Annotated in this window: 43 protein-coding genes, 3 tRNA genes and 2 rRNA genes (1 of these 48 running past the window's edge); 19 read left to right on the top strand and 29 right to left on the bottom strand. The window is 38.9% G+C overall.

Going from position 1 to position 57,671, the window contains the following annotated elements:
* On the top strand, positions 1 to 205 hold the 3' end of the coding sequence (gene rpsB / locus LQ201_RS15090) for a 30S ribosomal protein S2 (RefSeq protein WP_029279074.1). 656 nt of this gene lie to the left of the window's left edge; the window shows 205 of its 861 coding nt (coding positions 657-861); its start codon lies off the left edge, out of view; its stop codon occupies positions 203 to 205.
* Positions 206 to 334: 129 nt separating this feature from the next.
* Entirely contained in the window at positions 335 to 1,180 is an 846-nt protein-coding gene (gene tsf / locus LQ201_RS15085) for a translation elongation factor Ts (RefSeq protein ID WP_108197831.1), read from the top strand.
* Positions 1,181 to 1,374: 194 nt separating this feature from the next.
* Here the strand turns inward: tsf and LQ201_RS15080 are convergent, their stop codons facing one another.
* Positions 1,375 to 2,580: an FN3 domain-containing metallophosphoesterase family protein gene (locus tag LQ201_RS15080; protein ID WP_230144306.1), complete on the bottom strand. Its 1,206-nt coding sequence runs from the start codon at positions 2,578 to 2,580 to the stop codon at positions 1,375 to 1,377.
* An 85-nt stretch (positions 2,581 to 2,665) separates the two neighbouring features.
* Here LQ201_RS15080 and nagA point away from each other — a divergent pair, with 85 nt between their 5' ends.
* From nagA to frr, 6 genes are all read left to right on the top strand, one after another.
* Positions 2,666 to 3,757 carry an N-acetylglucosamine-6-phosphate deacetylase gene (nagA, locus tag LQ201_RS15075; RefSeq protein WP_230144305.1) on the top strand — a complete coding sequence of 364 codons (1,092 nt, stop codon included), beginning with the start codon at positions 2,666 to 2,668 and terminating at the stop codon, positions 3,755 to 3,757.
* 10 nt (positions 3,758 to 3,767) lie between these two features.
* Complete coding sequence (locus LQ201_RS15070; RefSeq protein WP_230144304.1) at positions 3,768 to 4,730, top strand: MBL fold metallo-hydrolase; 963 nt, start codon at positions 3,768 to 3,770, stop codon at positions 4,728 to 4,730.
* Positions 4,731 to 4,785: 55 nt separating this feature from the next.
* Positions 4,786 to 8,058 carry a TonB-dependent receptor gene (locus tag LQ201_RS15065; protein ID WP_230144303.1) on the top strand — a complete coding sequence of 1,091 codons (3,273 nt, stop codon included), beginning with the start codon at positions 4,786 to 4,788 and terminating at the stop codon, positions 8,056 to 8,058.
* Positions 8,059 to 8,197: 139 nt separating this feature from the next.
* Positions 8,198 to 9,823: a hypothetical protein gene (locus LQ201_RS15060; protein ID WP_230144302.1), complete on the top strand. Its 1,626-nt coding sequence runs from the start codon at positions 8,198 to 8,200 to the stop codon at positions 9,821 to 9,823.
* A gap of 132 nt (positions 9,824 to 9,955) precedes the next feature.
* Positions 9,956 to 10,660, top strand: coding sequence for a UMP kinase (pyrH, locus tag LQ201_RS15055; RefSeq protein ID WP_029279061.1), 705 nt, complete (start codon positions 9,956 to 9,958; stop codon positions 10,658 to 10,660).
* Between the two features lie 39 nt (positions 10,661 to 10,699).
* Complete coding sequence (gene frr, locus LQ201_RS15050) at positions 10,700 to 11,263, top strand: ribosome recycling factor (protein WP_230144301.1); 564 nt, start codon at positions 10,700 to 10,702, stop codon at positions 11,261 to 11,263.
* A gap of 52 nt (positions 11,264 to 11,315) precedes the next feature.
* Here the strand turns inward: frr and LQ201_RS15045 are convergent, their stop codons facing one another.
* From LQ201_RS15045 to LQ201_RS15035, 3 genes are all read right to left on the bottom strand, one after another.
* Positions 11,316 to 12,332, bottom strand: coding sequence for a LacI family DNA-binding transcriptional regulator (locus LQ201_RS15045; protein WP_230144300.1), 1,017 nt, complete (start codon positions 12,330 to 12,332; stop codon positions 11,316 to 11,318).
* A 148-nt stretch (positions 12,333 to 12,480) separates the two neighbouring features.
* Positions 12,481 to 12,625: transfer RNA gene (locus tag LQ201_RS15040), tRNA-Asp, on the bottom strand.
* A gap of 72 nt (positions 12,626 to 12,697) precedes the next feature.
* A tRNA-Asp gene (locus LQ201_RS15035) sits at positions 12,698 to 12,814 on the bottom strand.
* Between the two features lie 156 nt (positions 12,815 to 12,970).
* Here LQ201_RS15035 and LQ201_RS15030 point away from each other — a divergent pair.
* A complete protein-coding gene (locus LQ201_RS15030; RefSeq protein WP_025145395.1) occupies positions 12,971 to 13,447 on the top strand; it encodes an Lrp/AsnC ligand binding domain-containing protein in 477 nt (158 codons plus the stop codon).
* 860 nt (positions 13,448 to 14,307) lie between these two features.
* On the opposite strand, the gene feoB is transcribed toward LQ201_RS15030, so the two are convergent.
* From feoB to gcvH, 6 genes are all read right to left on the bottom strand, one after another.
* Positions 14,308 to 16,416 (bottom strand): ferrous iron transport protein B, encoded by a 2,109-nt coding sequence (feoB, locus tag LQ201_RS15025; protein ID WP_371823050.1) that lies wholly within the window; start codon positions 16,414 to 16,416, stop codon positions 14,308 to 14,310.
* Positions 16,417 to 16,427: 11 nt separating this feature from the next.
* The gene (locus LQ201_RS15020; protein ID WP_055913318.1) at positions 16,428 to 16,643 is read right to left on the bottom strand and encodes a FeoA family protein; all 216 of its coding nucleotides are present in this window, start codon (positions 16,641 to 16,643) and stop codon (positions 16,428 to 16,430) included.
* A 97-nt stretch (positions 16,644 to 16,740) separates the two neighbouring features.
* On the bottom strand, positions 16,741 to 19,512 hold the full coding sequence (locus LQ201_RS15015; RefSeq protein WP_230146650.1) for an outer membrane beta-barrel family protein: 2,772 nt from the start codon (positions 19,510 to 19,512) through the stop codon (positions 16,741 to 16,743).
* 174 nt (positions 19,513 to 19,686) lie between these two features.
* On the bottom strand, positions 19,687 to 22,503 hold the full coding sequence (locus LQ201_RS15010) for an outer membrane beta-barrel family protein (protein WP_230146530.1): 2,817 nt from the start codon (positions 22,501 to 22,503) through the stop codon (positions 19,687 to 19,689).
* Between the two features lie 322 nt (positions 22,504 to 22,825).
* On the bottom strand, positions 22,826 to 23,251 hold the full coding sequence (locus tag LQ201_RS15005; protein ID WP_230146529.1) for a VanZ family protein: 426 nt from the start codon (positions 23,249 to 23,251) through the stop codon (positions 22,826 to 22,828).
* A gap of 10 nt (positions 23,252 to 23,261) precedes the next feature.
* The gene (gene gcvH, locus LQ201_RS15000; protein WP_108197822.1) at positions 23,262 to 23,642 is read right to left on the bottom strand and encodes a glycine cleavage system protein GcvH; all 381 of its coding nucleotides are present in this window, start codon (positions 23,640 to 23,642) and stop codon (positions 23,262 to 23,264) included.
* 249 nt (positions 23,643 to 23,891) lie between these two features.
* Between gcvH and LQ201_RS14995 the strand changes: the two genes are divergently transcribed.
* Positions 23,892 to 24,308, top strand: coding sequence for a hypothetical protein (locus tag LQ201_RS14995; protein WP_230146528.1), 417 nt, complete (start codon positions 23,892 to 23,894; stop codon positions 24,306 to 24,308).
* A 12-nt stretch (positions 24,309 to 24,320) separates the two neighbouring features.
* Here the strand turns inward: LQ201_RS14995 and sprA are convergent, their stop codons facing one another.
* The 16 genes from sprA to LQ201_RS14915 form a co-directional block, all read right to left on the bottom strand.
* Positions 24,321 to 31,520 (bottom strand): cell surface protein SprA, encoded by a 7,200-nt coding sequence (gene sprA, locus LQ201_RS14990; protein ID WP_230146527.1) that lies wholly within the window; start codon positions 31,518 to 31,520, stop codon positions 24,321 to 24,323.
* Positions 31,521 to 31,531: 11 nt separating this feature from the next.
* Positions 31,532 to 32,116: a Holliday junction branch migration protein RuvA gene (ruvA, locus tag LQ201_RS14985; RefSeq protein WP_116248904.1), complete on the bottom strand. Its 585-nt coding sequence runs from the start codon at positions 32,114 to 32,116 to the stop codon at positions 31,532 to 31,534.
* 6 nt (positions 32,117 to 32,122) lie between these two features.
* Positions 32,123 to 34,438 (bottom strand): NADP-dependent malic enzyme, encoded by a 2,316-nt coding sequence (locus tag LQ201_RS14980; protein WP_230146526.1) that lies wholly within the window; start codon positions 34,436 to 34,438, stop codon positions 32,123 to 32,125.
* Positions 34,439 to 34,628: 190 nt separating this feature from the next.
* Positions 34,629 to 36,032, bottom strand: coding sequence for a lytic transglycosylase domain-containing protein (locus tag LQ201_RS14975; protein ID WP_230146525.1), 1,404 nt, complete (start codon positions 36,030 to 36,032; stop codon positions 34,629 to 34,631).
* 192 nt (positions 36,033 to 36,224) lie between these two features.
* Positions 36,225 to 37,643, bottom strand: coding sequence for an Asp-tRNA(Asn)/Glu-tRNA(Gln) amidotransferase subunit GatA (gene gatA, locus LQ201_RS14970; RefSeq protein WP_230146524.1), 1,419 nt, complete (start codon positions 37,641 to 37,643; stop codon positions 36,225 to 36,227).
* A gap of 17 nt (positions 37,644 to 37,660) precedes the next feature.
* A complete protein-coding gene (locus LQ201_RS14965; RefSeq protein WP_029287719.1) occupies positions 37,661 to 37,861 on the bottom strand; it encodes a twin-arginine translocase TatA/TatE family subunit in 201 nt (66 codons plus the stop codon).
* An 11-nt stretch (positions 37,862 to 37,872) separates the two neighbouring features.
* Positions 37,873 to 38,232, bottom strand: a complete 360-nt coding sequence (locus LQ201_RS14960) for a twin-arginine translocase TatA/TatE family subunit (protein ID WP_036669953.1) — start codon at positions 38,230 to 38,232, stop codon at positions 37,873 to 37,875.
* 47 nt (positions 38,233 to 38,279) lie between these two features.
* A complete protein-coding gene (locus tag LQ201_RS14955; RefSeq protein WP_230146523.1) occupies positions 38,280 to 39,575 on the bottom strand; it encodes a murein hydrolase activator EnvC in 1,296 nt (431 codons plus the stop codon).
* 186 nt (positions 39,576 to 39,761) lie between these two features.
* The gene (locus LQ201_RS14950; protein ID WP_230146522.1) at positions 39,762 to 40,553 is read right to left on the bottom strand and encodes a DUF4292 domain-containing protein; all 792 of its coding nucleotides are present in this window, start codon (positions 40,551 to 40,553) and stop codon (positions 39,762 to 39,764) included.
* Entirely contained in the window at positions 40,531 to 42,228 is a 1,698-nt protein-coding gene (locus LQ201_RS14945; RefSeq protein WP_230146521.1) for a tetratricopeptide repeat protein, read from the bottom strand. Before LQ201_RS14945 ends, LQ201_RS14950 begins: the two co-directional genes overlap by 23 nt.
* A gap of 55 nt (positions 42,229 to 42,283) precedes the next feature.
* Entirely contained in the window at positions 42,284 to 42,715 is a 432-nt protein-coding gene (gene dut / locus LQ201_RS14940) for a dUTP diphosphatase (protein WP_230146520.1), read from the bottom strand.
* Between the two features lie 98 nt (positions 42,716 to 42,813).
* Positions 42,814 to 44,298, bottom strand: coding sequence for an oligosaccharide flippase family protein (locus LQ201_RS14935; protein ID WP_230146519.1), 1,485 nt, complete (start codon positions 44,296 to 44,298; stop codon positions 42,814 to 42,816).
* Between the two features lie 78 nt (positions 44,299 to 44,376).
* Positions 44,377 to 44,691 carry an acylphosphatase gene (locus LQ201_RS14930; protein WP_230146518.1) on the bottom strand — a complete coding sequence of 105 codons (315 nt, stop codon included), beginning with the start codon at positions 44,689 to 44,691 and terminating at the stop codon, positions 44,377 to 44,379.
* Between the two features lie 50 nt (positions 44,692 to 44,741).
* Positions 44,742 to 45,698 (bottom strand): nitronate monooxygenase family protein, encoded by a 957-nt coding sequence (locus tag LQ201_RS14925; RefSeq protein WP_230146517.1) that lies wholly within the window; start codon positions 45,696 to 45,698, stop codon positions 44,742 to 44,744.
* A 215-nt stretch (positions 45,699 to 45,913) separates the two neighbouring features.
* Positions 45,914 to 47,080, bottom strand: coding sequence for an amidohydrolase family protein (locus tag LQ201_RS14920; RefSeq protein ID WP_230146516.1), 1,167 nt, complete (start codon positions 47,078 to 47,080; stop codon positions 45,914 to 45,916).
* Positions 47,081 to 47,203: 123 nt separating this feature from the next.
* Positions 47,204 to 47,276 (bottom strand) — tRNA-Thr (locus LQ201_RS14915).
* A 366-nt stretch (positions 47,277 to 47,642) separates the two neighbouring features.
* Between LQ201_RS14915 and LQ201_RS14910 the strand changes: the two genes are divergently transcribed.
* From LQ201_RS14910 to LQ201_RS14895, 4 genes are all read left to right on the top strand, one after another.
* Positions 47,643 to 47,957 (top strand): hypothetical protein, encoded by a 315-nt coding sequence (locus LQ201_RS14910; RefSeq protein WP_215124870.1) that lies wholly within the window; start codon positions 47,643 to 47,645, stop codon positions 47,955 to 47,957.
* Positions 47,958 to 48,046: 89 nt separating this feature from the next.
* Positions 48,047 to 48,358 (top strand): hypothetical protein, encoded by a 312-nt coding sequence (locus tag LQ201_RS14905; RefSeq protein WP_057931900.1) that lies wholly within the window; start codon positions 48,047 to 48,049, stop codon positions 48,356 to 48,358.
* A 92-nt stretch (positions 48,359 to 48,450) separates the two neighbouring features.
* Positions 48,451 to 48,765, top strand: coding sequence for a hypothetical protein (locus tag LQ201_RS14900; RefSeq protein ID WP_057931901.1), 315 nt, complete (start codon positions 48,451 to 48,453; stop codon positions 48,763 to 48,765).
* A gap of 70 nt (positions 48,766 to 48,835) precedes the next feature.
* On the top strand, positions 48,836 to 50,167 hold the full coding sequence (locus LQ201_RS14895) for a sigma-54 dependent transcriptional regulator (RefSeq protein ID WP_230146515.1): 1,332 nt from the start codon (positions 48,836 to 48,838) through the stop codon (positions 50,165 to 50,167).
* Here LQ201_RS14895 and LQ201_RS14890 read toward each other — a convergent pair whose 3' ends face one another.
* The gene (locus tag LQ201_RS14890) at positions 50,168 to 52,642 is read right to left on the bottom strand and encodes an ATP-binding protein (protein WP_230146514.1); all 2,475 of its coding nucleotides are present in this window, start codon (positions 52,640 to 52,642) and stop codon (positions 50,168 to 50,170) included.
* Positions 52,643 to 52,782: 140 nt separating this feature from the next.
* Between LQ201_RS14890 and LQ201_RS14885 the strand changes: the two genes are divergently transcribed.
* From LQ201_RS14885 to rlmN, 5 genes are all read left to right on the top strand, one after another.
* The gene (locus tag LQ201_RS14885) at positions 52,783 to 53,472 is read left to right on the top strand and encodes a YafY family protein (protein WP_230146513.1); all 690 of its coding nucleotides are present in this window, start codon (positions 52,783 to 52,785) and stop codon (positions 53,470 to 53,472) included.
* Positions 53,473 to 53,544: 72 nt separating this feature from the next.
* Positions 53,545 to 54,105, top strand: coding sequence for a DinB family protein (locus LQ201_RS14880; protein ID WP_230146512.1), 561 nt, complete (start codon positions 53,545 to 53,547; stop codon positions 54,103 to 54,105).
* A 121-nt stretch (positions 54,106 to 54,226) separates the two neighbouring features.
* On the top strand, positions 54,227 to 54,748 hold the full coding sequence (locus LQ201_RS14875) for an NADPH-dependent FMN reductase (RefSeq protein ID WP_230146511.1): 522 nt from the start codon (positions 54,227 to 54,229) through the stop codon (positions 54,746 to 54,748).
* 27 nt (positions 54,749 to 54,775) lie between these two features.
* A complete protein-coding gene (rluF, locus tag LQ201_RS14870) occupies positions 54,776 to 55,747 on the top strand; it encodes a 23S rRNA pseudouridine(2604) synthase RluF (protein ID WP_230146510.1) in 972 nt (323 codons plus the stop codon).
* 90 nt (positions 55,748 to 55,837) lie between these two features.
* Positions 55,838 to 56,893, top strand: coding sequence for a 23S rRNA (adenine(2503)-C(2))-methyltransferase RlmN (gene rlmN, locus LQ201_RS14865; protein ID WP_029280032.1), 1,056 nt, complete (start codon positions 55,838 to 55,840; stop codon positions 56,891 to 56,893).
* A gap of 361 nt (positions 56,894 to 57,254) precedes the next feature.
* On the opposite strand, the gene rrf (LQ201_RS14860) is transcribed toward rlmN, so the two are convergent.
* Positions 57,255 to 57,366 (bottom strand): 5S ribosomal RNA (rrf, locus tag LQ201_RS14860).
* Positions 57,367 to 57,541: 175 nt separating this feature from the next.
* Positions 57,542 to 57,653, bottom strand: a 5S ribosomal RNA gene (rrf, locus tag LQ201_RS14855).
* Positions 57,654 to 57,671: the final 18 nt, after the last annotated feature.

The following is a 57,671-nucleotide window of genomic DNA, read 5'->3' as shown; positions in this document are numbered from 1 at the left end:
AGCTATTGAAGAAGGTTTAGATGAGCGTAAACGCGAAAAAGATGATGAAGCTGAAAAAGAAGCAGTAGCAGCGAAAGTTGCAGCTGATGCACCTGAATCAAAAGAGCCTAGAGCAGCTGGTGAAAAAAGACCAACTACTAAAAAGGTAACTGCTGAAGCAGAAGTTGAAGCTCCTTCATCAGAAGAAACTAAAACAGAAGAATAGTAATATTTTTTAATTGCAGGTTACTGGTTTCAGGTTTTAAGTTGGCTTAACATGAGTTTAACTTGGCACTTGTAACTTGTAACCTGTAATTGTTATAACAAGATTGTAAAATTTAAAAAAGGAAATAAAATGTCTACAGTACAAATTACTGCCGCTGATGTAAATAAACTACGCCAACAAACTGGTGCTGGTATGATGGATTGCAAAAAAGCATTATTAGAAGCTAATGGCGATTTCGAAGCTGCTGTTGATTTATTGCGTAAAAAAGGTCAAAAAGTATCTGCCGCTCGTTCTGGTAATGCTACTTCTGAAGGCCTGGTATCTATCAATGTTTCAGCGGATGGCACAAATGGTAAATTAGTTGCTTTAGCTTGTGAAACTGAGCCGGTTTCTAAAGTTGAAGATTTCCGTAACCTGGCTCAGGCCGTTTTAGCTGCTGCAGTTGCCAACAATCCTGCTACTACTGAAGAATTATCAGCGATTACTTTGGAAGATGGACGTACAGTTGCCGAAACCATAACTGAACTAACCGGTAAAATCGGAGAGAAAATCGTTATTCAAGAGTATGCAAATATATCTGGCGAGAAAATCGTTTCTTATATCCACTCTAATGGTAAAATGGGTGTTTTAGTAGTATTTGAAGGCGCTAATGGTGCAGATATTACCGAAGCTGGTAAAGATGTTGCGATGCAAATTGCTGCAATGAACCCAGTTGCTGTTGATAAAGACGGTGTTGATCCTGCTACTATCGAACGTGAAATCGAGATTGCTAAAGACGTTATCCGTCAAGAAGGCAAACCAGAAGAAATGGTTGAGAAAATTGCTGCTGGTAAATTGAATAAATTTTACAAAGACAGCACTTTATTAAACCAGGAGTTTGTTAAAGATAGTTCTATCGATGTGCGTAAATATTTAGATAACACTTCTAAAGGTTTAACGGTAACGGCTTTCAAACGTGTACAATTAGGTGCATAAGCACTTATGAATCATATTAAAAAGTCCTGATTTTCATCAGGACTTTTTTTATGCCTTATATTCCAATAATTTCCGTCATCTCGACTGAAACGCAGTGAAATGGAGAGATCTATCAAGCTAGATTTAGCTTCGCGGGGCATTCGTGGTTCTCGACTACGTTACACTCCGCTCGAAATGACGACCAGTTATCCACCCTACTTTCTAAGTGCAGTATAAGCGCCTACTTCCTTACCCGAATCATCGATCATACTCGCCACAAGTTTATTTCTATCTGCTTTTATTTTGGTAATTGTTCTTGTTCCTGTCCTTGGCCCACCAGCGATTATTAAAGGGTAATGGTTTAATGCTTTATCAGGCTGATGCACCATGTACTTATGGGTATGACCACTTAAAACCAAGTCTACTTTACCCTGATTCAACAATGGCTCAAATAGTTTAGTGCAATGTTTTGGTCCATGTGCATCGCCCGAAAAGCGTGGTGGAATATGCATCAATACTACTCTAAATGGTGCTCTTTTAAATTCCTTTGAATTTATTTCTGTTTTCAGCCATTCAGCCTGTTGAGCTCTATAATCATCAAAATCTACAATACCGGCATATACTGGATGTGCGTCTTCTTTATCTTCACCAGTGTCTAAAATTACAAAGCGAACAGGCCCTAAGGTAAAAGCTGCATGGCCAACATGCATATAATACTGCGGAAATTCACGTGCAAATTTACCACGTGTTTCGTGATTGCCCCTTACGTAGATAAAAGGTGTATGCTTTGCAAAATTATCTACACAGGGTTGCAGCATATGTTCGATAATCTGTTTCTCATCGGTTTGATAATCGAATATATCTCCATTAAAGAAAATAAAGTCCTGCTTCTTATCGGGAACAAGCGCTAACAATTGAGGGATTGATTCCGGGCGATCGTGCGTATCATTCATCATTAAGAACGAAACCTCATCTTTCGCTCGGTCTGCATTCACAAATTCTTCAACAGCACTGCTTACCGTTACGCCGTAGGTTAATTTGTAAGGCTGGAAATCTTTAATTTCTTTCGAAACAATTTTGTAATAATATTTTGTTCCTGGTTTTAAATTTTTGAGCGTTACGGCATTTAACTTGCTATTAGCCTGCATTAAACCCAATTCGGCCTTTCCATATACTTTTTGGCCAAGCTGATCTGCCTGTTCTCCAAATTCTACCCAGCCAGCAGCATTTTTATTGGTTAACCAAAGAATGGTCATCGAGTTATTAAAATTGGTTTGGAGATAAGGGCCTACTGCAATTTTAAAACCCTCTTCCTCAGCGGGTACATCTGCAATCGCCATTGCTGGAGCTACCAAAGTAGTAGCACCTAAAGTTAGTCCGGCCTTTAAAAAACCCCTTCTATTAGACTGATTTTCATTCATTTGGTTATTTTATCTTATTACCCAAATATATAGCTACAATATTTAACTTTGACCGTGTAAGATTAAATTTACTCAAACGTTTGATATGCCTAAAGTAATTTCCAATATCTCCTATTTTAAGGGCAACGATTTAAAAAAAAATCAGAACATCATAATTAATGGCGCTCTAATTTCCAATATTAAGGAAAGCGACAACAAAGAAACCAGCCATTCGCTCGTTGTACCAGGTTTTATAGATTTACAGATTTATGGTGCTGGCGACAGGTTATTTTCAGCCGAGCCAAGCACTGAATCGTTAAGCATCATGGAAAACGATCTGCTTAAAAAAGGTACTACAGGCTTTTTAGCTTGTATGGCAACAAATTCTCCTGAAGTTTTTGATGAATGTATCAAAGCAGCTAAAGAACACCGTACAGCTGCAAAAAATTTCTTGGGGCTACATTTAGAAGGGCCATTTTTAAATCCAAAACGCTTAGGTGCCCATGTTCCGGCCTTTGTACGAAAGGCCTCGTTAGATGAAATTAAGAAATTAATTGATTTTGGTGATGGCGTAATTAAAATGATGACCATTGCCCCAGAACTGCAGGATGACGAAGTGATCGAATATTTGTTAGCTAACGGAGTATTGGTTTCTTTAGGGCATAGTAATGCGACCTTCAATGAGGCAACGGCTGCTTATAACAAAGGCATCCAGACCACTACACACCTTTTTAATGCCATGAGTCCTATCCATCACCGCGAACCGGGTATCCCGACCGCTGTTTTTAGCCACGACAAAGCTATGGCCAGCATTATTGCCGATGGTCAGCACGTAGATTTCGAAGTGGTTAAGTTTGCCCAAAAACTTTTAAAAGAACGTTTGTTCCTCATCACCGATGCGGTTACTGCTTGTTCAACAGGGCCGTATCAGCATGTTCAAAAAGGCAATAAATATGTTATGCCTGATGGTACACTTTCCGGCTCATCGCTCACGATGTTAGAAGCTGTTAAAAATTGTGTATCACATTGTGACATCAGCTTAAATGATGCAATAAAAATGGGAACGTTATACCCCGCCAAATTAATTGGGATCGAAAATCTTACTGCAGCGATAGAAACCGGACATCAGGCAAACTTATTGGTACTTGACGATGACCTGAATTTAAAAGAGGTCATATTTAAAGGCGAAACGATATAATTAATTTAACATGTTCAAAAAAATCCTCGCAGCGATAATATTCTTATCAGTTTATACCAGTAATTCTTGGGGACAAGAAATAGGTACTGCTTTTACAATAATACCCCTTGGGGTGAAGGGCGGAGATGATGAGAGTAATTTATCCTCTTATATGATTGCTCCAAAAGGCAGCGAAAATTATGTTTGTTTAGATGCAGGCACCATAAATGCCGGTATTCAAAAGGCCATAGAATATAAATCATTAAGCGGAATAAGCGAAGAAATTCAGCGAAAACAGATTAAAGGATATTTGATCTCACATGCACATTTAGATCATGTAGCAGGTTTGATTATCAATTCACCAGCCGATACATCCAAAAACATCTACGGAATACCTTCGGTACTGAATATTTTGAGGGATAAATATTTTACCTGGGATGCCTGGGCCAATTTTGCAAATGAAGGCGAAAAACCACAACTAAAAAAGTACACCTACTCACCACTTAATGAAGGTGAAACTTATCCGCTTGAAGGAACGGAAATGAAAGTAAGGGCTTTTGAGCTAAGTCATGGCAATCCCTATAAAAGCACTGCTTTTTTGATCAGTCACAATGATAGTTATGTATTGTACCTTGGAGATACCGGTGCAGATGAAATTGAAAAATCGGATAAACTTGCCAACTTATGGCAAACCATATCTCCGTTGATTAATAAAGGCCAATTAAAAGCCATCTTTTTGGAGGTTTCTTTCCCAAATGAACAGCCTGATAAACAATTATTCGGGCACCTTACACCAAAGCTTTTTTATAGTGAAATTGGCAAACTTAAAAGCTTAACAGATGGTAATGCCATTAAAAAAGTTTCTTTCATTGTAACCCATATTAAACCCCCGCAACGTAGCGCCGAAAAAATAAAACATCAATTACTTACCGAAAACGCGCTGAATTTAAACTTAATATTTCCTAAGCAAGGGAAACTGTTAACCATTAATTAATATAAATGTAACATTAGCTACAGTAAGTCGGAGTATTTTTGCTTAAAAATTACTCATGAAAAAAACCTTACTTCTATTTACAACATTTCTATTTTTGATACTCCTAAAAATAGATGCTGTTGCGCAAAATGAAACAACAGCCTCTATAAATGGAATGGTTGTCGATGCTAAAGGGCCAATTAGCGGGGCTACAGTTATTGCCATACATGAACCGTCAGGTTCGAGATATGCCACTTCTACCCGATCGGATGGCCGTTACAATTTACCAGCCATGCGTATTGGTGGCCCTTACTCCATTACCGTTTCATTTATTGGCTTTAAAAATCAGACACAACGTATTGAAAAATTGGCCCTTGGCCAAAGTTCTACTTTAAATGTATCTTTAAGTGAAGACGCCAGTAATTTATCAGAAGTTACGGTATCAGGAAAACAAAGTAAAGTTTTTAACTCGGGAAGAACGGGTGCATCACAGAATATATCAAGAACAGCAATTCAAAATTTGCCAACTTTAAACAGAAGCTTTACCGATTTTGTGAAGCTTACCCCTCAGTTCTCTTTACAGTTTGGAAGCCCAAGTATTGCGGGAAGAAGTAACCTGGCCAACAATTTTACGGTTGATGGAGCGCTGTTTAATAATGCATTTGGCTTACAGGGTACCATTGGAAGCCAAACAAGTTCTCAACCGATAAATATGGACGCCTTCGAAGAAATTACAGTAAATATTGCACCATATGATATTCGTCAAAGTGGTTTTACAGGTGCTGCAATAAATGCGGTAACCAGGAGTGGTACAAATGAATTTCAAGGCTCTTTAAATACTTACTATAGAAATCAGGACCTAGTAAGTGATTACAACTATGCTGGATTAAAGGTGCCGGTAACCAATTTTAGCCTTAAAGGTTATGGGTTTACTTTAGGCGGACCGATTATTAAAAATAAATTATTCTTTTTTGCCAGTGGAGAATTGGAAAGAAGATCAGATCCAGGAACTGGATTTTCAGCTTCAAGGGGTGGAAGCACAGGACCAAATATATCTCAGGCAAAAGGCGAAGACTTAGATAAGTTAAGTTCTTTTTTACAAACACTTGGTTACGATCCGGGGGCTTACGAAAATTATGCTTTAAAAACCAGGAGCGATAAACTATCTGCCAAATTAGACTATAATATTGATGATAAAAACACTTTAAGTTTAAAATATTTCTATTTCAGATCTTATAAAGATATTTTGCCAAGTAATAGCGGTGCTCCAAAAAATAACCGCCAGCCATCGCAGTTGGGCCTTCCTTTTCAATCGGCAGGATATGGCATAAATAACAACATGGATAACGTTAATCTTGAGTTTAGAACACGCTTTAACAATAAATTCTCTAATCAGTTAACTGTTGGTTACAACAGCATGAACGATTTTAGAGAATCAAAGGGTAACAAACCTTTTCCACTTGTTGATATTATGAATCCTGATGGAAGTTCGTATACTGCTTTTGGCTACGAACCTTTTACTGCTTTTAACACCTTGAAAACTAAAGTTTACCAGATCACAGATAATTTTAATATCTATGCAGGCCGCCACGAAATAACATTGGGCGCCAATTATGAAGGCTACAGAACGCTTAACGGTTTCGCTCCCAACTATTATGGTGCCTATACCTTTAACAGCCTTGCCGATTTTTATAACAGCGCCAATAATGGTGTATCGAATGCAACGAAATACCAGGTCCAATATTCGGTTATGCCTGATGGATCATTCCCTTATGCAGAAATCCAGTCGAATATGTATGGCTTGTATGCGCAAGATGCTTTTACGGTTAACGATCAGTTAAAATTAACCCTTGGCTTACGTGCAGATTTAACCAGCGTTTCTTCACCAGCATCACTAAGCAACCCAAATGTAGAAAAGCTGACTTTCGAAAATGACGAAAAAATTGATGTGAGCAGGTTTCCTAAAAGTTCTATTTTATGGTCTCCGCGTTTAGGCTTTAACTGGGATGTAAACCATGCCGGAAAAACACAAGTACGAGGCGGTACCGGGCTATTTACAGGAAGACCTCCACTGGTTTGGGTATCTAACCAGGCCAGCAACAATGGTGTTCAATTTGGTTCAGAATCGATTAACAACCCAACCAACAGACCATTTACCCCCAACGTAGATGCTTATAGAAATGTAAATAAGGCTACAGCAGCAAACAACACTGCCTACAATCTGGCAGTAGCCCAACAGGATTTTAAATTTATGCAGGTTTGGCGTTCAAATTTGGCTGTTGATCAGAAATTGCCTGGCGGTATAACCGGAACAATCGAAGCGTTATATTCAAAAGACATTAATTCTGTTTATTTCCGCAATGTGAATTTAAACACTTCGGCATATACCCTTTTAAAAGGCGCTGATAACCGCCCAAGATACACCAGCTCAAGGATTTATGGTTCAGCAACCCCTACTCCTGCAAACCCAAATATTTCTGATGCAATTGTAATGACCAATACCAATAAAGGCCATAGTTTAGCAATTACAGGAACATTATCAAAAGAGTTTGCAGGTGGCCTTTTTGCAACTGCAGGTTATACTTATACCGATTCGAGATCAGTTAATGATGGTGGCTCTATTGCTCAAAGTATGTGGAGAGACCGTCAGGTTTCTGGCAGCCCGAATACAGATGCACTTTCTTATTCAAGCTATATGGTTAAAAACCGCTTTATTGCCTCTGTTGTTTACAGAAAAGAATACATCAACCACTTAGGTACAACATTCTCTATGTTCTATCAACTACAGGATGGTTTTAGATATTCCTATACTTATGGAAACGACTTAAACAATGATGGTTTAAGCGGAAACGACTTAATTTATGTTCCGGCAAATAAATCCGACATTGTTTTGGTACCAGAAAATGCTGCTGATACCCGCACACCTGATCAGCTTTGGGGTCAATTAAACAGCTACATCAGTCAAGACAATTATCTTAACAAAAAAAGAGGCCAGTATGCAGAAAGAAATGGCCTTGTTGGTAATGTAATCGGTACGCTTGATATTCGACTAGCACAAGATTTATTCGCAAGCCTGAAAGGTAAAAAGCATTCTCTTCAGCTTACTTTTGATATTTTCAATTTCGGAAATATGATCAATAAAACCTGGGGAGTTCCAAAATTTGCCAATAGGGCTAACGGACTCCTTAACTTTAAAGGAGTGGATGCAACATCAGGTAAGCCTACATTTTCTTTCCCTTACCTAAATGCAGATAACAGCGTGCCTTTGGTTAATACATTTTCAAGCAATATTGATGAAACTGCCCGTTGGAGAATCCAATTTGGGTTAAAATATAGATTTAATCAATAATTTTTAAAAATCAAAAAATGGCTGGATCGGATAACGATTCAGCCATTTTGGATAAAAAGGGATAATGTAAATGTAACAAGCCGGCAATAATTGCTTAACATAATTAAAGTAGGTTTAATATCTTCAATCTATCAATATTATGAAAAAACAATTTAAATTAACAGGCTTCGCTTTAATAGCGTTTGCTACATTATTAAGCTTTAGCGCTTGTAAAAAACAAGATATTGAAACCAGCCAAAACGCTTTACCTAAAGTAAAAGTATTGGGTCTCTCTGCTTCAAATGCTACACTCACGGCACAAACTTTAGAAAATTTTGAGGTAGGCTCAACCAGTCCTAAAACGGCTTATGATGTTTCTCCTTCTGGCTCAGCAGGTGGAGATGACATTACACTTAGCGGAAAGTCATGGAATTTTTTCGATGCGTTAATCGGAAATCTTGCTGCTGATAAGAAAAATGGTTCATGGTCTGCCCGTATCCGTAACTCGGGAAAAATTACGATGCAGTTTGATATTGCAGCCGGCATTAGTTCGGTAAGCATTCAACATGCTACTTATGGCACCGATGCCGCCAGTCAATGGGGTTTATGGTATTCAAATAATGGTGGAAGCAGCTGGACCCAGTCGGGCGCCAATATAACTAGTACGTCAACTTTACAAATACAATCTTTCAGCCTAAATCTTACTGGAAATGTCCGCTTAGAAATCAGAAAACTTTCAGGTGCTTCAAACAGAATAAACTTTGATGATATTACCATTAATGATAACGGTGGTGGTACCGATCCAGGTACAAATCCTGTACTTACGGGCAAGAAGTTTTTATTTGATGCTTCAAAATTGGAAAATGCAGGTAGTGCCGATTGGCAGATAGATGCAGATGGTACAGAAAGCGTTCCGGGTTATCAAGGAGGAACCTCTGTTGAACTTAAAGCACAGAGATTTCCTACACCCTCATATACCGGTATAACTGCTTCAACTCCTGAAACCTACTGGAAAGGCGCCATGTCTGCCTGGGCCGTAGAATTGGTAAAACGTGGCGAACTGGTAGAAACTTTGCCAGGCGGCACTGCGATTACTTATGGCAATACCGCTAATCCCCAAGATTTAAAAAATTACGATGTTTACGTGGTTATTGAACCGAATAAATTATTTACTGCCGCCGAAAAAACGGCAATTATGAATTTTGTGGCCAATGGCGGCGGTTTAATGATGGTGGCCGATCATACTGCTGCAAGTACAGCCGGAACAGATGCAAATGGTTATAATCCTTCAGACAGAGATGGCGATGGCTACGATTCTCCAAGAGTTTGGAATGATTTGATGAGCAATAACGGCATTAACAACAACAAACCTTTCGGCTTCAATGTAGATTATGTTGACATTAGCGAAAAACCAAGTACAAAAGTTTACTCTGGAACAAGTACCAGTGCCAATCTGGTTTTAAATGGTGCTGCCGGAAATGCTTCAAAATTAGCTTTCTATAATGGTACAACTGCAACCTTGTTTCCGACAGAAAATTCTACAGTACAAGGATTATTTTGGAGAATGAGCAGCACATTAGGAAGTAATAATGGTGTAATGGCATTAATTTCGACATATGGAAGTGGAAGGGTAGCCTTTGTTGGCGATAGTTCGCCTTCTGATGATGGAACCGGCGATACGAACGATAATTTATTTAATGGTTGGTCTGGTGATGTACCATCTGGATACACCTCTCATCCAGCTTTGCATTTAAATGCCTCATTATGGCTTGCTAAAGCACAATAATTAATCCATTAACAGAAGGGGTGATATGAAAATATCGCCCTTTTTTATTTATATACCTAACCTAATTAAATATTTACATCAAATATTAAAACGATAGCCCGTAAGTAAAAAATTGTTAATATTTTTGAGGTCATGAAATACAAACGCATCCTATTAAAGCTTAGCGGAGAATCGCTAATGGGCGACAAACAATATGGAATTGATAATGAACGCGTTAAACAATACGCAGAAGATATCAAAGCCGTACACGATAAAGGTTTAGAAATCGCAATCGTAATTGGAGGAGGAAATATTTTTAGAGGTTTAAGCGCCGAAAAAAGTGGGATGGACAGGGCACAGGCCGATTATATGGGCATGTTGGCAACAGTTATCAACTCTATGGCCCTGCAAGATGCGTTAGAAAAAGTGGGGATTAAAACACGTTTACTTACTGCCATTAAAATGGAGCAGATCTGTGAGCCATTTATCCGCAGAAGAGCTGTTCGCCATTTAGAAAAAGGCCGTGTGGTTATTTTTGGTGCAGGAACAGGAAATCCATACTTCACAACCGATTCTGCAGCAGCTTTACGTGCTATCGAAATCAAAGCTGATGTTGTTTTAAAAGGAACACGTGTTGATGGGATTTACACGGCCGATCCTGAAAAAGATCCGCTGGCCACTAAATACGATGAAATTTCTTTTAGGGAAGTTTACGATAAGGGGCTTAACGTGATGGATATGACCGCATTTACCCTTTGCGAAGAAAACCAAGTGCCGATTATTGTGTTTGATATGAACAAACATGGCAACTTCATGAAAATCGCCAATGGCGAACCTATTGGAACCCTGGTTAAATAAGGAATAAAAATTATTATTTTTGTAGAAATACACACAATTATGAACGACCTCATACAATTACAATTAATGGATGCTCAATCTGCAATGGATAGAGCCATCGATCATTGTGAATCTGAATTAACTAAAATCAGAGCTGGTAAAGCATCAGCTGGAATGTTGGATGGTATTTTCGTGGATTATTATGGCGCAGCTACAGCATTATCACAAGTAGCCAGCATTAATACGCCTGATGCCAGAACAATCGTAATCCAACCTTGGGAAAAATCACTTTTAACTGCGATTGAAAAAGCTATTCAGGTAGCCAATATTGGTATCAATCCACAAAATGATGGTATTGTTATCCGCCTGGTTGTGCCGCCTTTAACAGAAGAGCGTAGAAGAGACTTGGTAAAAAAAGTAAAGGAAGAAGCCGAAAGAGGCCGCATTACCGTTCGTAACATCCGTAAAGATGCCAATACCAAAATTCAAAAACTGAAAGGCGAAGGTGTTTCTGATGACGAGATTAAAACAGGTGAAGGCGAAGTGCAAAAATTAACCGATGCTTATATCATCAAGGTTGACAAACACGCCGAAGCTAAAGAAAAAGATGTAATGACAGTTTAATCTGTATAAAACACAATAAGAGAGGGAATGGACTTAAATCTATTCCCTTTTTTTATTGCTTTGCGCTTGAGCCCCTAACATTTAAGATAGTGGGTAACGACACCTGCATGTTTTCGACAGGTTTTCCTACTTTCTTAAGCTTGTTCAATAAAATTTTCATCACGTTTTCTGCAATCGCCTCAAGAGGCTGTGCAATAGCCGTAACCGGAGGCTCACAAAACTCCAGGATTTCAAAATCATCAAAAGAAACAACAGCCATATCCTTGTGGATCTGAATACCTAGTTTTCTAAAAGTTCTTAAACCGTCTAAACAAATATAGTTGGCTGCAAAAACGACCGCATCCAGCTGTTTCTCTGCTTTAAAAAACTTGATCATCTCCTCAATTGATTCGGCAGAGTTTACATATTTAATCTTTTTCACAAATGCCGGCAAGTTGTATTTTTTTACAGCACTTTCGTAACCCGCCAAGCGGTCTACCATCTGTTGCTGTAAGGTATCGATGGTTACAAAACCTATTTTTTTATAATTATTCTTAATGAGGTGCTCGGTAGCTTCGTAGGTGCTGCTTTGATTATCGATTATTACATAATCTGTTTTAACGTCCTGTACATACCGATCGAATAGTACAACTGGAGCGTCTGTTTGAATCAGTTTTTTAACTTCTTCTTCCAAACCTTCAGGCAAGGCCATTATATAGCCATCAACATGCCTGTCTTTAAAAATCTGCAGCAATTCTATTGCCTTTTCGGTATCGTTTCTAGTACTGCTAAAAAGTATCTTATAACCAAGGCTCGAAGCAATTTCATCAATTCGGCGTGCTATACCCGAGAAAAAAGGTTCAGAAATATCATCAACCAAGAATCCTATAATTTTTGTTTTGCCTGTTCTTAAACTTGTTGCAAGGGTATTGGGCTGATAATTTAATTCAGCAACCAGTTCTAAAACTTTTTTGGTAAGCGATTCGCTAATATTTTTTTCTCTTGCTTTCCCATTAATTACAAACGATACGGTTGTAATAGAAATATTTAATTGTTTAGCGATATCTTTAATCGAAACGCGTTTCTTCATCACAGGCATTGAACGAATAAAATTTTGATTGGTAATATAACAATATATCTATAAATATAGGAGGGTTATGAAAAAAACTAGTCTAAAAAGAAAAAGAGCAACCTATCCAGGATTGCTCAATTAACTAACTTATTATTCATAAAAAATGCTGTTGGGGAAGGAGTCGAACCTTCAAGGGGTAGTTAGCTACAGTTCAAAAAATTAATTTGTGGTCAACCCAATAAACTGCGTTTGTCCCATTATTCCCCACCACCGAGACAAGGAGGCGTGTCTGCCAATTTCACCACCCAACATTTTAAAAGTTAACAGTTTTCAATTTCCAATTCTCAGTTTTTAAACTGCCAACTGTAAATTGCCAACTGAACTGGCTGTAGGGGAAGGAATCGAACCTTCAAGGAGTGGTTAGTACCGAAACCGGTATATTCCCATTATTCTCCGCCACCGAGACAAGGAGGTGTGTCTGCCTGTTTCACCACCCTACATTATGTTATGCAATTTTGAAAGAACGTTTCCTTTTTGTTAATTGCTTGATACAAATGTAAAGGAACAACCAATACCTTGCAAATATTTTAAACATTTAATTTTATTTTTATAATATTGATAAATATTCGTAAATTCGCTTATCATAATTCAAAAATATGCTTAAAAAAGACAATTCCAATTTAGAAATTGACAACCTCGACATCGATATATTGAAACAATTGATGCAGGATGCCACTAAACCTTATACAGAAATCGCTAAAGATCTGATTGTTTCGGGCGGAACGATACACGTTAGGATGAAAAAACTGCAGGAAATGGGGATTATTAAGGGTTCGCACTTAATCATTGACCCGCAGAAGGCTGGATATGATATTTGTGCCTTTTTGGGTATTTACCTGGAGAAAGGAATCCAGTACAAAGATGCAGTTGCACAATTGAGCAAAATTAAAGAAGTGGTAGAATTGCATTATACTACCGGTGCCTACAGTATGTTTGCCAAAATTATCTGCAGGGATACCAATCATTTACGCCACGTTTTAAACGAAGAAATACAGGCCGTGAACGGTATTCAGCGCACAGAGACTTTAATCTCGTTAGAAGAGAGCATTAAGCGTCAGATTGAACTGGGTTAAAGCACAAAGACTAAAGGTAAAAGACTAAAGCAAAAAGATTTCATTTAAGAACACGAAGCTTAAATGATCTCATATGCCTTATATGGTAAAACGCTATTGGTTATTCTTAATAATCAGGAAATGAACGCTGAGTGGGATTTCGGGAATAGTAGTCCCGTTATTCGCTATAGCCGATGAAGAATCGGGCTGCCGCTACTACCGGGTTTAGGAACAAAGGTCAATGCAATAAATAGCAAATTGCCTATCGGCCCCTTCGACTACGCTATTGTTGACAGACTACAATCGAAAAATCGTCATCTCGACCGGAGCAACGCGGAGTGGAGAGATCTTTAAACTAAAGATAAGAGGTAGGTATGCATCGAGCCAAAAATAGCACCACCTAACGAGCCACCTAGACCCGATTAAAGTGAACACGAAGCCGCAGGCAAAGTAAAACGGAAAGCGGGGAAGAAACCAGAATAGCTATACAGACACTGCTCTCCAAACCCAAATAATGATAATATTTTTTTGACAATGCCCTTCGACTACGCTACCATTGACGTTATTTTGCAAATAATTATTAATCAACATTTTAACAAATTTCGCATTTCCATCCAGCTAGGCCATAGTACGGTATCCCCGTTCTACTTAAATCCGGCCTAACAAATTTTTCGGGCTGCACTGCCCAAGCCTACCTGCTGGCTTCGAAAGAAAAATTTTCAGCCGGCAGTTTTTGTTTCTTTTTGATGCCAAAAAGAAAGAGCCCTTAGGCGGCGGCGAGCCGAGGCAAGGTTGAGCCAAGGGCAATAACCAAATATATACGTCATTCATATTGATTTTTATACAATAAATTACCCCTCAGGGTGACACCCTAAGAAAAGCTATTTCAACAACTGATAAGCAACCAGCGCAGCAACATAAGCCATGGCTGTCATATAAGCCAATTGAATAACCGGCCATTTCCAGCCTTTAGTTTCGCGGTAAACAATAGCTACTGTGCTCATACATTGCATGGCAAAAGCATAAAAAAGCATTAATGAAATTCCAGTAGCAAAAGTATATACAGGCAAACCGGTACGACTGTTAACCGAGGCCGACATACGCTCTCTAATGGTGCTTGTATCCTCATCACCGCCATCGACACTATAAATCGTAGCCATAGTACCTACAAAGGCTTCGCGGGCAGCAAAGGAGGTAATTAAACCAATACCAATTTTCCAATCGTAACCCAGCGGGCGGATGGCAGGCTCGATCCAATGGCCAAGGATACCTACATAAGAGTTCTCTAACTTCTCTGTAGCTACCAGGGTTTTAATGTGATCTGTATTTTTTGTGGTATCAGCCAAAGCGGTTTCGTATTTTTTATCGATACTTTCGAAACGGTTTCCTGGCCCAAAAGAGGCCATTACCCAAAGGATGATGGAAATGGCGATGATAACCTTACCCGCTTCGAAAACAAAGGTTTTTGATTTCTCGTACATAGTGTAGAAAACATTTTTCCACCTTGGCATGCGGTAAACCGGCAATTCCATGATAAAATAAGATCTTTCTTTGGTCTTGATGATGAATTTCATTACCCAGGCCACCAGTACCGCAGCAATAATCCCAACCAGGTACATCACCATTAGCGCTAGTCCCTGCAGGTTAAAAACACCTAAAACGGTTTTGGAAGGAATAATTAGCGAAATGATTAATATATATACCGGAAGCCTCGCCGAGCAGCTTACCAAAGGGGTAACCATGATGGTAATCATCCTGTCTTTCCAGTTTTCGATATTTCTGGCGGCCATAATAGACGGAACTGCACAAGCCAAACCACCTATCATCGGTACCACCGATTTACCGTTAAGGCCAACCTTGCTCATAATTTTATCCATCATAAAGGTAACACGGGCCATGTAGCCGGTATCTTCCAAAATGGATATAAAGGCAAAAAGTATTGCAATCTGTGGGATAAACACGAATATGCCGCCTAGCCCGGCAACAACACCATCCAATAACAGATCGGTAAGCATGCCCGCCGGCAAATATTCGTGACCAATACTGGTAATAAAACCAAAACCAGTCTCAATCCAGTCCATTGGATAGGATGACCAGGCAAATATGGCATTGAAAATAACAAAAAGAATCAGTAAGAAAATGGCAAATCCCCATACTTTATGGGTTAAAATAGCATCTAATTTATCGCTGAAAGAAAACTTCTTTTCGGTACCCTTATCAACAACCACATCAGATAAAATAGTACTGAGGTGTTTGTACCTAGCAATGGTTTCTGCAGCCTGAATTTTTGAAGACTCAAAATGGTGCGACTGCTCTATATTTTCAATTTCTTCTTGTTCCTTTTCGGTAAAGAAAGTTAAATGCTCATGCTGGTGCAAAACCTGCAGCGCATAATAATCGTTATCAGAATTAAGTTTCGATTTTATGGCATTAATAGCTTCAGGAGCCAGAAAATTCACATCCACATCCTGCAACTGTGTGGCAATTCTATTGGTATTGGCAATGGCTTGTTTTAGTTTGTCGATCCCAATGTTATTCCGTGCTGAAATGGGAACCACCTGGACGCCCAGTTTCGCTGCAAGTTTATCCAGATTGATCTCGATCCCTTGTTTAGCCGAAAGATCGATCATATTCAGGGCCAAAATCATAGGAATGCCTAAATCTGCCACTTGCGAATACAAAAGCATATTGCGCTTTAAATTGGAAGCATCGGCAATGAGGACAATAACATCAGGGTGGCTATTGTTTTTTTTATCGGCAAGTACCTGAAAAACGATACTTTCATCAGCACTTTTCGGATATAAACTATAGGTTCCGGGTAAATCGATTATTTCGGCTTCTTTACCATTGGCAAGTTTTGTAAAACCTGTTTTCTTATCGACAGTGATGCCTGGAAAATTTCCAATTTTTTGATTTAACCCTGTTAAACGGTTAAATAAAGTAGATTTACCTGTATTGGGATTACCAACTAACGCAACTTTAATATCCAAACCCAGCTTTTTTATTGAATAATGATAACATCGGCTTCGCTTTTACGCAAGCAAAGCTGATAACCAGCAACACGGATCGCCATTGGATCGCCCAGAGGAGCAAAACGCTCTACCTCTACCACCTCACCCGGCAAGCAGCCCATCTCCATTAACTTCACAGACATATCTAAATCTGTAAAAGCTACTATTGTTCCTTTTTCTCCAACTTTTAGGTGCGACAGTTTCATGTGCTAAATTTGGCGCAAGTTAACCTTTCTTTAGATTTATTCCAAATAAGATAGTTGTGCGCGGGATATAAATTACACAGCTTTACCCTAAAATGATCTAGTTCCGCTGTCTGCCCCCACCAAAGCCGCCACCACCGTTACCTCTACGGTTCCTGCCTCCCTCTTCGCCTCCTCTGATGCGGTTTTTACCGCCCATGCGATTAAGTGAATAGGTAAACGAAAACATAAAATAACGCTGCAGAACATTATAACTTACATCCTGGATGGTGTTGTTATTGGCCGTACGGCTTACGCCCTGGTTTTCGTTCAACAGATCGTTTACTGCCGCTTTAAAAGTCCCCCTGTTTTTGAAAAACTGTTTGCTGATGTAAGAATTAACCAAGGTAAAATGCGTATCAAAACCCTCTCCCCTTCCGGTATTCTGGTTATAATCGGCATCTATTGCCCAACGGATATTACCAGGGAATAAATAACTTACACTCACATTTGGACTAAAGGTATAATAACGCGTATTAGAATTAGGTTGAACCGAGTAAGTTGCACGGTTAATCGAACCGTTTAAACCAGCTGTTAAATCGAGCTTATCTAAATTGGAAACCAAGCGGTAACCATTGGTAATAGACCAGCTATTGGTAATATTTTTTAAAGCGTTGGTAAAGTTTACATCCCTATCATAACTTCCACTGACATTGATATGGAAATTCAGCTTATTCTCTGCCATAATCGGCAAACTTAATGAAGAGGAAATAGACCCCGAGTAAACACCGTTTACATTCACCGGAGTAATAGCCAGTTTTCCCTGGTCTTCGCCACTTTGAATTAAGCTACTGCTATTCGCAATCCGGTTTGCAGTTTGCGTCAGGTTTAAATTCACGAATAACGACCTGTTTTTTCCGACAGTAAATGTATTGTAGGCTACGCGAAGGGTGTTGTTAAATTCGGGTTTCAGATCGGGGTTACCAACGGGGATACTTTGCGTGTTGGTATTGTTCCGGATTGGCTGCAACTGCTGAATGCTTGGCTGGTTTGTGCTGCCCCTATAGTTAAACACCAGGCGTTTGCTGTTGCTAAAATTATACCTGAACATGGCCGAGGGTGTATAGTTGAAAACGTTCTGCTTGAGTACAAATCCCTTACTGATATTGTTATTTGTGCGATCAGTATTCTGAACCGCCATCCCCACATTCCAGTTGTATTTTTTCGCCATTTTATTAAAGCTAAAACCCGCCGAGTTGGTTAAAATGGTATTTTCGTAGGCATTACTAAAGGTTTCATCCAACAGATCGTATTGTAAGGTAGCTGGATTGAAATTATAGGTAAAACGATCGGATGTATTGTGGTTATAACCGTTCTGGTAATTAAACTCCAGGCTCAAGGTTTTATCCAGGGGTTCGGTATATACCAATCTTGTATTCTGATTGATGGACTCGCTCTCCTGATCGTTAAACTGATCGGTCGTTTTTTGAGTGGTAGTTCCGTTTTCTTTTCTGGTTTCGGGATTGGTATTGTAATTATCAGCATCGTTATTGTTGATGTTGGTGTTTAAATTCAGAGATAGCGTTCTTCCCCTCCGCATAAATTTTTTACGCAATAAAATGTTGTTGCTAATGGATGGCGTGGTATTATGATTTCTTAACGCTTGGGTTCCGGTAATCATATACTTATTAAAATCGCGGGTGTAGGTGCTGCTGTTTAAGCTCTCGTTATCGGTATAACTTAAATTTGGCTGTATCCGAAGTGAGGTTAATGAATCGAGTTTAGTATCTACCATAAAGTTTAAGCGGTGATTTAACCGATCGGAATTATTGATCTGATCATTTTTAAAAACGGTGGTTTCATTTCCCAATAAATTTTGCCTGACACTGTTCGACAGAATAAGGTTATCAGATTTATTAACGAAATAACTCAGGCTGATTTCGGTTTGATCGGCATACTCATCTGAAAAATTAAACCCGCCAGCTTTGGTGTCGGTAATCCCTCCCCGGCCACCGTTACTGCCGCCATTGCCCCCACCCAAGCCGCCGCCAAAGTTTTGTTTGTTTACATTGTTGAACTGTGCAATTATACTTAAGCGTTTGTCCTGGTTAAAATGGTTAATGTTCGCATTTACATCGTAACGGTCGTTAGAACCATAACCTCCAGAACTGTTTCCGAAATAACCATTTTTCTTATCCTTTCTGGTGGTGATATTAATGATCTTGGTTCTCGAACCATCATCGATTCCGGTAAACTGTGCCTGATCTGACAGTTCATCAATAATCTGAATTTTATCGATCATATCGGCCGGAAGATTTTTAGTGGCCAATAAAGGATCGTTCCCAAAAAACTCTTTACCATCTACCTTAACTTTTGTAATGGTTTCGCCCTGCGCTTTCACCGTTCCGGCCTTATCTACCTCTACTCCTGGCAATTTCTTTAACAGATCCTCAACTACAGCATTCTCTACCACTTTAAACGAGCTTGCATTAAACTCGAGCGTATCCTTTTTTACTACAATTGGGGGAATTTCGGCTTTAATATCAACCGTTTGAAGGTCTATTGCACCACCCTCTAAAACAATATCGCCCAAGGCTACATCTGTTTTGTCTGCAGCGATTGTAAAATCCTTTGTAATATTCTTTAAGCCTAAAAATGCCGCATAAAGCCTATAAGTACCCGGATTTAAGTTTTTGAAAACAAATTTTCCATCCTCGGCGGTACTCACTGCACCAACCATACTAGAATCGGTTAAGTTTTTAACTGCTATAGAGGCGTAATCAATTGGTTTTTTATCTTTTGATTGAATAACCCGTCCGCTAACTGAACCCGTTTTCTGAGCGTAAGCATAAAAAGATGATAAAATAAGTAGGAGCGTAAAAATTTGTTTCATTCGGTTAGTTTGGTTTATAGCATAGAGACTAGCGACTTTTATAAAGGTTTATTTTACTTAGGTAACATTTGAAATACATAAATGTCAATCACACATTTAATATGGAAACGAAATGGACATAAAAAGAAAAGTCCCGATTTTCATCAGGACTCTCATTATTTTAAGCACTATACTTTACATTCTTATGCGCTGGCCGCCACCGCCACCGCGTTGACCTGGCATCTGCATATCTCCACTCATTGTTCTGCCACCAATACGGGTTAACGAATAAGTGAATGACAACATATAATAGCGTTTTAACACATTAAAGTTAACATCCTGGATTGATGTGCCTGTAGCTGTTCTGCTTACTCCTGTATTCTGGTTAAGTGCATCATTAACAGAGAATTTAAATGTGCCTCTGTTTTTAAAGAACTGGCGGCTGATGTATGGATTAAGGATAGTATATTCCTGGTTATACAGATCGCCACCACCAAAATTTCTAAAATAATCAATATCTATGGCTAACCTGATATTGGCTGGCAATACATAACTTACATCAAAGCTTGGATTAATGGTGTAAAACTGTGTATTGGCAGATTGCTGAGCTGAAAAGGATGAATTGGTATAGCTACCGGTGATACCACCCGTTAAATCAAATTTATCAACGTTGGTAACCAGTTTATAACCGTTGGAAATGGTATACGTATTGGTAATGTTTTTAACTGATGTGGTACCGCCCTGTGGAACAATGTAATTTACATTCCTGTTATAAGCTCCATTACCTGATATATTTAAGGTTAATTTACGCTCTGCCATTAAAGGTAAAGACCATGTTGCATTGGCATTACCTGCATAAACGCCATCAACATTAACATAACTCACCTGTTGAATACCACTAGGCAGCTGTGCAACACTGTTACCGATACTGTTGAAAGTTTGGGTCAAATTTAAGCCAGCAAAAAAGAATCTGCCGTTTTCAATATTGAAGTTATTGAAATTAATCCTCAACTGGTTATTGAAAGAAGGTTTTAAAGCTGGGTTACCCACATAAATAGTTTGCGAATTTGTATTATCAGGAATTGGCTGAATCTGGTCGATGCTTGGTTGAGTGGTAGAACCACGATAATTAATAAACAAGCGTTTACGGTTGCTAAAGTTATACCTGAACTGCGCAGAAGGGGTAATATTAATAAAATTCTGCGTACGCTTTAAGCCAGTAGTTAAATTCGTGTTCACCCTATTGGTTTGCTGTGCAGCTACTCCAATATTCCAGTTGTACTTTTTCTCCGTTGTTGTTAAACTAACGCCTGCCGCATTGGTAAGGGTACGGTTATTATAAATGTTCGAGAAAGTATTGTCTACAAGGTCATACTGCAAAGTTAAAGGATTGTAATTAAGAACATCTCTTTGCGAATCGCTATTTGAATATCCATTCTGATAATTAAATTCTACGCTTAAGGTTTTATTTAAGGGCTCAGTATAAACTAATCGTGTCGTATTATTAATCGAATGACTGCTTGTATTATTCAACTGGTTGGTTAATGAATCTCTCTTTGAAGCACCAGTGGTAATCGTTTCATCTCTATAGTTAAGATTCGTACCATTATTATCATTAATACTGGTACTAACGTTTAACGAAAGGGTACGACCTCTACGTTTAAAACTTTTTCTTACTAATAAATTATTGCTAAACGCGGGCGTAGCTGCAGTTGTCGTGTTCCGCTGTAAACCTTCTGTTAATGAAGTTATAAAATTACGGGTATAGTCTGTAACGCTGTTCCCATCAGTTTCGGTATAGGTTACATTGGGTTGAATCTTGATCGATAACGAAGGGTCTATTTTAGTATCAACCATAAAATTGAAACGATGGTTGATCCGATCTGTAGTATTATTTAATTTCTGATTAATATCGGTTGTTCCTGTACCTAAAAGATTTTGTGTGTGCGAATTCTGCAACAGTTCGGATGTTGCTTTGTTAAAGAAATAACTGGCCTGAAACTGGGTCCCATCTTTATAGGTATCGGCAAAGTTTAAACCAGCTGCATTTGTATTGGTGATACCACCATTTCCACCAGCGCTACTTCCGCCTCCACCACCGCCAAAACCGCCGCCTCCACGACCACCACCGCCTCCAAATCCGTTGCCTACACCACCGCCCTGACCAAAGTTCTGTTTGTTCACATTATTAAACTGACCGATAAAACTGATCTGTCTATCCTCATCAAACTTATTTACATTCAAACTTGCATCATAGCGGTCATTGGAACCGTAACCTACCGTACTGTTTCCAAAATAACCATGTTTCATGCCGCTTTTGGTTGTAATGTTCAGGATTTTATTTCTTGTTCCGTCATCAATACCGGTAAACTGGGCCTGCTCAGAAAGCTCGTCAATTACCTGAATTTTATCAACCATATCGGCAGGAAGATTCTTTGTAGCCAATAAGGGGTCGTTTCCGAAAAATTCTTTACCATCAACCTTTACTTTGGTAATGGTTTCGCCCTGGGCTTTAATACTTCCATCTTTTGCTACCTCTACGCCCGGTACTTTCTTTAATAAATCTTCTACAACAGCATTTTCGCGTACCTTGATCGATTTGGCATCAAATTCAATGGTATCTTTTTTTACCACAATTGGAATGGTTGCGGTAACGTTAACATCTTTTAAATCAACGCCATCGTCGCTCATGGCAATTTCGCCGGCATTTACTGCTACTTTATTCACTTCTATATCTTTAGTAGCTGTTTTTAAACCTAAAAAGGCGGAGTAGATTCTATATTTACCTGGGGCAATGCCCTTAAAACTAAAAGATCCATCCGGATTGGTTTGCCCTGAAGCAACAACACTCGAATCTTTTAAGCTCTTAACTGCTATTGTAGCAAAGTCAACCGGCTTCTTATCTTTCGCGTTAATTACTTTACCGCTTATTGAGCCAGTATTTTGAGCCTGGGCAATATATCCACAAAATAGGAGCACAATGAATATTGCCCGCTGAACGTTTTTTTTCATCAAAAAATTAGATATTATAATACAAAACTAAGCTATCAGACTAGGGAAAGGCGCAAAGGTTTGTTAAGGTGTGTTAAAAGCTTGGTAACATTTTAAATACAGCTTTTAGCAAGGCGATCAGATCTAAAAGGAAATCGGATCGGAAGTGGGATTATTTTTGCGGTGAAGGATAAGTTTTGTAATACACTTTTGGGCAGTTACAGTTCTTTTTAAAAATACTGCATCCACTTAAACATATGGCCACAATTACACAGATGATACTAACTTTCGTTTTCATTGATTTTATTTTATTTTCAATTGCAATGAAGCTATTCCGAATAGATTAATTGTTTTTGGTAAGCGGTGTATTCGTCATGGTTTCATTGAAATTTAATTTATGAAGCAATACATAACTAAAAACTGCCATTGATGCGCCTAACATGTCGCAGCCAAAATCCCACCATTCTGCAGACCGGTAGGTAAAAACTTTCCATTGTAACAGTTCAATTCCGCCTCCAAGTACCGCATTGATGAGCAAGATCTTAAAAATGGTTAATGTTCTGAAAGCGAAGGTATGCTGATATCTTATTTTCCCGTAGAAGAGTAATACCGATAAGACAAAGAAAAAACCCATATGGGTCATTTTATCAAAGCCTTTAAAGAAAAAACCGCTTCCACCTACAGAATCGGAAATCTCCATATTACAAAGCACTAAAACTACGATGGTCCATAGAACGGCCCATTTTTGTTGTTTCAGTGCTTTGTACAAAATATAATAATTAAGCGCCTACCAATTCCTGGTATGCTTCTGCAGTTAATAAATCTTCTACTTCAGCTAAATCAGCCAAAGATACTTTTACCATCCAACCTTTTCCATAAGGGTCAGAGTTTACCAATTCCGGATTGTCGTTTAATTCAGCATTAACTTCTAATACTGTACCAGTAACTGGCATATATAAATCAGAAACAGTTTTAACAGCTTCAACAGTACCAAAAACTTCTTCTTTTGCTACTTCGCTGCCTACAGTATTGATATCAACATAAACAATATCACCTAATTCGCGCTGAGCGAAATCAGTAACACCGATAATAGCTTCGTTACCTTCAACTTTAACCCACTCGTGGTCTTTAGTGTATTTTAATTCTGATGGAAAATTCATGGTTTTGTAAGTTATGAATATAAGTTATTTTAATTTTCTTTTTTTATTAAGCTTGTATGGATAAAACGTTTCCCAGCGTTTACCTGCCAAAAATACAATTTAGTTTAACATATCGCAATGCCTGGTGAATTAACTTATCGTAAAAGGTTTGATCTTGCTTTTTTCGCGCACAGCTTCGAATTGGCAATTGTACAGATGAACAGATTCAGTAAAAATCTTTATATTCACCTAACAAATTAACACTCAAACATGAAACCTGCACAAATTTATACTTTAAAAGTATGTCTCGCCACTCTAGTTGTTTCTGTTCCGGTAACAATGGCAATTGGATTTGCCTATATCGGATTGATCAGGCTCATCAACCCACCGAACTGGATGTTTAATTTTAGCCTTTCTTTCAATCATGTATTTATCTTTGTAGCTATACTCGCTGCATTGATCATGTTAAGTGGATACCTGATTACAAAAATAGGTTATAAAAGATTTGTCAACGATAGGCCAGTGGCCCACTCGATTGTGATCTTCCTCTTTTATCTAATCGCCAGTGGAAGCACTTACCTGATGACTTTTGATCATTTATTATTTAGCTATGCCCCTATGTTCTTAACGGCATATGTATTTAGCAGCATATTCTCGTCACAAAAGGACAAGCCTTTACCTGCCTAAGCAACTTACTTATTAATTCAGCGTAAACCTTAAACTAAATCCGAAATTACTGAATGAAGTATTAAACGTTTGAGAAGTATAAGGCTTGGTAATATTCGAATCGTAAAACAATTTGATATTAAATTTCTGATTCAACACATAATCCACACTTGGCCTTAAGGTAATGTTCTTCGCTCCTGAAGAAACTTCGGCTTCGGTAACATCGGCACGGTAAATAACGGTTTTATTATCGCGGATAGCTACATCCAATTTGAAATCCATGTTGTTATCCATTTTCAGGCTTTTAAACCATCCAAATGGGAAGCGGAATTTATTGGTACGATAGCCCAATCCTAAAACCATATTGTTTTCTGATAGCTGTGCCAATTGGCTGTTTGATAAACTTAATCCCAATAAACGTGAACGGTTTAATTCGAAAGAAGCAGTCAGGTTGTTTTTAAACCTGGTATCAACGCCAACCAACGGAGAAAAATATTCAGAAATGGTTACCTGGGCAAACTGGTATTCCGGTAAAAAGTTATTATTTACGTCTCTACTGCTAACCGCACCATTGGTTTCCTGATAACGCAACAATGAGTTAAAGCCATTAATGTTGTAGGCAGAACGATAGCCGTGTCTGATATCAACAGACGAAAACTTATCGGCGATAAAAGGAATACGTGTTAAACCGCTATAGGTTAAACTCCAGTTTGGAAGTGGAATTTTAGGGAAAGCATTCATTTTCGTTTTCCCAGCATCTTTGCCTGAATAAGCAGCCATAAAAGCAGAGATAATTACATCCTGGCTTTCTTTACCGTAACCATCGGCATAACTGCCGTTTACGCCTCCCGAATTTGGATTCTGAGCACCCAATCTTCTGGAAATAATAATCCTATTGGCCATAAACTGGTTAAACAGACCCGAAATTACCGTTGAGTTATTTTCTTTGAAAGCCGTCCCCAAAGCAATATACGATACACTATAATCGCCCGTGGTAATGGCACTTAAGTTTTCGAACGATGATACACTGGCTACATACCTGAAATTGGTAGAAAAGTTTCTTGTTTGCGCCTTATTGGCCTTTAGCGTAATCCGTAAATCTTTAAACGGCTCTACCTGCCCGGTAAGCTGAAAATCTTCTCTAAGTGTATTTACATACAATTGGTTCTGCAAGGTATCGGTGGTGAGCCATCCATTGTTTAAGGCCATATCGCGAATATCACGCTGACTGCCGAAAGCAAAACCCAAGCCGGGTGCCCCCGTTGCATTATCGATACCAAAATACTTGGTGGTTGGCAGATAGCCCGGCAAGAAAATACCTTTGGTTTGTACAAAGCTGGCATTAACGTTTTTTACACTCGTTAATAGATTAATAAAAAATGTCTTAGCACCACTTCCTTCCTGGTCGTTGCCCGCCTTTCTGATAAAACCAAACTTGTTGTATAATGTAGTTAGGTTTAAGGTTGGATTTACCTGTACCGTTCTGCTGTTCTGTACCGTGTTACCCAAATTAATATTCGGATCGCGTAAAGTAGAAAGCGGCTCAGTTTGCCAGTTAAAGTTTGTACCATAACGGGTTTTAACGGTAATCCAGTTTAGTCCTGGTATTTTATCAATTGGCAGATTATAGGTAACGTTTAAATTATGGTTATAATCGGTTGTGCGTCCTAAACGTTTTAAGTTTTGCCAAACGGTATCGCGTTTTAAACCGTCAAGTCTTCCATCCGGTTCATCAATGATCGAATAATTTGTGGCATTAAAATCTAACTGTAACGAACGGGTAAGGTTCCAGGCGACACCATAAATCCTGCTCATGGTAAAGTTTTTGTTAAAGGTGGTACCATAACCACTCTGGTAAACCCCAATCGTATTATTTGGATCGTTATTCCGCAAGGTATTTTCTGAATATAAACGGTCTACATCAATTCTGAAATTAATGGCACTTGGAAAAATACTGAAGTTAAAATCCTTCAATAAAGCCAGCATGTTCGATTTAATAATCTTTTCAAACGGCGCTATTGTTTTGGCTTCTTTAGAATAACTATACTGTAACGATGCCCTATAGGTATTCTGAATACTGCTCTGATTAATAAAATCGCGATGATTGTATTGGGTATAAGCATAACTTGCGGCAAAATTCTCAATATCCCATAGCCTTACAGGTTTACTGTTATTGGTCCGTTCTTTTCTAACGTTTGTAAAGTTTATGCCTCTTCTAACGGTATAATCCTGTGCAAAGTTTAAAATCGAATCTTTCTGTTCTTTTGTCGACTGCTCGAGCGCATTTTTGAGCTCAATATCTGGCGTTCTCGGATTATACTGCGGGGTAGAAACCTGTTTAGAGTAACTCACAAACATCGGGATTTTCACACCCGATTTTTGCGGCAGAAACTTACCTAATTCCATGGCCGAAGAAACATCAAGCAATACATTATCCGCACGGTTCCGCTCGCTCACTTTCGAATCGATAGATCCGAAACCGATGGTAGATTTACTTCCTGAAATATTTACATCTGCAAAATCAGCCAATTTTAAGTTCAATCTTCCGGTAGCTGCCCAACCGCCTTTTTCGTCAAATTCAGTTAACCTCAATTCGTTAAACCAAACTAGGGCATTTTTATCAAGGCCATCATCATTTTGTTCATCACTGGCAGCACGGAGCGGATTTTTAATCCCCACCATGTACACCCTAACCTTGCTCATATCAGGTTGCCCTTTAACTATAATAGTTCTATTTCCGTCGGTATAGGTAAATGGAACATTTGTAGGCCATGGTTGTCCGTTAGCCTGTTTGGCTACGTTACGGGCCAGCTTGGCATTTTGGAAGAGTGTTAAATCAATATCCATTCTATTGGCTTCCGGCCAAATGGCATCAGGATCGCTTGTACCTGGATTGGTTACCTTTAAGGGGATTACATATTCATAATAATTATCCTGGTTATCGGTTCCGATTCTTAAGAATGCGGCAACATCATTATCATTTAAGATTTGATTATTAACAGCCTCGGCATGAATAAACATTTCCAAATGTTTGTAAGATCTGAAATCGCTGTAGGCTGTTTTAAATGCAGCTCTACCATAGCCATCTCTTAACGATTTTACAATAACCGATAGCGATTGCTCATTTAAACGTGTATCGCCACGATAGTTGCTATAGTCGCGCTCGCGAAGAATGCCCGGAGGGGTAACATATGGAATCGGTGAACGTTTTCCATTTTCTTCGATGTTTACTGTGGAAACTTCAATAGTCGAATTATCAGGAGTAAGTGCAGGCAACGATGGATCAACGATTACCTGTGCAGCTTGGTTGGACGCATTATACTCTCTCCACTCCCCACGGATTAACTGCAACTTTGCAAAACGCATCACGGCAGTATCAGCGAAATTGGTCATAAACATCCTGAAGAAACGGATTGATTTAAAATCCTGGATCCCACCTACTTTCTCCTGGTACTGACCGATCGGGATTCTGAATTGATACCATGAAACGGCCTGGGTATTTCCATTGGCCAATTTTACCTGCGAGGTAACCTTATCGGTAATAAAGTTCTGACCAACATTTAAATCTCCCGGGCGGATCGAAACTTTATACTGAAAATACTCATCACTTTGCGTCATGTTATTATCGCGGTTGATGTCTTCCCCGTCGGGTAAAGAAGTAGATGCAGAATTTTCAAGTCCTAATTCTTCTTGCGACTGTTGCGAAGTTTTAGAGTTTCCTTCCGTTCCATTATATTTTTCGTAGCGTTTAAGAATACCCGCGTTGATCTGATCTAATGCCGGACCTCTGAAATAAGTATAATTATCTGATGATGGATCGGCATCAAGCGCGGCAGAAGCGGTGGCATTTAACTGCGATTTAATCTGCGTAATTGCCGCAGCAAATTTTACTTTTTCATCAGCATCTGATAATCCATCCAAACCTACATCCTGTGCCCTACGCGAACCGGCATTGTTATCGAAAGCCTGTACAACGGGTTGCAATTTGGGTACACGGCCCCAAGCAGTTTCTTCGTATTTGCTTGGGTCGTTTGTGGCTGGCAGACCGTTTTCTAACGATTTCCGGCCATCCTTAAGAATATCTTCTGAGATATTCCCCAGGTTAAAATACATGTCGCCACCGGCAGAATTTGGTTTATAGATAAACGGATCCATTACCCAAAACTCAATAAAGCCCACATTTAAGGCTTCAAAATCGTTGGTTTCGATTTTTCGTTGGAAACCTCCCCAATTATTTTTAGGTTGCAATAATGTTCCATCGGGCCTAAAATCTGTTGAACGAAAGTTATATGGCCCCCTAACAGTTGGATAATAAGCCACATCAAAAGTGGTAATGTTTAAGGCTTGCCCGGTTGCCGTTTCTTTAAACGGAAAAACCTCCTGCTCAATTACCTCCCTCACATAGTGATTGGAAAGTTCTCCCCGGTTGCCTCTGATATTGGACGGAGTGGTAGATGCCGCCGAATTATAAAAAGTTGGGTCGATGTTATAAAATGCAATTCTTGCCCGATTGTAACCATAAGATAAGTCGTTGGATTTATCAAACTCTGAGAAAAGCTGTGGCGTACCTGACAGCTGCCAGGCAATGGCACTCTTTAAATCGATTACCGATCTGGATGCTTCGAAATCATCTAAATAACTTACTCCGTTTTTACTGCCAGCAAAATTTAATGCCCTTGGATGACCAGGGATCAGCTGTGCAAACTCTCCATAAAACGTTACACTCGAAGGTGCTTTGGTTGAAATGAACGGAAGTTTATCAACCAGTTTTGTTAAAAATCTTGATGGAGAGCTATAATTGATATCTGCTCCCCAAATGGTATTTGAAATAGGCTCTTCGCCGATGTTTACCTTTTGGGTTAAAGGTTTCTCGGTTAGATTCATAATGGTACCGCCCAGATTTAGCTTATTGTTTACACGGTAATCTAAACGGGTTCCAAAAAGTGATCGTTGCTGCAGGCCAAAGGTTTCACTGTTTTCAGTAGTGATCCGAATCGGCTGACCAGACACCAAAAGCGCCTGATTGATGATACTTACCCGGCCACCCTGATAATCGACAGTAAAATCTACCCCTTCGGTTAATGGCATTGTTCCGGCAAAAACCTTTACCGATCCTTCCGGAACGTTAATGGCATTTAAACTAAATTCAGAAGAAATATCAGATTGGTAATTTACCTTGATGGTGTACCTGTTCTGGTTTTGAAACAGCTGCTTAGCGATGGTTTGGGTTGAATCGTAAAGTGCAGTAAAAGTATATTTATTGATCAAAGCCTGCTCACTCGGTAAAAACTTAGAAGCTAAATCTTTACCAAATGGCTCAATTACAGGGAAAATAATCCTTCCATTTGCCGGATCGATAGTGATATAACCCGAATTGGTATTGGTAACCAATGAAGTTTGCCCATTGCTCCCCACGCCGAACATACTCGCCTGATTGGCATTGCTTGCAGTAGAATAAGAACCAAAAGCATTATTTGTGGCTACAAAATCGAAAACCCCATCGGGCCTGCGCTCATTTTGCTGGTTCAAACGATCAAATTCGGTTAAGGCAATCCACTGCTTATTTGCCGTATTTTGTCCTTCAGTCATTACCGGGTTATCTACACCCGTTTCGTTATCAATGCGGTAAATATCAAGTTTAAAATTCTGGCTGCTGATCTGGTACCCTCCGATAGAATAAATATTTTTCATCATCAGATCCCATGTTGGCAGTTGGATCTTGGTGGTTTCGTTCTTTAACAATTTGGCATAAAGCACTTTTGGATTTGCCGCATCAAATGAAACATCGGTAGAAAACTCACCAACCTGATACTCTACGCCGTTATAGGTATAGCGGTAGGCAACAGCTAAAACCTCATCGGCATTTAATGGGTTGTTCAACGATAAATAACCCAGCTGTGGCTGAAAGGTAAACTCACGCTCGGTTAACTTTCTGGCGTAAACCAGTTTAGCAAAGTTATCGGTATTGCTGCTATTGGCAGGTGTTGTCTGGAAGAAGGAAAGGATGGCATTGGAATTTGTCTGTCTTATAGCACCGCCCTGATAAGCATTTAACTGCGAGATCAAGTTGTTTGACTGTTGCGGGAAACCTGTAGCGGTAGTTCCTGCCGGCAAACCAGAAGTTCCTCCGGTAATCAAATTATTGTTAAAAGGAACATTTTCACCCAAATCCATTAAACCCAGTACATCTCTGGAGTCGGTGGTATTACCTGCCTTATTGGTAATCCATACCTCAATTTTGGTAATCTGAATCGGAGAGGTGATAATAGGTGCGTTGGCCAGGTTTTTATTGTAGTTATTCCTAAAATATTGTGAGAGAAAATAGTGTTTATTGGCCTCGTAGCTATCAATATTTACCGTGGTGGTATTTTGTTGCGCCCCATTGGTAATTTTAATTTCCCGTGATTGAGATTTTTGTTGGGTATAAACACTTGTTACGTTTAAACGCCCGAATTTCAATTGTGTTTTAATACCAAAGAGTGCCTGGGTTCCGGTAATTAAAGAGGTATTTAAAGGCAAGCTTACATTACCCGCTTCAATTTTTTGGATAATATCATCAGGTCCGCCGGTATAATCAAGCTTAATCTGATTTTCGAAATCAAATTGGGCCTCGGTATTGTAATTGCTTTTGATTTTTAGTTTGGTTCCGATGTTACCAACCAGATCCATCTGGATCCTTTGGTTAAAATCGAAATTGGTCTGTACCCTTTGTCTTTCGTTAAAAAGCGGGTTTTCATTCTTATTTATCCGGCCTAAAAAGGTGAGTTCTGCCTCTCCACGTGGCTGAATATCAATGGTTGTGCCACCAAATAATTTTTCGAAAGCTTTGCTGTTGACCTGGATCTGCGGAATAATACCAGTGCTTCTGTAATCACTTACTTCTGCATTTGAAATGCTGCGCCAGTTACCGCGTTTTATCTCACTGTTAACCAATCGCTGGTATTCATCAATGGTTAAGTATTGTGTGTTTAAAACAAATTTTTCGCCAATTAATTCCTTTACCACATAACGTTTATTCTTGGCATCGTATTCTACAACACGTTTTAAATTGCTAGGTGCCGGATAAAACGGATTAACGGCCGGACTAAGTCCTAAATGTTCTTTTTCACGTAAACTAAAATTATTTTTGGGGGTAATAGTATCCGTTTTGCTTGGAACAACTTGAGAGAAAGCGTTTTGAGAAGCAATTAAGAAAAGAGGGATGAGAAACAGAAATGTAGATATTCTCTTCAAAGGCAGTAGATCTATAAAGTTTTTAAAGCTTGTTTAATTAGTTGCTCTACCGAAAGTGTTCCCTCTGTCACTTTTAAAATCTGGTCAATAGTTTTTTCGGCGGTTTGTTTGGCGAATCCGAGCATTACCAATGCTGATAACGCTTCATCTTTAACAGTATTGTGTTGAGGCATAGAAATTAATGAATCTACACCTTCTTTTTTTAGTTTGTCCTGTAGCTCTAAAACCAGGCGTTGTGCGGTTTTAGCTCCCAAGCCCTTAATTCTTTGAATTAGAGGCAAATCGGCTTTAACAATTGCGGTCTGGATTTCAACAGGTGTGATGGATGATAAAATCATTCTGCCCGTATTTGGCCCAATTCCCGATACCGATATTAAATGTAAAAATAAACGGCGTTCGCCTTCATCGGCGAAGCCGTATAATGTATGTGCATCTTCTTTTACATGCAGCCAGGTGTATAGTTTACACCTTTCTGCATCAGCTAAAGCGCTGTATGTATTTAAAGAAATGTTTATATGATAGCCTATACCTCCGGCTTCAACCACAACATAGGCTGGGTTCTTGAATGTCAATCTACCATCAATATAGGCGTACATGTAATTCTACTTTTTAGTTGTTTTTCCAAATATACCTTTTCGTTTCGATGTTGCAATTTCTTCTTTTGCTTGCACATCTACAACAGCAATGGTAACCATATTGACGATTTCGCGTACAGAACTACCTAATTGAACAATATGAACAGGTTTATTCAATCCTAACAAGATCGGACCCACCGCTTCGGCACCGCCTAACTCTTGTAACAATTTGTATGCAATGTTTCCAGACTCCAGATTTGGGAACACTAAAGTGTTCGCAGGAGCATCGGCCAAAGTGCTAAATGGAAAATTATCTTTCAGCAGTTCGTTGTTAATGGCAAAGTTTCCTTGCATCTCTCCATCCACAATTACCTCTGGGTGATTTTTATGCAGGAGGTTAACCGTTTCTCTTACTTTATTTGGGGTTACCCCATCATTTGAACCAAAGTTCGAATATGATAATAAAGCAATACGCGGCTTGATGTTAAACTGCTTAACAGATTTATCAAGCAATAAAGTAATATCTACCAACTCTTCTGCAGTTGGATCTACGTTTACGGTGGTATCGCCGAAGAAAACAGGACCTTTTTTGGTCATCATCATGTACATACCAGCAACGCGTTTTACACTCGGATCAACACCGATTACGTGTAAAGCAGGTTTAATGGTAGATCCATAATTTTTGGTCAGACCAGAAATCATCGCATCTGCTTCGCCAAACTCAACCATCGATGCACCATAGTAGTTACGGTCTCTCAATAATTTAGTGGCATCAGTTAATGAAACCCCTTTACGCTGACGTTTTTGATAAAGCGCCTCGGCATATTGTTTGGTTTTATCAGGGTTCTGCATCTGATCGATAATCTCAACACCTTCTAACTCTAAACCGTGCTCATCAATAATCGCCTGTATTTTATCTTTATTTCCTAAAAGTATCGGAATTGCGATATTCTCGTCGTTAACAATCTGTGCGGCCTTTAAAATCTTGTAATTATCGGCTTCAGCAAATACCACTCTTTTTGGATCTGTTTTAGCTTTGGTAGTGATGGCACGCATAATGGCATCATCCAAACCCAGGCGTTTTCTCAGTTCTTCGCTATAGGCATCCCAATCGGTAATAGTTTTACGGGCTACTCCACTTTCAATTGCTGCTTTAGCAACCGCGATAGAAACTTCAGTAATTAACCTGAAATCTACAGGTTTTGGAATAATATATTCTTTACCAAATTTAAGGTTACGGGCGTTGTAAGCTAAGTTCACAGCCTCTGGAACAGATTTTTTAGCTAATTCTGCAATGGCTTTAACGGCAGCGATTTTCATCGGCTCGTTAATTCCTGTTGCACGAACATCTAGCGCACCACGGAAAATATAAGGGAAACCTAAAACGTTATTTACCTGGTTCGGATAATCAGAACGGCCGGTAGCCATAATAATATCTTTACGGGTTTTAATCGCCAGTTCGTAGGCAATCTCCGGATTAGGGTTGGCCATCGCAAAAACGATAGGGTTTTTGGCCATCGAAGTCAGCATTTCTGCTGTAACACAATCTGCTGATGAAAGACCGATAAATACATCAGAATCTTTCATGGCTTCTGCCAAAGTGTTGATTTTCCTGTCGGTAGCAAATTCAGCTTTAATATCGTCAAGTACTTCACGATCTTTACGGATCACGCCAGAACGGTCGCACATAACGATGTTCTCTTTTTTAGCACCCAAAGAAACATAAAGTTTGGTACAAGAAATTGCAGCGGCACCAGCACCATTAACTACAATTTTGATCTTATCCATTTTTTTCTTGAAGATTTCGCAAGCGTTCAACAATGCCGCAGCCGAAATAATCGCTGTACCATGTTGATCATCATGCATGACCGGAATGTTCATTTCTTCCTTTAAGCGACGCTCAATTTCGAAACATTCTGGGGCTTTGATATCTTCTAAGTTAACACCACCAAAAGTTGGCTCTAAAGCCTTAACAATTTTCACAAAATCATCAACATTTTTGGTATCCAACTCTAAATCGAATACATCGATATCAGCGAATATCTTGAAAAGTAAACCTTTTCCTTCCATTACCGGTTTTCCGGCTTCCGGGCCAATATCGCCCAAGCCTAAAACGGCTGTACCGTTACTGATTACCGCAACCAGGTTACCCTTTGCGGTATATTTATAAACATCTTCTTTATTTTCTGCAATCTTCAAACACGGCTCTGCAACGCCAGGGGAATACGCTAAAGTTAAATCTCTTTGCGATGTTGTAGGTTTTGTGGGTACTACTTGTATCTTTCCTGGACGGCCTTGCGAGTGGTAATCAAGCGCATCTTGCTTTCTAGTGGTCTTACTCATTACGTAACTTATTAGTGACGGGGGCAAAGGTACAATTCTTTTTATGAGGCATAAAATAAAAAGCCTTTCAAAAAAGTTAAATAAGACGTTACACTAAGCTACCGCTACACTAATTGGATTAAACCAAGCATTGCTGATAGAATTTTAAATATTTGATCAAGAAATGAATACCACTGTTCGGTCGTCCCTACTAACCCCTGCTAATTTTCAGGATCATCCCTACTTGCAAACCAGCTTTTGATAAACGGTTGTCTCTTCTGATGCTCTGAACGGTTGCACCGTCAAATTTCTCTGCAATTTCAGACAGGGTGTCGCCGGTTTTAACCTTATAACTTAAAAACGATGATGGTGCTTTTAATGGCATCCGGTTTTTGGCATAAATCTTTAGTCTTTGCCCCGGCACCAGCGTTTTGGTTTTTAAACCGTTCCAAACCCTTAAATCCTGCACCTCTACACCATATTTATCAGCAACAGTTGTTAAGCTCTGTCCTGAGGTAACTTTATGATAAACTACTGAGGACGTAGCTATACTTTTAATTTTTTTCTTTCTTAAATCTCTTGCATCATCAGTACTCGCAGCCACCACTTTCATGCTTACATCCACTTCCTGGTTGTTGAGCACATCGTAAATGCCTGCGTAATCAACATCCCTCAACTTGGGCATTACAATACGCTTCGGCTCATCATCGGTACCATTTACAATCTTTTTCTTGTACGATGGGTTTAAGGCCATAATCGCCGCTTCATCAACATTTAACACTTTTGCAAGGGTAGATAGCGACACGAAACGGGTAGTTTGAACCGTATCGGTTTTTAAGAACATGCTCGAGGCCTGCGCGGTAATCTGATGTTTGCCAGAATAATTCATTACGTAAACCGCGGCAATAAATGCTGGTACATAATTTCTGGTTTCTTTAGGTAAAAACTGTCTGATTACCCAAAAATCCCTCGATCCTGCTTTATCGATAGCCCGGTTAACATTCCCCTTTCCGCAGTTATAAGCGGCAATGGCCAACAGCCAATCACCAAGCTCTTCAAAAGCATCTCTAAAATAGGCTGCCGCTGCATAACTGGCCTGGATGGGATCTTTACGTTCATCCACAAAATTATCCATCTTTAGGCCATAGGCTTTGCCGGTACCGAACATAAACTGCCAGATACCCGTAGCCCCTACTCTAGAAATGGCATGCGGATTCATCTGTGATTCGACAATCGTTAAATATTTTATTTCCTGTGGAATATTATAATCTTTTAAGGCTTTATCAAAAATCGGGAAGTAATAACTAGATAAGCCGATCATTTTCCCGAACATATCTTTACGCTTGGCATAAATATCGATATACTGCTGAACGTACTCGTTGTAAGGAAGGGGTACTGTTTTAGCAATAGAATCGAGCCTGAGTTTATAGATAAAGTTCTGGCCCATGGTTAATGGGTTTTCTGAAACAGCCGGTACAGCTACGGTATCAGTATTGATAAAAATGTTGTTGTGAATCTTCGGAAGACTATCCAGTTTGAGCGTTTGTTGCGCAGAAGAAGAAGAAATGTATCCTAAACAAGCGCAAATTGAAGCAAAAAGTAATTTTTTAATCATGGGCTATTGGTTCAAATTTTCATTAACCGTGGCATGTGTCACCACAAACCTTTATACAGATTCCTTTTCTTTCCATAATTAAGAAAAGAGTAAGAACCTGCGAACCTTCTAGACAATGCCTAGAAAAACAGTTAATAAAATGCCATTGCCATACTTAACTATAATGCTTTGTAACTCGCAATGACGATAAAACTATGATAAAAATGCCTGAGAAAAAGCCAGAAGCTTATCTTCCTCAAAATGTTTGGCTGTAAACTGTATACTTAACGGCAATCCTGCGGCATTATTGCCTAGCGGCAAAGCAATAGCCGGATTTCCACTTAAAGAAGGCAATACGGTAAAAATATCGGCCATATACATCACAATTGCATCCTGAACATTATCGCCAATTTTAAAAGCTGCTGTTGGTGCTACAGGAGAAAGAATTAAATCATAATCCTGAAACAAAACATCCATTTTTTCTCTGATCAACCGGCGAACCTGCTGTGCTTTTTGATAGTAAGCATCGTAATATCCAGCACTTAAAACAAAAGTACCTAAAAGGATGCGGCGTTTTACTTCCTCGCCAAAGCCTTCGGCGCGTGATAATTTATAAAGTTCATTTAGCGATTTCGCCTCCAGGTTACGATGTCCGTAATGAACGCCATCATAACGCGAAAGATTTGAAGATGCTTCGGCCGTTGTTAAGATATAGTAGGCCGGAACCAGATAATCCAACAGATCAAAAGAAACATACTCAACAGTATGGCCATCTGATTTGAGCTGCTCGATTGATTTTAAAATAGCCGATTTGATTTCGGGATCGAGGGCTTCGCTCTCAATAGTTTCTTTTAATACCGCTATTTTTTGTTTTTTATGTTCATTCAAATGAGCAGGGTAATCAGGCACTGCAACTGGAGAAACAGTAGAATCGTAATCATCAGCGCCGGCTAAAACCTGTAAAAGCAAGGCAGCATCTTCTACTGATGATGTAATTGGCCCAACCTGATCGAAAGAAGAAGCATAGGCGATAACACCATACCTTGAAATGCGCCCGTAAGTAGGTTTAAGCCCAATTTGGCCGCAAAATGCAGCTGGCTGTCTTACCGAGCCACCAGTATCAGTACCCAGGGCAGACAAACACATATCGGCCTGAACGGCTACAGCTGAGCCACCTGAAGATCCCCCTGGAACAAGATCGGGATTTGCAGCATTTTTAGCAACCCCATAGTATGAAGTTTCATTAGAGCCGCCCATAGCAAACTCATCACAGTTTAAACGGCCGATAATAACGGCATCTTCCTGTAACAATCGTTGCACAACTGTAGAAGAATATGGAGATACAAAACCTTCTAGCATTTTTGACGATGCAGTAACGATATGGTCTTTATAACAAATATTATCTTTAATACCAATTACCATCCCTGCAAGTTTACCTGCAGTACCTTCTTCTATTTTTTGCTGTATCGCTTTCGCCTGAACTTCGGCCGATAAAAAAAACACCTCATTAAATGCATTGAGGTGTTCATTATTTTCAATCTGCTTAAAATAATAAGCTAATAAATCGGGTAAAGTTAATTGCTTTTGCGCAATGAGTGTTTGAATCTCTTTAAGAGAGCTGTATTTCTTCAAAACTAAAATTATTGCAATTAAACGGTTTTATCACGGTTAGACGGATCTACCTGTTCTCCATCAACGCCATCTTTACCATCTTTAAATTCTTTAACACCTTTACCTAAACCTCTCATTAGTTCAGGAATTTTTTTACCACCAAATAATAACAATACCACTACCGCAATAATGATAATTTCTGGTGTTCCAAGCATTGCTGCTATTGTTGTATTTAACATGATTTTTTTGTTTAAACTTTTTCTTTGTCAGTTACAATTTTTTCGTCAGTAGGCTTGCTCAGATCAATGTGTGACTCACTTGCCTCTATTTTTTCATCAACCGGTGATTCTTCTGTTGGATGATGACGCTGACTATGGTTTACCGCTGTTTCTTCTGCTTCTTCTTTATCTAAATCCATGGCATTGATATTCCGATGGATTTCACGCTTTACACCATCAGAGGCATCTTTGAATTCTCTGATCCCCTTCCCTAGTCCTCTTGCAAGTTCAGGTAATTTTTTACCTCCGAACAACAATAGAACCACCACTAAAATGAGTACGATCTCTGATCCACCCATGTTTAAAAACTCTAATAACGTGCCTTGATACATCACTAATATAATTTATACAAATATAGACATTTTAACTTGTCTTAAGTTTATTTACTAATCCAAGCTTCAGGATTTAAAGTTCCCTGGCCTCTTCTAATCTGGAATTTTAAAATGGCGTCGTCACCAGTATTTGCTACAATTCCAATAGCCTGTTTGGTTTCAACTAAATTACCTACACTCACACTAACCGATCTTAAGTTTTGGTATACTGTAAAGTACTCGCCGTGGTTAATTACTACAGCAGTTCTACCCATAATATTTTGCACCATAACAACCTTACCTGCAAATATACTTCTAACAGCTGCCCCATCAGTGGTAGTGATATCTACTCCATCATTGGTATAACTTGCCTGGTCGATCTTATGTAAACCAAACCTTTCGGTTATTGTTCCTGTTGCTACCGGCCAAGGTAACCTTCCTCTATTATTTTCAAAACCTGCCGATAATCTGGCTGCCTCAGGTGTTGCAGTAAGCAATTCTCCTGTCGATTTTGCTTTAGCGGTTGGTGTAGCTGGTGCAGTAGGTACAGGTCTATTTTCAGCCTTGGCTTTTGCCGCCGCAATCCGTGCTTCTTCAGCAGCTTTTCTTCTTGCCTCTTCTGCGGCCTTCCTTCTCGCTTCTTCAATTGCCCGCTGAATTGCAGCACTAATGGCCCTGTCTATCTGAGCCTGTTGTTTTTTACGACTGGTAATATCCTGTTTAAACTGTTTTTCGTCCTTGCTCAGTTTGTTTAATTCTACTGATTGTTTACTTTTATCCTTGCTTAAACGCTCACGCTCTCTTTCCTGTTCCTTCAACAGATCACTTTTTTCCCTGAGTGTTTTATCCAGAACCTTAATCTTGCCGTTCAGATCTTGCTGCGTATTCTCAATGTATCCCGCCTGTTTTTTACGGTATTGACTAAACTGCTGTAAATACTTTATTCTTTTATATGCCTGGTTAAAATCCTTTGCTGCAAAAATGAACATCATTTTATCGTACGAATTTCTGTTCCGCTGTGCAAAGCGGATCATCCCCGCATACTCTTTTTTAAGATCGCCCAACTGACCTTGTAACGTATGTACGGTATTTGTGTTCTGAGAGATTTGGTTATCCAGATTTTTTATTTCAGAGTTGATTGTACCGATTTTATCCTGGCGCAATCTAATCTGGGCATTTATAGTATTAATCTGCTGTATAGTAAGCTTTTTACCACTCGCAGTTTTATTCAAATTCTTTTGAAGCTGTTCAATTTCGCGTTGTATAGCTTCTTTTTTCCTTCTGAGCTGGCTTTCAGTTTGTGCAACCGCCGAAAGGGTTAACACGCTTAAAAAAAGGATAAATAGGAGTTTTTGTAGCTTCATTAAGCCAAAAGTATAAAAATTTTTGTAGTAAAAATATTAAAATCGAGATACTAAAGTCATAATTACTTATTACAGAACTGTCTTCACTCAATCTTCATACATAACAAAGATTGCCAGCGCCGCTGTACTAATGCAGTACCTAACCTGGCAAATCATTGATAGCATATGTGAATGTAGTTTTTAAGCCTACTTTACAACCGTAAATCTCTTTGGTACATTAAACGGAAAATCGACAGGAACATTGCCATCAATTTTCACAAACTGTAGGTCGATGTTTATCCGCTTTGCTTTAGATAGTGTTTTGATCTGCAATGCGCTAGGAAATAATGATTCGTTTAATTTTTGATAATCGGTATAGGTAACTTTTAGCGCCTGACCGTTTTTAGTGTCATTTAAATTGGTTTCAGCTACTTTAAAAAGTGTGTTAAAAAGCAATTTATAATCTAACTCCGATTTGCTTCCGGAAACCACCCAAACACCATTTTCCTGTTTAACATCCGATTCTGGCTTTAAAAACTCGCCCATGGCATTACCCGTTAGAATGGCTTGCAAGGTGTTAAAATTAACCTGTTTATTGGTGAAGTTATAAATATAGCTGAAAGGTTTTTTTAGATATTCACTTTTTGCCCTGTTCATAATTTTAATGCTATCTGGCGTAATCAATGCTCTTGCTGGCTCGTATGCCCCACCTAGAGCCGTAATACTAACCCAAATGGTTTCCTTGTCTTTCATTCGGAAATTCATGGTTACATCGTTCACATCACCGGCAATATCTAAAGTGGCTTTTGCTTTTAAAGAAAGTGTATTAAATTTAAGTTGCTTGCTATTTAGTAGTGTTAAAGCTTCTGCTTTCGAATTATCAGTTTTGGTTTCTGTTTTGGTAGGAGGAGCCACTACAAGTTCTTTTTTAGGTTTACATGCCGAAACAAAAATTACAGCTCCTAACAGGAATGCGCTATTTAAAATACTTCTTTTCATTTATCTTTTTAATTAATACTTCTGATCCGTTTCCAGCCTCTTTTGCTTTTTGCCATTGGATTAATGCAGCATCCTTTTCACCTTTCATAAAAAGTATATCGCCATATCGCTCCAAGTAAACACTGTTTTTACTGCTATTGTTTTGCAAAGCCTTTTCGATCCATGTTTTCGCCAGATCGTATTTTTGCTGTTTAAACAGAATAAACGCGTAGGTATCTACAATTGAAGGATTATTAGGCATAGCATTGGCCGCTGTTTCTGCATATTTCGCCGCCTTGGTTAAGTCGTCATTTCTTAACGCCAGATAATAGGCATAATTATTCATGATGAGATAATTATCGGGTTCTGTTGAAATGGCTTTTTCGAAAGCTGTTTTAGCTAAGGCAAAATTATTCTGGTTGATGTAGATATCGCCTTGTAGTGCATAAATCTGTGCCTGCAGGCTTTTATTCTCCACATCCAACTGTAAGGAGGTTTTTAAATTGCTTTGAGCGGGCTCATATTTACCTGTTTTAAACAGGGCATAAGCCATATAATAATATAAGCTGGCCTGGTTGGGATAAATGCTTAGAGCCTCATCGCCAACCTTTATCGCTTCCTCATAGTGTCCAAGCAGTGTTTGGATATTAATAACCTGTTCCCACACAACATAAACCTGTTCGTTAAGTTTTAAAGCAGCCTGATATTGGGACAATGCATCTTTTAAGTGGTTCTGCTGATAAAGTACATCGCCATAAAGTGCCAATGCTTTTGCATCAGCCGGATTTTTTTCTGCAACCAGTTTACTTAGTTCAGTTACATTTTTGGCAACAATGGGTAGGTTAAGTTTCGGAAAAAGTGCCGCGACAATCTTCACCTTTTCCGTAAGTGGCATTTCATTACTTTCGAAAGCCAATTTTAAGGAAGAAAAGGCAGCTTCATCATTTTTCTGCTTACGGTAAATATCAGCCAAAGCCAGGTTTACCTCAAAATTATTGGGTTCGAGCTGCTGTGCTTTAGTTAATACCTTTAATGCTTCGGGATCATTTCCCTTCTGCAAAAGCAAACCTGCAGCATATAAATAGTTCTTTACATCAGCCTGATTGCCTTCCAGTAATTTAACAATATCACTTTCAGTGGCATTCCCGTTAGATTGCAGACGCTTTCTGGCATTTACCAGATCTCTTGATTCGCCAAATTTAGCCTGAATTTCATCATAGGTCTTTTTTGCAGCATCCAGCTGATTGCCCAAGAACTGTGCATTGGCTTTATCAAAATAATAGGCATCGTTTTCAGAATCGAGACGGATCAGCTGATTAAACACTTCAATCAGTTCGGGCATTTTATTGGTGCGCTTGTATACCTCACCGAGTAAGCGCCAGTACCATAAATTGCCGGCGTTTAATTTAATTGCCTGTTTTATATGCTGTTCAGCTTCCGAAAGTTTATCTAAACGCAGGTTTGCATTGGCCAGCTCGAAATAGGCTGCATGGTTATTTGGATCCAAGCCAACAATTTTATTGAAATTGGTGGAGGCAACAACATAATTTTCAGACATTTTCTCCCGTAAGCCCGCAAAAAACAATTGTTTTACCATATTGCTATCGCGATTGGTACTTAGCGTAACCGTTCCCTGCCCAAAGGCCTGGAAGCCCACTAAAGTGGCTCCAACAAGAAAATGCACTTTGTATTTCATATCATTTTATTCATCCAAAAATTAACTCAAAACTGAAAAACTGTGAACTCCAAACTTATTTCCCCGTATGTCCGTAGCCACCTTCGCCGCGTGCAGTTTCCCCTAATTGTTCAACGGTGTGCCAGCTAACAGTTTCGTGTTTTGCCACAACCATTTGAGCAATTCTATCACCATTAACGATTTTAAAATCTGTGTCTGATAAATTTACCAATAAAACTTTTATTTCACCACGGTAATCGGCATCAATTGTACCAGGAGCATTTACAATGCTAATACCGTGTTTATAGGCCAAGCCGCTTCTGGGTCTGATTTGTGCTTCGTAACCAATCGGTAATTCAATAAACAAACCTGTTGGCACCAATAAGCGCTGCAAAGGTTTCAATATCATTTCTTCTATTATTGATGCCCTCAGATCCATACCAGCCGCATGTGCAGTTTCATATTGTGGAAGTGGGTGTTCGGATGTATTGATAATTTTTATTTCCATTTTTTCTGAGATGTGTTCTTTAGGTTTATGGCTAATAGCTCATAGTTAAATGGCTATTGACTATGGGCCATCAACTTAAAAGATGAGCCTTGTCATTATTAACCTTTCTTCAGTATTTTCATTAAATCATTCTTTTCAAAATAGGCAATACCCGCAACAAAAACAATCAACATGGCATTGCCAATATAAATGTTCCGGTTAAAGATAAAAAATGAAGAGAACACAATTATTGTTGAAATAATTAAATAAGCTGAAATCTTTTTGAGGTTATAAGGGATGGGATAATATTTCTGTCCGAGCACATAAGATAAAACCATCATCACAAAATAAGCCAGCATACTTACCCAGGCAGAGCCCATATAGCTAAAGCGTGGGATTAAAACCACATTGAGCACAATTGTAATTATAGCTCCTGCAACAGAAATATAAAGTCCGAAACGGGTCTGATCGGATAGCCGGTACCAGATAGACAGGTTCATATAAACTCCCAGGCACACATAGCCTAACAATAAATAAGGAACTGCTGGTAAACCTACCCAATACTCTTGTTTGCGGATGAAAAATTTTAGCAGTTCGATATTTGCAATAATGGCAATAAAAAGAACAGATAGGGCAATTACGAAATATTTCAAAATTGTAGCATAGGTATCCCTTGCATTTTTCTCTTTTGCATGGCTAAAGAAAAACGGTTCGGCACCCAGCCTGAAAGCGGTGATAAAAATACTTAAGAAAATTGCTATTTTACATACTGCACCATAAATTCCAACCTCTCCATCGGCAATTTCGGGTGGCAATAGTTTTTGAAGTACTATTTTATCCAGGTTCTCATTTACGATGAATGACAGGTTCGCTACTAAAATTGGCCAACTGTAAGAAAACATATTACCAAAAAGCTTACCGTCAAAACGCAATTGTAACTTCATAAATTCGGGAAGCAAATAAATCAGGGTAACAACAGAAGCAATAAGGTTAGCTACAAAAACATAACCGATCCATTGATGTCTATACCATGATGCAAACCATTCTGTACCTATCCAATTGTGTTTTATGATCGCGGGAATCAGGTAAATGAATATAAGATTAAAGCCAACAAAGCAGCCAATATTCAAAAATTTGGCAACGCTATATTTAAATGGCCGGCCATCGGCCCTCAATTTGGCAAAAGGGATTACACAAATAGCATCAACAAAAAGGATCCATAAAAAGAAACTTACGTATTGTTTATAATCTGCAATTTCGGATGTTTTTGTGGCTAAATAACCCGCAATTGAAGAGGAAAAAATTAAACCTGTAATTAAGAAAAGTGATGAAATGAAAGCAATGCACAGAAATGAATTATTATATACCTGTTGCTTTTTATCATCAAATTTATTCAAATACCTAAAATAGGTACTTTCCATCCCAAAGGCTAAAACTGCATTAATCAACGATGCATTGGCATACATATTTGTGAAAATGCCATAAACACCTTTTTGGTAAACGCCCGTGTAGATAGGCGTGAGGATAAAATTGAACAACCTGGAAAAAACGGTACTGATACCATAAACCATGGTTTGTCCAAGAAACTTTTTATATACAGACATTTATGATTGAGATTTGAGTACTGCGTATTGAGATAGGCTCCTTAGTGGAACAATATAGCAATCCAACAATTCAGCAATTTATTTTCTTAAGATTTCAAAATTACGATAGTTTTTTACTTCACCATCGCTTACCACTACATTTTCTACCCGCGAGCGGTCTGGTCCTTCGTGGCACCAGTTTACAAATTCTTCCAGAAAAATATTTTCGCCTTCTGCTTCAATATAAACCGATCCGTCCTTTTCGTTCCTTACAAAACCGGTTACCATCATTTGGTTGGCAATAATTTTTGTGGTTTCTCTGAAGCCAACGCCCTGTACTTTACCTGTTATTGTTATATTGAGGTGTTTCACCCCTAAATCCCCTTGTGGAGACTTTATATTTTTTTCGCTCATGCTAAAATTTATTGTTGCAAAGTTAGTAAAGCAATTGTGTATCCCTATGTTTATAAGTCCAATTCGCTTTGTAAACTGTTAAATCTTTGCAGTTCGGACCTAAAACCTGACCATATTTCTTCCAGGATTTCTTTTGCAGGTTTAATTTCATCCAGCATAGCTGAAACCTGACCGATTTCGAGTTCTCCATTTTCCATGTCGCCTTTAAACATTCCTGCTTTTGCCCTTGCTCTGCCCAAAAGCTCCATTAAGCGGCCCCGGTCTGCGCCTTCAGCTTCTGCTACCGATATCGCATCGGCAAATTCATTTTTCAGCAACCGCACCGGAACCAGTTTTTTCATGGCCAGCCTAGTATCGCCTTCAGCAGCAGCAATAATTTTATTTTTAAATGCCGGATGAGCAGATGATTCTTCGGCAACAGCAAAGGCCGAACCTACCTGAACCGCATCTGCACCTAAAGCAAATGCAGCCAGCATGGCTTTTCCACTCCCAATGCCGCCAGCCGCAATAACCGGAATTTTAACAGCATCCCTTATCATCGGAATTAAACACATGGTGGTGGTTTCTTCCCTACCGTTATGCCCACCTGCTTCGAAACCTTCGGCAACAATAGCATCAACGCCAGCTTCCTGCGCTTTTATGGCAAACTTTGTATTGGCAATTACATGAACAACGGTAATACCCTTTTCTTTTAAAAAACTCGTCCATGTGGCGGGATTGCCAGCAGAAGAAAATACGATTTTAACTTTTTCTTCAATTACCACATCTATAATTTCCTGAATATTGGGATAGAGCAATGGAATATTAACACCAAAGGGTTTATCGGTAGCTAACCTGCATTTCTGGATATGTGATCTTAAAACATCAGGATACATTGAACCCGCTCCAATAATGCCAAGGCCTCCTGCATTCGAAACTGCCGATGCCAATCTCCACCCACTACACCAAACCATTCCCGCCTGGATAATTGGATATTTAATATTGAAAAGTTTACAGATTGGATTCATCGAAAATATTTACTTTACAAAATGAGTGACAAATTAGGAAATATCTGCTATCCTGAGAATATCCTGTCCAATTTTAAAGTACTTAACCTTAAAATATCAAATTTTTAATGTTAAAAGGCTAAATGGCATTAAAATTTATCATGAGAACAGATCATGCTTTAAAACACACTTTTTAAGATTGATATAAGAAATAACTAATGTATAATATCCAGATATTAAATTAACCGCTTTACATGGTCGCTTTCAATCGTAAAATCAGCGGATAGCTGGATTAGATTCAATCCTGGCTTTTTACCAATCGCTATTGTTCCAATTTGTCGATCAAGCTCCAAAAATTCAGCTCCATTTATAGTTGCCCACCGCAAAAGTTTTTCAAAAGGAACCTGTTTATATTTCTGTAACGTGATCATTTCTGATAGGATATTAAGTTGATGGTTACTTGCTAAACTATCTGTTCCTAAAGTAATCTTTACATTTTCTTCAATTAACAGATCAACATCGGGTAAAGCATTTTCGATATATAAGTTGGCTTGCGGACAAAGGCACCAATATAAATTATTGTTGTTTTCTTTTGCAAAGGCGATATCAGCCTGACTCGAAACCGTGTTATGCACCAACAAAGTTTTTTGCTCCTTAATATAGGGTAGCCAAGTTTGTAAAGATGCTTTTTTGGAGGGGGTAAAGAAAGAAATATCGAGCCCTAGAAATTTGTATAGCCCTAAAAATCCACCCGATTTATTTTCGAAGAAAGCATTTTCATCTTTAGTTTCCTGATTGTGAATACTAATAAAGGCGTTATCTCTTTCAGCCTCCACTTTTATCAATCCAAATAATTCAGGCGATACCGAATAAGGTGCGTGTGGTACAATTGAGGTGGGCAAAGCGCCAAAACCTTGCTTAATTTCCTTTACATAATCCATTATCGCATTTGCCCGTTCGGGATTAAAACCCATGGCTTCGATAAAAGTATGGTAGTATATTTTGCTATTCTCTTTTACTTCTTTTGACGAGATTTGATTGGAAATGTCGCCAACAGCTACAATCCCATTTTCGAACATTTTCTGATCAGCGGCATACATAGCCTTTTTAATCTCTTCTATATCGCCCTGCCTGCTTTTAATAATACTTTGTACAAATTCTACCAAACCTGTTTGCTCTGGAATTTGCCCCAACATATGCGAGAGTTCTAAATGGCAATGGGTATTGATAAAACCCGGAACGATTGATCCTTTATGTTTTGTAATGGCTAAACCAAGACTTGCGGCCTTTTCCGGGGTTAACACTTCCTCAATTTCACCATCTGGATTTACGGCTACCACTCCGTTTTTAATCGGCGGTGATGAAACAGGGAATATCCAATCGGCTGAAAAGTATTTTAACATACCGCAAATTAGCGGAATAACCGGAGCAAATAAAATATTTTTCTAAGCCAGGCCTATTCTGATAATGAAATGATCTTTGAAATTACGCTTCTAAAAGAAATTGGAAAATGGGGAAAGAAAAAGAGCCTCCTATCGGAATCGAACCAATGACCTACTGATTACAAGTCAGTTGCTCTACCAGCTGAGCTAAGGAGGCTTTCAATCGGGCTGCAATGATAGAAAAAAATCTTCTTTTTTAAAAATTGAAAATTATTTTTTTCTGGCTTGCTGTCAGATATTACCATCTGACAGCTAATTAACTCCAAAAAATTTTTAAAATCCGTCAGATGTTGCATCTGACGCACAAGAACGCTCTACATGCAATCTGCATTTCCAATTATCAAAAAATAACGCCAAAACTTGTAGTCATTCACCACAAATTGTGGAGAAGCTCTACAATGCCAAAATCTTGGCACACACACAAACACCTAAAAAACAGATAGTTAATTAAAATCAACGGTTTGGCATCATTGTGAAACATTAGCAAGTATTGTTACACAAATTAAATTTTTAATTATATACTATGAAAAAGTTCGTTTTAGCAGCTACAGTATTAGCATTAGCAGGATTCTCAGCAGTACAGGCAAGTGAGGTAAAAGATTTTAAAACTACTGCAATTGTTGCAGTTCAAGATAGTGCAGTGAAAACTCCTGTTAAATTGGAAGAACTTCCTGAGCCAGTAACAACAGCATTAAAATCTGATGCTTACAAAGGATGGACCGCTACTGAAGCCTGGTCGGTGAAAGAAGGAGCAAAAGAGTATTACTTAATCAACGTTAAAAAAGAAGCAGAAACCAATTCTGTTAAAATTGACAAAGACGGTAAACCAGTTCAATAATCAACACAAAAATAATCGTTCCATAATTAAATAATAATTAACAAGCATATTGACGTAACGCAAGTTACAAACACTTTAAATTATATACCATGAAAAAGATCATTTTAGCCGCTACTTTAGCATTCGCAGGATTCACAGCAGTTCAAGCAAGTGAAGTAAATACAATTAAAAACGCTGCAATTGTTGCAGTTCAAGATAGTGCCGTAAAAACTCCAGTTAAATTGGAAGAACTTCCTGCACCAGTAACCACCGCATTAAAATCGGATGCATACAAAGGTTGGACTGCTACTGAAGCTTTCTCTGTTAAAGAAGGTACGAAAGAATATTATTTAATTAATGTTAAAAAAGAAGCAGAAACTGGTTCAGTTAAAATCGACAAAGACGGTAAGCCAGTACAATAACCTCAATAAATACGCCGCACAGGCATAATCAATATAAGCGTGGCCTTCGGGCTGCGCAAAATAAAAAATAATACTATCTAAAAAATAATATCATGAAAAAATTAATTTTATCAGCTGCGTTCTTAGCTTTTGCAGGATTCTCAGCAGTACAGGCAAGTGAAGTAAATACAATTAAAAATGCTGCAATTGTTGCAGTTCAAGATAGCGCAGTTAAAACTCCAGTTAAATTGGAAGAACTTCCTGCTCCAGTTACAACAGCGTTAAAATCTGATGCATATAAAGGATGGACTGCTACTGAAGCTTGGTCTGTTAAAGAAGGAACAAAGGAGTACTACTTAATCAATGTTAAAAAAGAAGCAGAAACTGGTTCGGTTAAAATTGATAAAGACGGTAAGCCAGTACAATAAAAACCCAAATAATTACATCTACCTATTATAAGAAAGCCGGATTATGTCCGGCTTTTCTTATTTTTGTTACATGGCGAGAATCCTGATCTTAGAAGACGATACTACATTTGCTCAATTACTTGAAGGTTTTTTAACAAAAAACGGTCATGAGATTACCCTTGTAACCCAAGTAAAGCAATCATTTAAGCAAGTTGAAAACAATGAATTCGACTTACTTTTAATCGATTACCGTCTTCCGGATGGGACAGGTCTTGAAGTGCTTAGCCACATCCGTGATCTGGGTCTATCCATACCTGCAATCATCATGACCAGTTTTAATGATGTTCGGACCGCAGTCAGATCTATCCAATTGGGTGCTTTTGATTATATTACCAAGCCGGTTAATCCAGATGAATTACTAATGGTGATCAAAAATTCTTTAGCTAAAAAGGATTTAAAAAGTGTTGAACCAAAAGAAACAAACAGTGATTTTATAAAAGGGAAAAGTGCCGTTGCAGATAAACTGTATGAGCACATCAGCTTGGTAGCCCCAACTGATATGTCGGTAATTATACAGGGCGAGAGCGGTACAGGAAAAGAATTTGCCGCCAGAACCCTGCACCAGCAGAGCAAGCGTGCCGATAAACCTTTCGTAGCAATAGATTGTGGTGCACTATCAAAAGACTTAGCGGCCAGCGAATTATTCGGACACGTAAAAGGTGCTTTTACAGGCGCTTTAAATGATAAAAAAGGTCAGTTTGAGGCTGCAAATGGCGGAACACTATTTTTAGATGAAGTGGGTAACCTAAGTTACGAAGTGCAGATTAAATTACTTAGGGCCTTGCAAGAAAGGGTAATCCAGCCTTTGGGCAGTACCAAACAAATCCCTGTTAATGTTCGCATCATTACGGCTACCAATGATGATCTGTCTAATAGTATGCAACAGGGTGAGTTTAGAGAAGATTTATATCATCGTTTAAATGAGTTCAAAATCCAGCTTCCGCCATTGAGAGATAGAGGTGGAGATTTAGAACTGTTTATCAACCACTTTATACAGCTATCAAACCGCGATTTAGAACGGAATGTGAAAAGTGTTTCTAATGAGGCAAAAACACTTTTGCTTAGTTACGATTGGCCTGGAAATTTGCGCGAGCTTAGCAATGTGATTAAACGTATGGTTTTATTAAGCCCGGGCGATGTTGCCCAGATTGGTGCATTACCTGATGAAATGATGATTTCTATCCGTCAACAGTCAGCTCCAGGTAATTCATCCGACCTTAAAGCGGTAAACGAACAGAATGAAAAAGCATTGATTACTGAAACGCTGATCAAAGTGAGACATAACAAATCAAAAGCCGCGAAGATTTTAAACATCGACCGTAAAACCCTTTACGCCAAGATGGAGCGTTACGGCATAGAATAATTATCCGGCATTGGCGTAGTCGATTTCCTCCATAAAGGCAATCAAGCTATCCAGTTTTCTGATCTGTAATAAAACTTCAGATTTAATATTGGTGGTTAAGCCTTTTTCGGCAATTTCTAATTCCAGGGTGCGGAATGCGTTTGCCAAAGTCTTCGAACCCATCTGCGCCGTTCGTCCTGCAAGGCGGTGAACCAGTAACCTGGCCTGATCTAAGTCATTATCGATCAAATGTTTTTTCAACGCTGCAGCATCATCTATAGAATCCTGTTTAAAACGGTTCAATATTTTCTCCAGCATTTGCTGGTCGCCAAAGGTCATTTTCTCAATGGAAGAAAAATCGAATTCAGGCTGCTGGGTTAAAATTTCGGTTCTATCAAATATAGATAGGATATCAACGGCCCTAAAAGGTTTCATGATCAGTCCATCAAAGCCCTCGCTCAAAACCATTTCACGTTCTTCCGGTAAAACCTGTGCAGTAATGGCGTAAAATTTAATGTGCGCCGGGAGTTTCTTTTTTAATAAATGACAAAGTTCGAATCCTGTCATTTCGGGCATGCGCATATCAACAAGCACATATTTTAAATCCGGCTCAGGTGCTGCGTGCAGGATGTCGGCTACCTGGGTAAAGCTTCTAAACGGGATTTTATTTTTCTGAAAAATCATTCCGCATAAATCTAAAATGAGTTTATCATCATCAATTACCCAAACCGTGCCTGGATTTACAATCGCATAATGTTCTAAATCTAAAGTATCGTTTACACGCTCGGTAGTATTTTCATATTTCATGTAAATATTAAATGTGGTACCAATGCCCGGTTTACTTTTCACATAAATTCTTCCTCCTTGTGTTTCGATCAAAGATTTAACAATAGGCAGTCCCAACCCCGTACCAGCCTGGTTGATAATATATTTTTCAGGAGATTCTATCTGCTCAAATTCATTAAAGATTTTGGGAATATCTTTTTCTTCAAAACCGATTCCGGTATCTTTTATAGTAAAATGGAAATGCAGATCGTCGCCTTGCTTTTTATACGATACAGAAAGTTTAATTTCACCTTTCAACGTAAATTTTACGGCGTTCCCCAATAAGTTAAATAAAATCTGCTTTAGCCTAAAAGCATCGCCTTTTACAAATTCCAGATCGGCAAGATCAAGTGCTGTATTTAACTGAAGTGATTTCTGTTCTGCCAAAGGCCGCATTACCGAAACTACCTCATCTAAAGCTTTTTTGATGTTGAACACTTGGTTATTAAAACTAAATTCGCCCGAAATAATCCGGTTATAATCTAATACCTCGTTCACAATCTGAAGTAAATGAATGGAAGATTGATAAATGGCATCCACATCTTTCTTATTCGGTACATCCTGCTGGGTAATCAGTTCGGCATAGCCTAAAATAGACTGCAGTGGCGTTCTGATCTCATGGCTCATGTTCGATAGAAACCGTTGCTTAGCCTTACCATGGTATTCTGCTTCATCTTTAGCAAGCTCCAATGCCCTTCTGTACCTGTTGCTTTTTGTAATGTCAGCTAAAATTAAATACAGCAGAATAACCGTTAAGAGAAAAAAGATAATGATAATGGTTGTGATCTGCGTAATCCCATCATTAACCACCTCTTTGGCCTGGATGCCGTTTAAATCTATCTGGGCCACTGCCTCCCCCTCCACTTCTCTTAAAATCTGTAGCATCTGGGCAGTCAGGGCATTACTGGCATTTGACAGGTCTGCTTCGCGTTTTAAAAATTTCTGGCTTTTCTGGCGTTGCTCCAGTTCGATATTTTTTAAGGCCCCCGTCATGCTCTTCATAATGCTATCTTCAGCTTTAGCATTCAGCGTATCGCGCTTTACCTTAAATTCCTCATTAATGATTTTATACACATCAGATTTCTTCTTGCCAAACAGTTTACTCAAAAAACCCCTCGATTTCTGTTCTTCTTCAGGTGCAACCGTAGTGGTTGATGTAGTTGTCTCGGTGGTCAGTACCGCACTGTCTGTTTGCCTGGTACGTGTGGCAACCAGTTCATTTAATTTCTGAACCTCATTAGAGAAAGATTTGGTATTCACCAATGTTTCTCTCACTTTTAAATAATTGATAAATTGTTTATCCCGGTCGGTTAACAGATTCTTGATCGACTTTATCCTGGCCAACTGAGCGGAATCGCCCTTGTACAATTTACGTAAGGTATCTAAACTAGCCCTCAACTTACGCGACTCTTTAAGAAAACTATAGGTACCTTGTTTATTGAAAGCTTCATCCCTTTGTAACTGATCTAACCTGGCAATCTTATGTGAGAGATCATTTACAATCCTTAAGCGGTCGTTTGGGGCCGAAATTTCTTCAACAGTATCCAGCATCCGTGTAAAAGCAAATTTACTGATACCCCAAGCCAATAACAATGCAAAACAGGCAAACAGGAAACCTATAATTACTTTACTTTTTACTGCCCGGAAGAAACGCTTTTGGATAACAGCCATTTAATTCAGATTATATACAATAAACCATCATTATAACGGCTTAACTTGTAGAATTGATATGTATTTATCTTTTACAAATAACGTACCACAAGAAAAATTGATTAAAAAACTTTAATTTTAAATGCCTAAAAAAACAAACTATGAACCGTATCGACCGACTTTTCGGAATCTTAACCCTGCTTCAATCCAGAAAATACATTACCGCAGAAAAAATTGCGGAAAGGTTTGATATGAGCATACGCACGGTTTATCGCGATATTAAAGCGCTAGGCGAGCAAGGAATACCGGTAAGTTTTGAGCAGCATAAAGGTTATTATCTGGTTCAGGGTTATTTCCTGCCCCCAGTTTCTTTTAATATGGATGAAGCCAATGCATTGCTATTGGTTGAAAGTTTGGTGAACGGATTTGCTGATAATTCCATCCGCACCCATTACTCTACAGCACTGACAAAAGTAAAGGCGGTATTAAAATCGGGACAAAAAGAAAAGCTCGAAACCTTAAACCAACATATTAAACTTCAGATTCCGGAAAGGTTAAATTTTAACTTCGAATACCTATCACTTATTCAACACGCCATTACCGAAAAACACATGATCGAACTCGATTATAAAAACAATAAGGAGGAAGTGAGCAAAAGAGAAGTAGAGCCAATTGGATTGATTTTCTATGCTTTTAGCTGGCATTTAATTGCCTGGTGCCATTACCGGAATGAATACCGTGATTTTAACCTCACCCGGATTATCTGCCTTAAAAATCTAGGTATTCCTTTCAAAAAAATGCAGCACATGCCGCTAAGTGAATACATGCACCTGCTTCCTGTAAATTATTAAAAAAATATTTTTCACACTGCCATAGGGTTGTCAGTGGGCTGTGTTTTCTTTGTATAACTAAACACCAAAATCATGAGTATAGCCGATTTACTACTAATGGATTTAAATACCGCAGAAAAAACAAAACAGAAAAATATGGAAATCATTAAATTATTATTGAAAGAGTTAGAAGCTGAATTTAATACAACAAAAAAATTCCTGGCCATTGTACCTGTAGATAAATTTGACTGGGCACCACACGAAAAAAGCATGAAAATGAAATCGCTTGCAGTTCATATTGCTGATCTGCCGAGTTGGGTTTCACTGGCTTTAACTACGGATGGACTGGATTTTGAAACAGCACCATATGTAGAAAAACCTGTAGAAAGCTCCGGTGACCTGGTTAAAATCCTAGAGGAGAATTATGCACTGGGAAAAGCAGAATTGGAAAAAGCTACAGAAGAAGATCTAAATGGCCGTTGGGTATTGAGCATGGGCAAACAGGTCTTGGCAGATTATTCTAAATATGAAACCATCCGCCATTCACTTAGCCAAACCACCCACCACAGGGCACAGTTAGGCGTTTACTTAAGACTGTTGGATATCCCAATCCCAGGAAGTTATGGTCCAAGTGCGGACGATCAAAACTTTTAGTTCTTAATAATTTTTTCGAATGGGCTATTGAAACCTGATGCGTTTCGATGGCCCGTTTTGAAATGACAACACGATTACCAGACTACCTTGATATTCCATTTACGCTTTGCTACTTTTAGCAATGAAAAAAATATTGGCAATCTCTGGCAGTACGAAAGCAGTATCAACCAATGCACTTTACATAACTGCCATCTCCAGGTTTTTGGGTGGAAACTTCGAGGTAACAAACTTTCCATCCATTGCAGATATCCCACATTTCAATCCTGATTTAGACCAGGAATATCCACCACAGCCCGTCGAAGAACTTCGCTCAACCATCAAAAAGGCAGATGGAATCATCATCTCAACACCAGAATACGCAATGGGTTTACCAGGTTCGTTAAAAAACCTCCTCGACTGGACCGTAAGTTCAGCATCATTTTCAGGGAAACCCGTTTTAGCACTTGTTGCTTCAACCCAAGGCGAAAAAGCTTATCAATCCATCATTGATATTTTAACGGTAATTGAAGCAAGGGTATCGCCTCAGCTTATCTCATTTGCAAAAGCGAAGATCAATAACGAGGCAGCAATTACCGATGAGGAAACTTTAACCGCGTTCAAAAGCACCATCAATTCATTTGTTGCCAGTATGGAGAATGGATAACACGATTTATTTCCGTAAAATTGCAGTATGAACAATAACTCTGCAACCCGTTTAAATAAATTCATCAGTGAAAGTGGATTATGTTCACGCCGTGAAGCAGACCGTTATATTGAAAAAGGCACAGTTTTCATCAACGGAAAAAGGGCTAAAATAGGCGATCAGGTTTTTGCAGGCGATAAAGTGATGGTAAATGGCCATAATATCGAACCTAAAGAAGAAAGTAATTTCATCCTTTTGGCTTTTAATAAACCTGTCGGCATTACCAGTACCACAGAAGGCAGCGTACGCGATAATATTGTAGATTATGTTAACCATAGCGAAAGAATATTTCCAATTGGCCGATTGGATAAAGATTCTTCAGGTTTAATCTTCCTGACCAATAACGGCGATATCGTTAACAAAATTTTAAGGGCGGGTAATAAACACGAAAAGGAATATGTGGTAACGGTAAACAAACCGATTACGGAAGATTTTATTTTCGAGATGAGCAATGGTGTTCCAATTTTAGGGGTGAATACGCGTAAATGCAAGGTAAGGCAGATCAGCACATTTGTTTTTAATATTATCTTAATTCAGGGCTTAAACAGGCAGATCCGTAGAATGTGCGAGCATTTTGGTTATGAGGTTACCAAGCTCGAGCGTACCCGCATTATGAATATCAATCTAAAAGGTATTCCTACAGGAGAATTTAGAGAACTTACCGAGGATGAGATGAAAAGCATCACCAAAAGTGTTGAAAATTCATCATCAGAGGCCAAAATAAAACCTAAAACCGCTAAGAAAAAAACAAATACGTGGGAAGAAATCCCTGAACTTAAAGAAGAACAGCAAAAAAAGGCATTTAAACCAAAGCCGTCTGGCCCAAAATCAACAGGAAAAAAGGGCGCAGGTCATTCAGTGGCAAAACCAACAGGTAAAAGCAATGCGGGAAACAGAAATTCCAGACCTGCCAAAGGTAAAGCTATCAGCAAGTCAAACTCAAGAGGCAGAGGAAGATAAAGCTAATTAATTGTAAAATTTGGCATCTTGTAGGCACCCTCAAGCTTCTGTCTTTCTGCCTTACACCTTTTTTAAGTACCTTTGCAACAAATGGTAACAGCAAAAAAAACCGATATCCGTGCATTGGATCTACCTCAGTTGCAACAACATCTTGTAGCGATGCAACAACCTGCATTTAGGGCTAAACAGATTTACCAATGGCTTTGGGAGAAATCGGCTACAAGTTTCGAGCAGATGAGCAATCTTTCTAAAGATCTTCGTAAAGCATTGGACGAAACTTTTGCCATTAATGCTGTTCAGGTTAACAATTCTCAGTTTAGTAACGACCATACCATTAAAAACACTTTCAGGTTAGCAGACGGTAATATTGTAGAGGGGGTTTTAATTCCTTTAGAAGACCGTATGACCGCTTGCGTAAGCTCTCAGGTAGGCTGCAGTTTAACCTGTAAGTTCTGTGCAACTGGCTACATGGACCGTAAGCGCAATTTAAACGCTGATGAGATTTATGACCAGGTTGTATTAATTGATAAGCAGGCTAAACAGAATTACAACAATCCCCTTACCAATATCGTGTATATGGGCATGGGAGAGCCGTTGTTAAACTACGCCAATGTATTGAAATCGATTGAGCGTATCACTGCACCAGATGGCTTAAACATGAGTTATAAGCGTATTACGGTTTCTACAGCGGGTATTGCTAAAATGATCAAAAAATTGGGCGATGACGGTGCTAAGTTTAATCTCGCACTTTCACTTCACGCCGCTGATGATAAAAAACGTAACGAGATCATGCCAATCAATGAGGCCAACTCGTTAAAAGCATTAGCCGATGCGTTAAAATACTACTTCGCTAAAACTAAAAATCCGGTAACTTACGAATACATTGTTTTTAATCACTTTAACGATGAAATTTCGGATGCTATGGATTTAGCTAAATTCTGCAAACATATTCCTTGCAAGGTAAACCTGATCGAATATAATCCCATTTCTTTCGCTGATTTCACCAATGCCGAAGGCGATAAGATCGATGCTTTTTCTAATTACTTGAAAAGCCAGGGGATCAACACCAACATCCGCCGTAGCCGTGGTAAAGATATTGATGCTGCTTGTGGTCAGTTAGCAGTTAAAGAAGAAGCTAATGCTTAATCTCCACATTTAAAATTCAATATTATTTATTAAGCATAATCTAAAGATTAATTTTTTGATTATTAGGAGCGCAGTAACAGTAACATGTATGTTCGGTTCCGTCCTGCTGTACGCTGCAATCCTTTTTGGAAACCCTTGGGATAGACAATCTACCGCTGCCCAAAAGGGATTTCCGCTGCCATCAGGGCTATTGAACCTGGGACGGAAGGTGTAAAAAATCAGCGGAGATCAGCATAATCAGCGGGAGCAGTGCCTTAACCCATCTTAACTCCTTAATGGTGAAAACAAGATAGGCATGGCTATAAAATGCTTTTAAACGAAGAAAACCCTTCAACATTGCTGCTGAAGGGTTTCTTTTAAGATCTGGCACCGACCTACTCTCCCACGTGTTACCGCAGTACCATCGGCTCTGGTGGGCTTAACTTCTCTGTTCGGAATGGGAAGAGGTGGACACCACCGATATAGGCACCTGAATATTTTTTTCAAGACTAAAGAAGAAAGCTTAAAGACTAAAGCGGCATTGCCTTTGGTCTATGCTCTTTCAGCTTTTCGCCTTTCAGTATTTCAATTTCACCGGCCTTAAAACACAGAGCCCTGTATATAACGAAGAAAACCCTTCAACATTTCTGCTGAAGGGTTTCTTTTAAGATTTGGCACCGACCTACTCTCCCACGTGTTACCGCAGTACCATCGGCTCTGGTGGGCTTAACTTCTCTGTTCGGAATGGGAAGAGGTGGACACCACCGATATAGGCACCTAAATGTTTTTATTTGAGCTG

The organism is Pedobacter sp. Bi126, from assembly GCF_918698245.1.
Lineage (GTDB): Bacteria > Bacteroidota > Bacteroidia > Sphingobacteriales > Sphingobacteriaceae > Pedobacter.
This window is presented reverse-complemented; position numbering and strand designations above follow the sequence as displayed.

Coding starts and splice junctions, on each gene's coding strand:
- tsf (WP_108197831.1), top strand. CDS start 335: ATGTCTACAGTACAAATTACTGCCGCTGATGTAAATAAACTACGCCAA.
- LQ201_RS15080 (WP_230144306.1), bottom strand. CDS start 2,580: ATGAATGAAAATCAGTCTAATAGAAGGGGTTTTTTAAAGGCCGGACTA.
- nagA (WP_230144305.1), top strand. CDS start 2,666: ATGCCTAAAGTAATTTCCAATATCTCCTATTTTAAGGGCAACGATTTA.
- LQ201_RS15070 (WP_230144304.1), top strand. CDS start 3,768: ATGTTCAAAAAAATCCTCGCAGCGATAATATTCTTATCAGTTTATACC.
- LQ201_RS15065 (WP_230144303.1), top strand. CDS start 4,786: ATGAAAAAAACCTTACTTCTATTTACAACATTTCTATTTTTGATACTC.
- LQ201_RS15060 (WP_230144302.1), top strand. CDS start 8,198: ATGAAAAAACAATTTAAATTAACAGGCTTCGCTTTAATAGCGTTTGCT.
- pyrH (WP_029279061.1), top strand. CDS start 9,956: ATGAAATACAAACGCATCCTATTAAAGCTTAGCGGAGAATCGCTAATG.
- frr (WP_230144301.1), top strand. CDS start 10,700: ATGAACGACCTCATACAATTACAATTAATGGATGCTCAATCTGCAATG.
- LQ201_RS15045 (WP_230144300.1), bottom strand. CDS start 12,332: ATGAAGAAACGCGTTTCGATTAAAGATATCGCTAAACAATTAAATATT.
- LQ201_RS15030 (WP_025145395.1), top strand. CDS start 12,971: ATGCTTAAAAAAGACAATTCCAATTTAGAAATTGACAACCTCGACATC.
- LQ201_RS15020 (WP_055913318.1), bottom strand. CDS start 16,643: ATGAAACTGTCGCACCTAAAAGTTGGAGAAAAAGGAACAATAGTAGCT.
- LQ201_RS15015 (WP_230146650.1), bottom strand. CDS start 19,512: ATGAAACAAATTTTTACGCTCCTACTTATTTTATCATCTTTTTATGCT.
- LQ201_RS15010 (WP_230146530.1), bottom strand. CDS start 22,503: ATGAAAAAAAACGTTCAGCGGGCAATATTCATTGTGCTCCTATTTTGT.
- gcvH (WP_108197822.1), bottom strand. CDS start 23,642: ATGAATTTTCCATCAGAATTAAAATACACTAAAGACCACGAGTGGGTT.
- LQ201_RS14995 (WP_230146528.1), top strand. CDS start 23,892: ATGAAACCTGCACAAATTTATACTTTAAAAGTATGTCTCGCCACTCTA.
- ruvA (WP_116248904.1), bottom strand. CDS start 32,116: ATGTACGCCTATATTGATGGTAGATTGACATTCAAGAACCCAGCCTAT.
- LQ201_RS14980 (WP_230146526.1), bottom strand. CDS start 34,438: ATGAGTAAGACCACTAGAAAGCAAGATGCGCTTGATTACCACTCGCAA.
- LQ201_RS14975 (WP_230146525.1), bottom strand. CDS start 36,032: ATGATTAAAAAATTACTTTTTGCTTCAATTTGCGCTTGTTTAGGATAC.
- LQ201_RS14965 (WP_029287719.1), bottom strand. CDS start 37,861: ATGTTAAATACAACAATAGCAGCAATGCTTGGAACACCAGAAATTATC.
- LQ201_RS14960 (WP_036669953.1), bottom strand. CDS start 38,232: ATGTATCAAGGCACGTTATTAGAGTTTTTAAACATGGGTGGATCAGAG.
- LQ201_RS14955 (WP_230146523.1), bottom strand. CDS start 39,575: ATGAAGCTACAAAAACTCCTATTTATCCTTTTTTTAAGCGTGTTAACC.
- LQ201_RS14950 (WP_230146522.1), bottom strand. CDS start 40,553: ATGAAAAGAAGTATTTTAAATAGCGCATTCCTGTTAGGAGCTGTAATT.
- LQ201_RS14945 (WP_230146521.1), bottom strand. CDS start 42,228: ATGAAATACAAAGTGCATTTTCTTGTTGGAGCCACTTTAGTGGGCTTC.
- dut (WP_230146520.1), bottom strand. CDS start 42,715: ATGGAAATAAAAATTATCAATACATCCGAACACCCACTTCCACAATAT.
- LQ201_RS14935 (WP_230146519.1), bottom strand. CDS start 44,298: ATGTCTGTATATAAAAAGTTTCTTGGACAAACCATGGTTTATGGTATC.
- LQ201_RS14930 (WP_230146518.1), bottom strand. CDS start 44,691: ATGAGCGAAAAAAATATAAAGTCTCCACAAGGGGATTTAGGGGTGAAA.
- LQ201_RS14925 (WP_230146517.1), bottom strand. CDS start 45,698: ATGAATCCAATCTGTAAACTTTTCAATATTAAATATCCAATTATCCAG.
- LQ201_RS14920 (WP_230146516.1), bottom strand. CDS start 47,080: ATGTTAAAATACTTTTCAGCCGATTGGATATTCCCTGTTTCATCACCG.
- LQ201_RS14910 (WP_215124870.1), top strand. CDS start 47,643: ATGAAAAAGTTCGTTTTAGCAGCTACAGTATTAGCATTAGCAGGATTC.
- LQ201_RS14905 (WP_057931900.1), top strand. CDS start 48,047: ATGAAAAAGATCATTTTAGCCGCTACTTTAGCATTCGCAGGATTCACA.
- LQ201_RS14900 (WP_057931901.1), top strand. CDS start 48,451: ATGAAAAAATTAATTTTATCAGCTGCGTTCTTAGCTTTTGCAGGATTC.
- LQ201_RS14895 (WP_230146515.1), top strand. CDS start 48,836: ATGGCGAGAATCCTGATCTTAGAAGACGATACTACATTTGCTCAATTA.
- LQ201_RS14890 (WP_230146514.1), bottom strand. CDS start 52,642: ATGGCTGTTATCCAAAAGCGTTTCTTCCGGGCAGTAAAAAGTAAAGTA.
- LQ201_RS14885 (WP_230146513.1), top strand. CDS start 52,783: ATGAACCGTATCGACCGACTTTTCGGAATCTTAACCCTGCTTCAATCC.
- LQ201_RS14880 (WP_230146512.1), top strand. CDS start 53,545: ATGAGTATAGCCGATTTACTACTAATGGATTTAAATACCGCAGAAAAA.
- LQ201_RS14875 (WP_230146511.1), top strand. CDS start 54,227: ATGAAAAAAATATTGGCAATCTCTGGCAGTACGAAAGCAGTATCAACC.
- rluF (WP_230146510.1), top strand. CDS start 54,776: ATGAACAATAACTCTGCAACCCGTTTAAATAAATTCATCAGTGAAAGT.
- rlmN (WP_029280032.1), top strand. CDS start 55,838: ATGGTAACAGCAAAAAAAACCGATATCCGTGCATTGGATCTACCTCAG.